Source organism: Nocardia miyunensis NBRC 108239 (genome assembly GCF_001613065.1).
Lineage (GTDB): Bacteria > Actinomycetota > Actinomycetes > Mycobacteriales > Mycobacteriaceae > Nocardia > Nocardia miyunensis.
The window spans coordinates 1-57156 of the sequence record NZ_BDBQ01000061.1; the positions used below are offsets into that span (position 1 = coordinate 1).

At 67.1% G+C, this 57156-nt stretch carries 51 protein-coding genes and 1 riboswitch; of the genes, 38 read left to right on the forward strand and 13 right to left on the reverse strand.

All coding sequences use genetic code 11. The features are described from left to right. Positions 1-289: 289 nt before the first annotated feature. The 5 genes from NM2_RS26120 to NM2_RS50690 all read left to right on the forward strand — a co-directional run bounded on the left by NM2_RS26120 (position 290) and on the right by NM2_RS50690 (position 4941). Complete coding sequence (locus tag NM2_RS26120; protein WP_067673875.1) at positions 290-787, forward strand: hypothetical protein; 498 nt, start codon at positions 290-292, stop codon at positions 785-787. Between the two features lie 95 nt (positions 788-882). Continuing rightward, positions 883-1560, forward strand: coding sequence for a hypothetical protein (locus tag NM2_RS26125; protein ID WP_067673877.1), 678 nt, complete (start codon positions 883-885; stop codon positions 1558-1560). A 317-nt stretch (positions 1561-1877) separates the two neighbouring features. Further along, positions 1878-3251, forward strand: coding sequence for an ATP-binding protein (locus NM2_RS26130; protein WP_084531562.1), 1374 nt, complete (start codon positions 1878-1880; stop codon positions 3249-3251). Between the two features lie 241 nt (positions 3252-3492). Further along, positions 3493-4128 (forward strand): response regulator, encoded by a 636-nt coding sequence (locus tag NM2_RS26135; protein WP_067674015.1) that lies wholly within the window; start codon positions 3493-3495, stop codon positions 4126-4128. A 99-nt stretch (positions 4129-4227) separates the two neighbouring features. Then, positions 4228-4941, forward strand: a complete 714-nt coding sequence (locus NM2_RS50690) for a hypothetical protein (RefSeq protein ID WP_067673879.1) — start codon at positions 4228-4230, stop codon at positions 4939-4941. Between the two features lie 194 nt (positions 4942-5135). Here NM2_RS50690 and NM2_RS26145 read toward each other — a convergent pair whose 3' ends face one another. Further along, positions 5136-6266: a serine/threonine-protein kinase gene (locus NM2_RS26145; protein ID WP_067673881.1), complete on the reverse strand. Its 1131-nt coding sequence runs from the start codon at positions 6264-6266 to the stop codon at positions 5136-5138. After that, positions 6263-6460 carry a hypothetical protein gene (locus NM2_RS26150; RefSeq protein ID WP_067673883.1) on the reverse strand — a complete coding sequence of 66 codons (198 nt, stop codon included), beginning with the start codon at positions 6458-6460 and terminating at the stop codon, positions 6263-6265. Before NM2_RS26150 ends, NM2_RS26145 begins: the two co-directional genes overlap by 4 nt. 847 nt (positions 6461-7307) lie before the next feature. Here NM2_RS26150 and imuA' point away from each other — a divergent pair. From imuA' to NM2_RS26175, 5 genes are all read left to right on the forward strand, one after another. Next, positions 7308-8048, forward strand: coding sequence for a DnaE2-dependent mutagenesis accessory factor ImuA' (gene imuA', locus NM2_RS26155; protein ID WP_067673885.1), 741 nt, complete (start codon positions 7308-7310; stop codon positions 8046-8048). Between the two features lie 453 nt (positions 8049-8501). Beyond that, complete coding sequence (locus NM2_RS26160; protein WP_439956921.1) at positions 8502-10106, forward strand: DNA polymerase Y family protein; 1605 nt, start codon at positions 8502-8504, stop codon at positions 10104-10106. A 407-nt stretch (positions 10107-10513) separates the two neighbouring features. Further along, positions 10514-11272, forward strand: coding sequence for an alpha/beta fold hydrolase (locus NM2_RS26165; RefSeq protein WP_174575679.1), 759 nt, complete (start codon positions 10514-10516; stop codon positions 11270-11272). A 30-nt stretch (positions 11273-11302) separates the two neighbouring features. Continuing rightward, positions 11303-12229 (forward strand): sucrase ferredoxin, encoded by a 927-nt coding sequence (locus NM2_RS26170; protein WP_067673889.1) that lies wholly within the window; start codon positions 11303-11305, stop codon positions 12227-12229. 345 nt (positions 12230-12574) lie between these two features. Then, positions 12575-13219: a GNAT family N-acetyltransferase gene (locus tag NM2_RS26175; protein ID WP_084531573.1), complete on the forward strand. Its 645-nt coding sequence runs from the start codon at positions 12575-12577 to the stop codon at positions 13217-13219. Here the strand turns inward: NM2_RS26175 and NM2_RS26180 are convergent. Then, positions 13148-14116, reverse strand: a complete 969-nt coding sequence (locus tag NM2_RS26180; protein ID WP_067673893.1) for an SDR family NAD(P)-dependent oxidoreductase — start codon at positions 14114-14116, stop codon at positions 13148-13150. The genes NM2_RS26175 and NM2_RS26180 overlap by 72 nt on opposite strands. Positions 14117-14490: 374 nt before the next feature. Between NM2_RS26180 and NM2_RS26185 the strand changes: the two genes are divergently transcribed. Beyond that, positions 14491-17790 (forward strand): error-prone DNA polymerase, encoded by a 3300-nt coding sequence (locus tag NM2_RS26185; protein ID WP_067673895.1) that lies wholly within the window; start codon positions 14491-14493, stop codon positions 17788-17790. Positions 17791-17831: 41 nt separating this feature from the next. On the opposite strand, the gene NM2_RS26190 is transcribed toward NM2_RS26185, so the two are convergent. Then, positions 17832-18782, reverse strand: coding sequence for a hypothetical protein (locus NM2_RS26190; RefSeq protein WP_067673897.1), 951 nt, complete (start codon positions 18780-18782; stop codon positions 17832-17834). A gap of 270 nt (positions 18783-19052) precedes the next feature. On the opposite strand from NM2_RS26190, the gene NM2_RS26195 reads away from it, so the two are divergent. From NM2_RS26195 to NM2_RS26205, 3 genes are read left to right on the forward strand one after another with little or no spacing between them, the layout of a single operon-like run. Further along, positions 19053-19382: a hypothetical protein gene (locus NM2_RS26195; RefSeq protein ID WP_067673898.1), complete on the forward strand. Its 330-nt coding sequence runs from the start codon at positions 19053-19055 to the stop codon at positions 19380-19382. Next, positions 19379-20767, forward strand: a complete 1389-nt coding sequence (locus NM2_RS50975; RefSeq protein WP_218025990.1) for a glycoside hydrolase family 19 protein — start codon at positions 19379-19381, stop codon at positions 20765-20767. The genes NM2_RS26195 and NM2_RS50975 overlap by 4 nt, the downstream gene beginning before the upstream one ends. Next, on the forward strand, positions 20764-21867 hold the full coding sequence (locus NM2_RS26205; RefSeq protein WP_157121315.1) for a hypothetical protein: 1104 nt from the start codon (positions 20764-20766) through the stop codon (positions 21865-21867). Before NM2_RS50975 ends, NM2_RS26205 begins: the two co-directional genes overlap by 4 nt. 7 nt (positions 21868-21874) lie before the next feature. Here NM2_RS26205 and NM2_RS26210 read toward each other — a convergent pair whose 3' ends face one another. Next, positions 21875-22339, reverse strand: coding sequence for a tRNA (cytidine(34)-2'-O)-methyltransferase (locus NM2_RS26210; RefSeq protein WP_067673902.1), 465 nt, complete (start codon positions 22337-22339; stop codon positions 21875-21877). A 173-nt stretch (positions 22340-22512) separates the two neighbouring features. Here NM2_RS26210 and NM2_RS26215 point away from each other — a divergent pair, with 173 nt between their 5' ends. Then, entirely contained in the window at positions 22513-22758 is a 246-nt protein-coding gene (locus tag NM2_RS26215) for a DUF3017 domain-containing protein (RefSeq protein ID WP_067674021.1), read from the forward strand. A 28-nt stretch (positions 22759-22786) separates the two neighbouring features. Here the strand turns inward: NM2_RS26215 and metX are convergent, their stop codons facing one another. Further along, positions 22787-23941, reverse strand: a complete 1155-nt coding sequence (metX, locus tag NM2_RS26220; RefSeq protein WP_084531575.1) for a homoserine O-acetyltransferase MetX — start codon at positions 23939-23941, stop codon at positions 22787-22789. 334 nt (positions 23942-24275) lie between these two features. Continuing rightward, positions 24276-24386, reverse strand: a riboswitch (SAM riboswitch). Positions 24387-24702: 316 nt separating this feature from the next. Between metX and NM2_RS26225 the strand changes: the two genes are divergently transcribed. From NM2_RS26225 to NM2_RS26260, 8 genes are all read left to right on the forward strand, one after another. Further along, the gene (locus tag NM2_RS26225; protein ID WP_067673904.1) at positions 24703-25920 is read left to right on the forward strand and encodes an NADP-dependent isocitrate dehydrogenase; all 1218 of its coding nucleotides are present in this window, start codon (positions 24703-24705) and stop codon (positions 25918-25920) included. A gap of 392 nt (positions 25921-26312) precedes the next feature. Continuing rightward, a complete protein-coding gene (locus NM2_RS26230) occupies positions 26313-27449 on the forward strand; it encodes an MFS transporter (protein WP_067674025.1) in 1137 nt (378 codons plus the stop codon). A gap of 112 nt (positions 27450-27561) precedes the next feature. Next, the gene (locus NM2_RS26235) at positions 27562-28209 is read left to right on the forward strand and encodes a TetR/AcrR family transcriptional regulator (protein ID WP_067673906.1); all 648 of its coding nucleotides are present in this window, start codon (positions 27562-27564) and stop codon (positions 28207-28209) included. 531 nt (positions 28210-28740) lie between these two features. Further along, entirely contained in the window at positions 28741-29946 is a 1206-nt protein-coding gene (locus NM2_RS26240) for a lipid-transfer protein (RefSeq protein ID WP_067674027.1), read from the forward strand. Positions 29947-30018: 72 nt separating this feature from the next. Then, on the forward strand, positions 30019-30453 hold the full coding sequence (locus tag NM2_RS26245) for a type II toxin-antitoxin system Rv0910 family toxin (protein ID WP_067673908.1): 435 nt from the start codon (positions 30019-30021) through the stop codon (positions 30451-30453). Positions 30454-30598: 145 nt separating this feature from the next. Next, positions 30599-31462: a MaoC/PaaZ C-terminal domain-containing protein gene (locus tag NM2_RS26250; protein ID WP_067673910.1), complete on the forward strand. Its 864-nt coding sequence runs from the start codon at positions 30599-30601 to the stop codon at positions 31460-31462. 77 nt (positions 31463-31539) lie between these two features. Next, a complete protein-coding gene (locus tag NM2_RS26255; RefSeq protein ID WP_067674029.1) occupies positions 31540-32409 on the forward strand; it encodes an SDR family oxidoreductase in 870 nt (289 codons plus the stop codon). Between the two features lie 33 nt (positions 32410-32442). Beyond that, positions 32443-33699 (forward strand): acyl-CoA dehydrogenase family protein, encoded by a 1257-nt coding sequence (locus NM2_RS26260; RefSeq protein ID WP_067673912.1) that lies wholly within the window; start codon positions 32443-32445, stop codon positions 33697-33699. A gap of 3 nt (positions 33700-33702) precedes the next feature. On the opposite strand, the gene ephH is transcribed toward NM2_RS26260, so the two are convergent. Continuing rightward, positions 33703-34545, reverse strand: coding sequence for an epoxide hydrolase EphH (gene ephH / locus NM2_RS26265; RefSeq protein WP_067673914.1), 843 nt, complete (start codon positions 34543-34545; stop codon positions 33703-33705). Positions 34546-34614: 69 nt separating this feature from the next. On the opposite strand from ephH, the gene NM2_RS26270 reads away from it, so the two are divergent. Further along, positions 34615-35403 carry an exodeoxyribonuclease III gene (locus NM2_RS26270; protein WP_157121316.1) on the forward strand — a complete coding sequence of 263 codons (789 nt, stop codon included), beginning with the start codon at positions 34615-34617 and terminating at the stop codon, positions 35401-35403. 134 nt (positions 35404-35537) lie between these two features. Here NM2_RS26270 and NM2_RS26275 read toward each other — a convergent pair whose 3' ends face one another. After that, a complete protein-coding gene (locus NM2_RS26275) occupies positions 35538-36371 on the reverse strand; it encodes a helix-turn-helix domain-containing protein (protein ID WP_084531565.1) in 834 nt (277 codons plus the stop codon). Further along, on the reverse strand, positions 36368-36883 hold the full coding sequence (locus NM2_RS26280) for a DUF6879 family protein (RefSeq protein ID WP_067673920.1): 516 nt from the start codon (positions 36881-36883) through the stop codon (positions 36368-36370). Before NM2_RS26280 ends, NM2_RS26275 begins: the two co-directional genes overlap by 4 nt. 1428 nt (positions 36884-38311) lie before the next feature. On the opposite strand from NM2_RS26280, the gene NM2_RS26290 reads away from it, so the two are divergent. Further along, positions 38312-38569, forward strand: a complete 258-nt coding sequence (locus NM2_RS26290) for a hypothetical protein (protein WP_067673924.1) — start codon at positions 38312-38314, stop codon at positions 38567-38569. A 189-nt stretch (positions 38570-38758) separates the two neighbouring features. On the opposite strand, the gene NM2_RS26295 is transcribed toward NM2_RS26290, so the two are convergent. Beyond that, a complete protein-coding gene (locus NM2_RS26295; protein ID WP_067673926.1) occupies positions 38759-39871 on the reverse strand; it encodes a Fic family protein in 1113 nt (370 codons plus the stop codon). A gap of 343 nt (positions 39872-40214) precedes the next feature. On the opposite strand from NM2_RS26295, the gene NM2_RS53440 reads away from it, so the two are divergent. Both NM2_RS53440 and NM2_RS26305 read left to right on the forward strand, forming a co-directional pair. Further along, the gene (locus NM2_RS53440; protein WP_067673928.1) at positions 40215-40685 is read left to right on the forward strand and encodes a guanyl-specific ribonuclease; all 471 of its coding nucleotides are present in this window, start codon (positions 40215-40217) and stop codon (positions 40683-40685) included. A 47-nt stretch (positions 40686-40732) separates the two neighbouring features. Continuing rightward, the gene (locus NM2_RS26305; protein WP_067674031.1) at positions 40733-41203 is read left to right on the forward strand and encodes a barstar family protein; all 471 of its coding nucleotides are present in this window, start codon (positions 40733-40735) and stop codon (positions 41201-41203) included. Positions 41204-41248: 45 nt separating this feature from the next. On the opposite strand, the gene NM2_RS26310 is transcribed toward NM2_RS26305, so the two are convergent. Beyond that, positions 41249-41884: a TetR/AcrR family transcriptional regulator gene (locus NM2_RS26310; protein ID WP_067673930.1), complete on the reverse strand. Its 636-nt coding sequence runs from the start codon at positions 41882-41884 to the stop codon at positions 41249-41251. A 99-nt stretch (positions 41885-41983) separates the two neighbouring features. On the opposite strand from NM2_RS26310, the gene NM2_RS26315 reads away from it, so the two are divergent. The 8 genes from NM2_RS26315 (at position 41984) to NM2_RS26350 (ending at position 51342) form a co-directional block, all read left to right on the forward strand. Further along, complete coding sequence (locus NM2_RS26315; protein ID WP_067674033.1) at positions 41984-42916, forward strand: oxygenase MpaB family protein; 933 nt, start codon at positions 41984-41986, stop codon at positions 42914-42916. A gap of 131 nt (positions 42917-43047) precedes the next feature. Next, the gene (locus NM2_RS26320; RefSeq protein WP_084531567.1) at positions 43048-44637 is read left to right on the forward strand and encodes a FadR/GntR family transcriptional regulator; all 1590 of its coding nucleotides are present in this window, start codon (positions 43048-43050) and stop codon (positions 44635-44637) included. Positions 44638-44676: 39 nt separating this feature from the next. Continuing rightward, positions 44677-45936, forward strand: coding sequence for an amidohydrolase family protein (locus tag NM2_RS26325; protein ID WP_067673932.1), 1260 nt, complete (start codon positions 44677-44679; stop codon positions 45934-45936). Then, positions 45933-46697, forward strand: a complete 765-nt coding sequence (locus NM2_RS26330; protein ID WP_067673934.1) for an SDR family NAD(P)-dependent oxidoreductase — start codon at positions 45933-45935, stop codon at positions 46695-46697. The genes NM2_RS26325 and NM2_RS26330 overlap by 4 nt, the downstream gene beginning before the upstream one ends. A gap of 33 nt (positions 46698-46730) precedes the next feature. Then, the gene (locus NM2_RS26335) at positions 46731-47084 is read left to right on the forward strand and encodes an EthD domain-containing protein (RefSeq protein WP_067673936.1); all 354 of its coding nucleotides are present in this window, start codon (positions 46731-46733) and stop codon (positions 47082-47084) included. Beyond that, positions 47081-47905 carry an SDR family NAD(P)-dependent oxidoreductase gene (locus tag NM2_RS26340; protein WP_084531568.1) on the forward strand — a complete coding sequence of 275 codons (825 nt, stop codon included), beginning with the start codon at positions 47081-47083 and terminating at the stop codon, positions 47903-47905. Before NM2_RS26335 ends, NM2_RS26340 begins: the two co-directional genes overlap by 4 nt. 51 nt (positions 47906-47956) lie before the next feature. Continuing rightward, the gene (locus NM2_RS26345) at positions 47957-48850 is read left to right on the forward strand and encodes a mycofactocin-coupled SDR family oxidoreductase (protein ID WP_067673938.1); all 894 of its coding nucleotides are present in this window, start codon (positions 47957-47959) and stop codon (positions 48848-48850) included. 35 nt (positions 48851-48885) lie between these two features. Continuing rightward, a complete protein-coding gene (locus NM2_RS26350; protein WP_067673939.1) occupies positions 48886-51342 on the forward strand; it encodes an FHA domain-containing protein in 2457 nt (818 codons plus the stop codon). Between the two features lie 15 nt (positions 51343-51357). Here the strand turns inward: NM2_RS26350 and NM2_RS26355 are convergent, their stop codons facing one another. Next, a complete protein-coding gene (locus NM2_RS26355; protein ID WP_067673941.1) occupies positions 51358-52221 on the reverse strand; it encodes a class II glutamine amidotransferase in 864 nt (287 codons plus the stop codon). Positions 52222-52305: 84 nt separating this feature from the next. On the opposite strand from NM2_RS26355, the gene NM2_RS26360 reads away from it, so the two are divergent. The 3 genes from NM2_RS26360 (at position 52306) to yhjD (ending at position 55668) form a co-directional block, all read left to right on the forward strand. After that, on the forward strand, positions 52306-53409 hold the full coding sequence (locus NM2_RS26360; RefSeq protein WP_067673943.1) for a glutamate--cysteine ligase 2: 1104 nt from the start codon (positions 52306-52308) through the stop codon (positions 53407-53409). Between the two features lie 62 nt (positions 53410-53471). After that, positions 53472-54497, forward strand: coding sequence for a tryptophan--tRNA ligase (gene trpS / locus NM2_RS26365; RefSeq protein ID WP_067673945.1), 1026 nt, complete (start codon positions 53472-53474; stop codon positions 54495-54497). Between the two features lie 154 nt (positions 54498-54651). Then, positions 54652-55668, forward strand: coding sequence for an inner membrane protein YhjD (gene yhjD / locus NM2_RS26370; protein ID WP_067673947.1), 1017 nt, complete (start codon positions 54652-54654; stop codon positions 55666-55668). Between the two features lie 37 nt (positions 55669-55705). Here the strand turns inward: yhjD and NM2_RS26375 are convergent, their stop codons facing one another. Then, a complete protein-coding gene (locus tag NM2_RS26375) occupies positions 55706-57052 on the reverse strand; it encodes a D-alanyl-D-alanine carboxypeptidase family protein (RefSeq protein ID WP_067674039.1) in 1347 nt (448 codons plus the stop codon). Positions 57053-57156 lie beyond the last annotated feature (104 nt).

Below are 57156 nucleotides of genomic sequence, written 5' to 3' on the forward strand. Positions count from 1 at the left end.
AACACACACGACCTCGCCGCCTGGACCCCGGTCTGGATCGTCCCGATCATCGCCGCCGGCCTGGCCGCGATCGTCTGGGCCGCGATGTTCCGCTACTCCCGCCGCGACGGGGTCGTACCCATCCAAGTCGCGTCGTGAAAAGTCCTGTCACACAGATCAATCCGTGCCCATCTCGGGCTGCCCGAGCCTAGGCCGACGGTGCTCGAACCTGCCCGGCCGCGCGCTGCGGCCGCTGAATCTTCCCGGCTCGATGTGAGCCGGGACTCCCGGAAAACACATGAGGAAAGTCATGAACACCATCAGCCGAGCAACGGCGCTGGCGACCCTGGCCCTGGCCGCCACGACACTGTCGATGGGCGCGGCCAACGCCGCACCAGTGCAAACGAAAACGGTCGCGGCGACCCCGGCCGCCGATAAGCCCGCACCGGCCGCATCGAGCGATGCGGACCGTAGCGCGGCGATCGATGCGGCGGTCGCGGCCACCGTCGGCGCCTACGGTAACGCCACGCACGATTCGCAACTGATCGCCACGGGTGTGGGGGCCGCCGTCGGCTGCGGTGTCGGCGCCGTCACCGGTGGCACCCTCACCGTCCTCACCACCGCGGGAACCCTGACCCCCGTAGGAGTCCTCGGTGGCTGCATCCTCGGCGGCGCCGCGTTCGGTGGACTCAGCGGTTTCGCCGCGGGCCTGACCGGGATCCCCCCGGCCGTGGCGACGGCCACCGATCAATACAACAAACTCCACGCCGAAGGCTACGTCGCCGCACCCGTTCCCACGGCTCCCTGAGCCGGACCTCGGTCGCGAGAGCACCGATCGTCCTTCGTCGGCGGTGCTGAGCCGCCCTGTCTTCCCCTTCCGATCACCTCGAATCGAGCACTGCCATGAAATCTCTGCCCCACCTCGGCGCGGTCGCCACAATGGCCGCCGCCGTCGCGATCTGCGTCGCCTCGGGTACCGCACACGCCGATACCGCTGCGCCACAACAGGATACCGATGCCGTCGGCGTTCAGGTCGCGCCCGGCGTGCAATTCACCGGCGCATCCTCCGACAACTCCGCACAACTGGTCACACCCTTCGGCACCGTGACAACCGGTGGCGGCCGGGTTGCGGTGAGCGACAACGCGCGTCGTCCGATTCTCGGAACACCGCTGAGCACCGCCGCCAACGTCGCCACCCCCGCCGCGACCGCGATCGCCCCGGTCGCACCCGTCGCCGGTGGTGACCCGCTGGCCGATCTCGGCCAGGCGTGGCATCAGGCGGGCCCCTACACCGCGCTCGGCGCCACAGTGGGTGGCACCGCCGGCGGCCTGGCCGGTCTGGTGATCGGGTGCCCGCTCGGCGCGGCCACACTCGGCAGCTTGGCCACCCTCGCCTCTGCCGCGACGCTGACGGTGCCCGGCATGATCGGCGGCTGCGTGGCCGGTGCGGCAACCACCGCGGCCACCGGCGGCATGCTCGGCGCCGCGGCGGTCGGCCTGCCCGTCGGAGCCGTGGTCACCATTCAGAAGTACAACCAGATCCAGGCCCAGCGCGCCGCCGCCTCGGTCGCTCCGCACTGATCGAAGCGCCAGGGATCGCCCGGCCCGAGTCTCGGCTCGCCGGGCGATCCGGGTTGCCTCGAGCCACCGTCGGATCAACCATGACCTGGGCGCGACTCCAGCGGTACCGGCCGGGTGTCCGGCCGACGAGGCCGGCGAAGGCGGCGATGAAGCTGCGCGGGTTCGCCCAGTCGGTCGCATCTTCGCCCCAGCCGGTTCTGCGCCCCGACTCGGCCGCCGTCGCCGAGTCGGGGCGACATGGCCTGTCGGCACACCGAGCGTGGAAATGGGGTATTTCCCCGATGGTCGCTGTCGGTGGGGCGTGCCAGTATCGAGGCATGTATCCGTCCGTGCCCGCCCTCGATGCCCGGGGGGTCGAGCTCACCGCGCCACGAATGCAACGGCGGTCCGGTGGTCGTGTCGTGGGTGGGGTGGCCGGTGGCATCGCCGATCATCTCGGGGTCGACGTCTTCAAGGTGCGCGTCACCTTCGTGCTGCTCTCCGCGCTGATGGGGGCGGGCATCGTCGCCTACGGGATGCTGTGGGTCTTCAGCCCGTCCGGTGCGGAGGGTCCGGCGCCGACGGCTCGGGAGCGGCGGCAGGCGGCCGGGCTGGCGTTGCTGGGCGTGACGCTGGCGGTGTCGATGTCCTGGCTGTTCAGTGGTACCGCGGCCCGGGTGGTCGGGCCGATCGTGGTGGTCGCGGTGGGTGCGGCCCTGGTGTGGCGGGAGTTCGACGCGGAGGGCCCGCGGTCGATATTCGGGCTGCCCGCGCGGCCCACGGTGCTCACCTGGACGCGCATCGTGGCGGGCGCGACGTTGATCGTGGTCGGGCTGGGCGTGGTGGTCCTGGGCCGGATCAATCTGAGTTCACTGGGCTCCGCGCTGATCGCGGTCGCGGTCACGCTGATCGGGGTCGGCCTGCTGACCGTGCCGCTGTGGCTGCGCATGATGCGGGCGCTGAACTCCGAGCGCGCCGCCCGCATTCGCAACGAGGAGCGTGAGGAGATCGCCTCCCATCTGCACGATTCGGTTTTGCAGACGTTGGCGTTGATCCAGCGGCAGGCCGAGGATTCGCAGGAGGTGGTGCGGCTGGCCCGCAGCCAGGAGCGCGAGCTGCGCAAATGGCTGTTCGAGGATGCCACGCCCGCCCAGTCGAGTCTGGCCGCGGCACTGCGCACCATCGCCGGTGAAGTGGAGGACCAGCACGGGGTGAAGGTCGCGCCGGTGACCGTCGGCGATGTGTCGATGGACCCGGGTGATACCGGAATCGGGCTGCCCCGAGAGCATTTCACCGCGCTGCTCGGGGCGACCCGCGAGGCGCTGGTCAACGCCGCCAAACACGCCGGGGTACCCACCATCGATCTGTTCGCGGAGGTCGAGCCGCATCAGGTGGGTGTGTTCGTGCGCGACCGCGGGGCCGGTTTCGATCCGGCCGACATCCCGGCGGATCGTCGGGGCCTGGCCAAATCCATCCACGCCCGGATCGAGCGTCGCGGCGGCACGGTGGTGATCGATTCGGCGCCGGGCCGTGGTACCGAGGTGCGGATCACGTTGCCGCGCAGTGATTCCGAGGGGGCGGAGGATGCGTCGGTCGCCGGAGGACCCGGTGGTGCCGCGGATCCCGAGGGATCGAGTGGCCCGGATATCGGTGGACCGGGCGATACTCCCGAACCTGCCACCGTTCCCGAATCAGATCTCGGAAGACATTGAGGCGCAAACTGTTCCGCGGGTGACCAGCGATGTGAAGATCGGTGTGACGAGGCCGGGTCCGGGGTCCGCGTCCAGGTTGTCGGACGGACCGTGCCGCTACAGTCGTTCGCGGATATGTTCGCGCGTCGAACAGGCATGATCAGTACGGGCGGGGCGGGGTGCGATGTGGTACCGATGATGACGACGTGCCATGCCCGGAATGCGCGTGAGTTCCGGACTCAGGTGAGGAGATGCAGTGTCCATCCGGGTGTTTCTGGTCGACGACCATGCCGTGTTCCGGTCGGGTGTGCGGGCCGAGTTGGGCCGTGAATCCGATATGGAGGTCGTCGGGGAGGCGGGTGCGGTGGCCGAGGCCGTCGCCGGAATCGCCGCGGCCCGCCCGGATGTGGTGCTGCTGGACGTGCACATGCCCGACGGCGGCGGGGTCGCGGTACTGCACGGCATCGAACAAGGCCCGGTCTGCCTGGCGCTGAGCGTATCCGACGCCGCCGAGGACGTGATCGCGGTGATTCGCGCGGGGGCGCGCGGCTATGTCACCAAGACCATCTCCGGCCCCGAACTGGCCGACGGGATCCGGCGCGTTGCCGGTGGCGACGCGGTGTTCAGTCCGCGCCTGGCCGGTTTCGTCCTGGACTCGTTCACCGGACGCTCTCCGGCCCCCGAACCGCCGCTGGATCCGGAACTCGATTCGCTGACCCCGCGCGAACTCGAGGTGCTGCGGCTGCTCGCCCGCGGTTACACCTACCGGGAGATCGCCGAATCCCTGTTCATCTCGGTGAAGACCGTGGAAACCCACGCCTCCAACGTGCTCCGCAAAACCCAGCAGTCCAATCGAAATGCGTTGACCCGCTGGGCTCATCGTCGCCGCATCGACTGACTCGGCGGGATCGCCGCGCCCTCGGCGGGCCGCGGGCCGGGGCTATAGAATTCGTCACCGAACTGGTTTCTGTTTTCGTTTCCTCAGGGGGGAGATCCCGTGCCGCCACTCGAATTTCGGCTTTCACCTGGTCAACGTGCCGCGAACGCCGCCTGGGCCGTCGTCTTGTTCGCACTTCTCGCGATATTGCGCGGCTTCACCTTCGGTCCCGCGGTCGGGATCGCCTTCTTCGTGATCGGTCTCGTACTGTCGGGGGTGAACTACGGATTGGGTGGACTGTGGGCGCTGACGCTCACTCCGGAGGGAGTGACGATCAAGCGGTACGGCACCACGGTCATCGCGTGGGGCGAGATCCAGTCCGTGACAGAGCGGAACTGGCTCGGAACCAAGCAGGTCAAGTTCATTCGGCACCGGGGCGGTGCGAAGATTTCGCTCGCACCGATGACGCACTGGCTGGCCAAGGATCCGGAGTTCGAACAGAAGCTGGCGACGATTCGCCAGTGGCACATGCAGTACGCCGGAGGGTTCAGCGGACCAGGCGTCCCGCAGCCCGGTCTCCAGCAGCCTTACGGCCAGCAGCCCTACGCTCAGCAGCAGCCCTACGGCCAACAGGCATATCCGGCGCAGCAGCCTTATATCCAGCAGCCGCAGCAGAATTACCCGCAGCAGCCCTACCCGGCGCCGAATCCCGGTGGTGCGCCGCAGCCTTACGGACAGCCTCAGCCGCAGCAGGCGTATCCATATGGCGCACAGCCTGTTCCGAATCAGCCTCCGTACCCGAATGCGCCGCAGCCCGGCCAACAGCCCTGGTAGCGGTTTCGCTCAGGGGTGTGCGGTCGGGTCTGCATCACGGCACAGCCTGTCGCAGCAGGTGTATGCCTATGGCGCAGAGTCTGTTCCGGATCGGCCTTCGTATCCGAACGTGTCGCAGCCCGGCCAACAGCCCTGGTAGCGGTTTCGCTCAGGGGTGTCGCCGTCGGTCCGGGTCGGCAGCGGTTCGGCCCGGGTTACATCACGGCGATGAGGATGACTATCAGGATCAGCAGGCCGATGAGCAGCCCGACCGCGACGGCCAGGGGTGCGGCGTTCGGACCGAGGGAGGACAGGGCGAAGGCCGGTTTGCGCTGTGGCGCAGGAGCTTTGGGTGCATTGGCGCGCGGTGGGCGGGGCAGCGGGCTGGAGTGCGGGCTGCGTAGACCGGCGGCGGAGTTGCGGGCCGCCCAGGCGGGGATGGTGCCGTCCTCGGTGCGGACCGGAGCGCCGAGAATGTAGGGCCCGGTGCCGGGACCGAATGCGGCGGTGAGGATTTCGTTGCGGGCCTCGGCCATGGTGGGACGGCGCTGCGGTGCGGGTTCCATCATGTGCAGCAGCACCTCGGTCAGTGCGCCGCTGCGGGCCGGCGGGATGATCTGGGCCATCGCGGCGCGCGTCACGATGACGTCGTTGTCCTCCTCGAGACCGTAGGGCGGATGCCCCTCGATCGCGGTGTACAGCGTTGCGCCGAGGGAGAATACGTCGCTGGCGGCGGTGGGCTGCGCGCCGCGCGCCACCTCCGGCGGCAGGTATGCGGGAGTGCCGGTGATCACGTCCTCCGGCTCGTCGGACAGATCCCCGGCGCCGCGCGAGATGCCGAAGTCGCTGAGTTTGACCTTGCCGACCTCAGCGCCCCGATCGGCGACCAGGATGTTGCCCGGCTTGATGTCTCGGTGCACGATGCCCGCCGCGTGCGCGGTGGCCAGCGCATCGGCGACCTGGGCGCCGATCTGCGCCACCTCGATCGGTGAGAGCGCGTCGGTCAGCGCCAGCGCCTTGGCGACGCTGCGGGAGGGCAGATACTCCATCACCAGCCACGGCTCGCCCGCCTCGAGCACCACGTCGTAGACGGCGATGGCGTGTTCGTGCGACAGCTTGGCCGCGACGCGGCCCTCGCGCACGATCTGATCGCGGACCACGCGGGCCTCGTCCTCGCTCAGCCCCGCCGTGGACAGGACCTGCTTGATGGCGACGTCGCGGTTGAGCAGCCGGTCGTGCGCCAGCCAGACCGCGCCCATACCGCCGCCGCCGAGTTTGGACTGCAAACGGTAGCGGCCGGCAACCAGATAGTCGGGGCCTACGATGGAGCGGGCGCGTTCGGTCACGGGCGCGAGAATAGCGGAAAACCATCTTGACTGGCCTGCTTCGGAACCACCAGGTTGATAAGAGCACCCCGGGGCGGCAGGTTTTCACCGTCGTACGAAGCGGAGATCACGTCCGGGGTGCGGATGCGTCGCAGGTCACGATGTTGCGGATGGCCTTTCCGGCTGCCGCCACCGCATTTCGCCGGATCGGACATCGATGCGTCTCATGAACGCATCACGATCGCCCATACTCGGTCTTCCGGATCGCGCGCCCGATCCGTCATCGCGCCCCTGGGTAGCGGTAGGCCGGGACCTGTTGCGTCCCAATCGGGTCGAAACACCCGGGAATGTCCGGATTCCTTCGACGCAGGGGTCTTCGCGGATATCACTGTCGGACAGCCGATTCGAGCCCAGGGTTCGGTGTGAGCCCGGGGGCGGTGCCCGGCTCGGCCCGCCGTCGGGGCTGGGGCAGCAGGGATCTCGCCGACTCATCCGGTAGCGGTGATCCGATCGGACAGGATTGCCGAAAGCGCCTGTAGCGGTTGATATATCGGTGCTGTCGGCCGAAGAAATCCGCGTCGATGCCGCGTTCGGTGGGCCCGGGATCGGTCGCACTCGAGGACGGTGTTGCTGTCGAGATCTTGGGTGAGTCCGTAGCTCATGGACAGGGCGGCCTCCTCGTTCGGAATCGCCCGGGGAGCGTCGATCGGCCTTGCCGGGTTCGCGGCCCGTGCCGGTGTCCGCCCGCAGCACATCGGCGTCACCGTTGAGCTGAGCCTGACGTGCGGATGCCGACACCGCCGTGCATGAGGTATTCCCCGGGTGACGACATGGTCGCCTGAATACCGCAACCGCCCGAGCACTCGGCTGTTCGGGCGAGGACTCGAACGCGGTAGCCGAACCGTTTCGGCGATGGGCGGATGAGCTCGAGCCCGCCGTCACGCTCGCTACTTGACGTGTCCAGGGGTTGGGGTTCTACTGACAGTCGATCGAACGTATATTCGATTTGCATCGATAGCTGGATCGGTGCTGGGACCACTCGGTGGAGATAGGCGGTCGAGGATGGGTTCGCCCGACGAGGTGCGGCACGAGCGGTTGGCCGAGTTGCGTCGGCGGATGGCCGCGATTCCGGCACGTGGGGTCGCCCCGACGACGCGGGCGCCGCTGTCGCGGGATCGTCGCGGTGAATCGCTGCCGGTGCCGTCCGCGCTGGGGGAGCTGTTGCCGGAAGGAGGGCTGGTCAGGGGCTCGGTGGTCGAATATTGGGGTGCTAGTTCGTTGCTGGCCGGGCTGCTGGCAGCGGTGACCGGCGCCGGTGGACATGCCGCGGCGGTCGGCCTGCCCCGGCTCGGTCTGCTCGCGGCGGCCGAAATGGGTGCGGATCTGGCGCGGTTGGCGGTGATTCCCGATCCCGGGCCGGATCCGCTGGAGGTTGCTTCCATATTGCTGGATGGTCTCGATCTGGTGATGCTCGGTATGGGTGGCCGGGAGGTGCCGCCCGCTCGGGCTCGCGTGCTCGCCGCCCGCGCTCGCGGCAAAGGAGCCACGCTCGTTGTGGCGGGTGGCCGCTGGAGTGGCTCGGCTCTGCGTATCGATACCCGGGTCGCCGGTTACGGCGGTCTGGGTATCGGCCGCGGACGTCTGCGCACCATGCGCCTGGACGTCCGCGTCCGCGGCCGCTCGACCCCGCATCGCACCGGTGCGCTCGACCTGGCGCCTCGGGAAGGACGCATCGAATGGATTGCGGCACAGTCGAATTCGCCAGTTTCTGCAATCGCGGAGGCGCGTCATGCGGCCTCATGACCCGTGCGCTGCCGCGATCGGGGCACTCGGACCGCCGCCGTTCGAGACCTGGTTGGTCATACCGCGGTCGCCTGAGTGGTGGTCATGCGGTGCGCGGTCGCCTGAGCCGCAGTTGCCTGTGGTACGGCTGTCTGAGCCGCAGTTGCCCGAGGTACGCCTGCCTGAGCCGCAGTTGCCTGAGGTACGGCTGCCTGAGCCGCAGTTGCCCGAGGCGCGGTCGTACGAGCTTTGGGAGTTCACGCCGCGGTCACCCCTGTTCCGGTCGTCCGGGCCGCGGTTGTTCGTGTTTCGGTCGTCCGAGCGGTGGACGTTCATGTCCTGGTTGCGGGAGTTGTGGTTGCCGGAGAGGGGGGTATCCGTGTTCCGGTCACCGGTGTCGCTGGCGCCTGTGTCGCGTTCGCCCGACGTGGCCGGTCGCGATTCTGCTGTGTGCACCACGGGGATTCGCGAACCGTGTCGGTGAAGGCTCGGCGTACGTCTCGGGTGCTGGCGCTGTGGTGCCCGGACTGGCCTGCTGTCGCGGCTGCCGCTGCGGCGGACATCTCGCCGACTCGGCCGGTCGTGGTGTTGCACGCGAATCGGGTCGTGGCGTGTTCACAGCTGGCGCGGTCCGCCGGGGTGCGGCGCGGGTTCCGGCGACGGGAGGCGCAGGCGCGATGTCCCGATCTGTATGTGGCACAGGATGATCCGGACCGGGACGCGCGGTTGTTCGAACCGGTGGTGACGGCCGTGGACGCGACCGTGCCCGGGGTGGAGGTGCTGCGCCCGGGTCTGCTGGTGCTGGCGGCACGGGGTGCGACGCGGTTCTTCGGTTCCGAGGAGGAGGCGGCCGAACGACTCGTCGACGCGGTGGCGGCGACCGGGGTGGAGTGCCGGATCGGGGTCGCGGACGAGATGTCCACCGCGGTCCTGGCCGCGCGCCGGGCCGCCCTCGTGCCACCCGGAACGGGTGCGCGGTTTCTGGCATCGCTGCCGGTGAGCGAGCTGGCCGTCGAGCCGAGCCTGGCCGGTCCGGAGCGTGCGGATCTGGTGGACCTGTTGCACCGCTTGGGATTACGGCGGATCGGCGATTTCGCCGCGCTGACTCCGGCGGAGGTCGCCTCCCGATTCGGCGCCGACGCGATCGCGGCGCACCGCTGCGCTCGAGCCGAGCCGGAACGTGCGCCCGCCGTCCGTCCGCCCGCGCCGGATCTGACCGTGGAGTACCCCTGCGACCCGCCGATCGACCGGGTGGATGCCGCCGCCTTCGCCGGTCGCCTGCTGGCCGTGCGGCTGCATGATCGTCTGGCCGCCGCCGCGGTGGCCTGCACCCGGCTCGCGGTGACCGCGGAAACCGCTGCCGGAGAACGTCTTTCCCGGATCTGGCGATGCGCCGAACCGCTCACCCCGGAGGGCACCGCGGATCGGGTGCGCTGGCAGTTGGACGGCTGGCTCACCCATCGCGCCCTGGCTGGTCGGGGCCCGGGCCACGACGGTGAACGGACCGGGGACGCGGCGATCGTTCTGCTGCGCCTGGAACCGGTCGAGGTCGTGACGGCCGGTGCGCTGCAACTCGGCCTGTGGGGCGGGGAGGGCGAGCAGGAGGAGCGGTTCCGGCGCGCGCTGGTCCGGGTGCAGGGCCTGCTGGGCGGGGATGCTGTGTTGAAAGGGGTGCTGAGCGGTGGTCGCGGCCCCGTCGAACGCATCACGCTGATCGCGCTCGGCGACGAACAATCACCCGCTGCCGACCCCACACTGCCCTGGCCCGGCCGTCTTCCCATGCCCGCACCCGCGGTGGTCCTGATCGATCGCCCCGTGGTGATCCTGGAATCCGCCGCGGGCGCCCCGGTCTGGGTCACCGACCGCGGCCTGTTCACCGCCGACCCGGCCCGCCTGCGCTGGGGAACCAAGGACTGGCAGGTCACCGCATGGTCCGGCCCCTGGCCCCTGGACGAACGCTGGTGGTCCGGTGTACACACCGACGCCGTCCGCGCCCAGATCCTCCTGCAGGACGACGTGATGGTCCTGCTCCTGTTCGGCCACGACCACACCTGGCACGCGGAGGGCCTCTACGACTAGCCACCGATCACGATGGCCCGCGGATCCTGCCCCGTGCGGCGGGCCACTGCCTGTCCGGGAGTTCTGCGATCAACCGAACCGAATCGATCAGCAGGTGATCGCACTGCGGACACGGAGGTACCGCAACCGAGCGATAGCCGTTACCGAACACTGGTAATCGGCATATCACTCGGTTGCGGAGGTCAGGGCCTGGAGATCCAGAGCTTCCGCCCGGCCGGAATGAACCCGGCGCGCAGAGATCGACCTCGCGCGGCCCCAGGACGTCCGCGATCTGCCGTTCGAGCTGATCCGCCGCGGCATGATCGTTGCGAGAAGAGGCGCTGGTCCGACTCGGTGGGTGCCGAGCTTGCGCATCGCCGCCGGCGGCGGGGTCTCGGCGACCCGTATTCTGGCTGATCGTGGAGTCGATGGTTACCAGTGTTTCGCTGCGGGGCGTGCGGATCGCCTATCGCGATTCCGGACCGGCGGCCGCGTCGCATCCGCTGTCCGAGGTTCCGGTGCTGCTGGCACACGGCATGGGTGGGGACGGGCACACCTGGGATCGCTTCGGGCGGCGGCTGTTTCGGTCGGGTCGCCGGGTGATCGTGCCGGATCTGCGCGGACATGGGCGCAGTGCGCACGCCGGCTCCTATCGGTTCGACGACTTCGGCGCGGATCTGCTGCGGCTGTGCGAGCAGCTCGAGCTGACCTCGGTGGATCTGGTCGGGCATTCGCTCGGCGGTTACGCGGTGTCGTGTGTGGCGATCGAGCGGCCCGAGCTGGTGCGTCGCCTGGTGATCGAGGAGCAGCCGTTGCCGCTGCGCTCGGACGCGGAGCACCTCACGCTCACCCGCCGACTGCCGACGGTGCCGGAACTGTGGCACGCGACGACCAGTCTGCTGCGTCATCCACGCGCGGTGCTGGCCTTCGACCGGTCGATGACCCGGATCGCGCTGGCGCAGTTCCGCACCCCGAATCCGCAGTGGTGGGAGCGGCTCGGCGAGATCGCCGCGCCGACCCTGATGTTGCGCGGCGGCCCCGGCGGCATGGTCGACCCGGACAAGCTGGCGCTGCTGCGCGCCACCGTCCCGGACTGCACGGTCGAATCCTTCGACTGCGGGCACAGCATTCACCGCGACCGTTATCGCGAGTTCGCCGCCGCCGTCCTGCCGTTCCTCGGGCACTGACGTTCCGGTGGGCTGTGAGGTGTCGGAGAGATGACCGGATTCGAGGGAATGTCGTGTTCGGCCGCCGCCGCGGTCGACATACCGCTACCCGGCAGTGCGACGCGGGTGAGCGGGTGGCTGTGCGTCGAACATCCCGGGGCGTGGGGACGCGACGTGATTGGCGACGAGGTGCTCGGTGCGCGGATCACCACCGAGCTGGCGGCCCGCACGAAGGCCGCACGGGTGCGCCCCACACTGATCCGGCGGCCGGGCCGCAGCGAATTCACAGGTGCGCGAACGGTTCTGCTCGCCGCGACGCGTCCGGAGGGGTCCTGGTGCGAACGTCTGGAGATCACCGACCTCGAACAACTGCTCGACCTGGACCTGCATCTGCTGAACGGTCCCGCGCCGGGAATCGGTGTGCCCGTGCCGGATCCGGTGGTTCTGGTGTGCGCGCACGGTAAACGCGATCAGTGCTGCGCGCTGCTGGGCCGTCCGATCGCGGCGCGGCTGGCCGCGGAACATCCCGAGAAGGTCTGGGAGTGTTCGCATACCGGCGGTCACCGCTTCGCCCCCGCGATGGTGCTGCTGCCCTCCGGTCTGACCTACGGTCGCGTCGATGCGGACGCCGCACTCGAAGCGGTGGCGGCTGTAGGTCGCAATGAATTGTCACTCGACGGTTTCCGTGGCAGAAGCTGCTACGCGCCGGTCGAGCAGGTAGCGGAAATAGCAGTCCGCGAACGACTTTCACCCGAGTCGCTCGAACTCGGCGAACTCGCCGTCACCCCGGCCCCCGATGCCGTCGCCTCGTACGATCCGGCCACGTTCGCCGGTGCCGCCCTGGTCACCCACCGTGACGGCCGCCGCTGGCTGGTCACCGCCCGCACCGTCGCGCACGCCCCGCGCCAGGCCAGCTGCGGAGCCGCCCCCAAACCCGCCGCCGCGATCGTCGCCGGCGAGCCTCGCCTGCTCTCCTGACAGCGCGGTCCCGCGCGGCGATCCGGCGATCGGACGCGCCGTAGTGCTCGTCGATGCGCAGCAGCGGCCGGTCCAGGCCTGGCACGCCCGGCTCGCTGGTATTTTGCTGTGCCGCAACGCAATCCGCTGGGATGCATAGGACGGCTGTGAGCAGTGGGCCACGCCGAGGAGCCGAGGGGCATCCGTAACACCCCGATCGGTGCTGAGGTGCGGCGGCAGTCCGGGCCCGGTATGCATGCTGTCGATGTCATGGCGTCCTCGGGTGCCGGGTAATCGGTTGCCATCTGCCGTGTGATCGTCGAAATGATGTTGCCGGTGTCCGCCCGGCGGCGGCACCATTGTGAGATGGATGACGCACGACCTGCGGTGCTGACGCCGGACGTCGCGCCGCCCGAACGAATCGACCTCGGCGACTTGGTCATTCGCCGGTGGGAGCGGGACGACACCGAGGCGCAGTTCCGGGCGATCGAGGCGTCGTACGCGGAGTTGCACACCTGGATGCCGTGGCTGCCGTCGCGACGGACGCGGGAGCAGCAGGCGGAGTTCATCGAGGCCGCGGTCGCGAGCTGGCCCGCCGACGGGAACTGCAACTACGGCATATTCGATTCGGCTGGAACGCTGCTCGGCACCGTCGGCCTGCACGATCGGGTCGGCCCGGCGACGCTGGAGATCGGATACTGGTGTCATACCGGATATACCGGCCGCGGTGTGATCACCCGGTCGGTTGCCGCGCTGGCCGAGATCGTGCTGGTCCTGCCCGGCGTCGAGCGCGTCGAAATCCACTGCGACGCAGCGAATGTCCGCAGTGCGGCCGTGCCCCGGCGGCTCGGGTGGCGTTTGGAGCGGACCGAGCCGCGCGAGCGGCATGCGCCGGGGGAGTCCGGTCAGGGGATGGTGTGGGCGCGCGAACGCGGCGATCTACCAGTGGGTTCCGGGGACCAGTCGCGCCGCGCGGCGCAGGACCGTACGGGTGGCGCGACCGGCCTGTGACCGTTCGTGGTGCGGTTTGCGTTGCGGGGCAAGCTCTTCCGTGGTCATGTCGGAAACGGGAGCGGCCTCGCCCTTGGCGGCGGGTGAGTCCGGCAGGGCGCGGTAGTAGCGGTGCAGGACCCGGTCCTTGAAACGCGGGGTGAACAGGCTGCCGTATTCGGCGAGGGTGCCCAGCGGGACGTCGATGCGCTTGGGGCGTTCGGTCAGTGCGCGCACGATGGTCGCCGCGGCCCATTCGGGGGATTCCGAGGGGCCCTGTCTACCGCTGGGGGTGATCATCGGGGTGCGCACCAGCGGCATGTGGATGGTGGTGAAAGTGACATTGTCCGCGAGCATTTCGGCCGCTGTCACCTCGGCGAACATGTCCAGTGCGGCCTTGGAGGCGAGGTAGGCGGCGAAGCGCGGGGTGGCGACCTGCACACCGGCGCTGGAGATATTGACGATATGCCCGAATCCGCGCTCGCGCATCTGCGGCAGCAGCGCCAACGTCATCCGCACCGCGCCGAAATAGTTGACCGCCATGGTGCGCTCGAAGTCGTGCATCCGGTCGGTGGAGCGGTGCACGGCCCGCCGGATGGAACGTCCGGCGTTGTTGACCAGCATGTCGACCCGTCCGTGCTCGTCGAGGACGGACGAAACGGTCCGCTCGACCGATTCGGCATCGGTGACATCGCAGCGATACCCGTGTGCGCGCCCGCCCGCGGCTCGCACCTCGGCGACCACCGCGGCCAATTCGTCCTCGCGGCGAGCCAGCAGTAGCACCACCGCGCCCTTGGCGGCGACCGCCAGCGCGGCGGCGCGGCCGATACCCGAGGAGGCCCCGGTGATGAGCACATACCTGCCGGTCAGATCCCGTCGGTTGCGGCGGGGCTGATCAGCCGCGTGATTGTCGGTCATCGCTGCTCCCTTGCAGATCGATTTGCCACGAACTTACTTCAAAGTAAGTTCCGCTGGCAATGTGAATGGGCCGCGCATCACACCGGTTGCTCCGAATCGAGGTGTGGACAACTCGGCGAGTGTCGGATCGGCGTCTTGATGATCGGCTGGTGCTCTCGACGCCAGGGCTGTCGTTGACCGGGGTGATCGAGGCGGGGGAGATGTTGTGACTCGGTGGCCGGGCGCCTGCTTCAACGGCCGGTTCGATGTTTCGTTCAACTCGTGATCGGCCCGGGGGCATCCAGGTCGAGGGGTGCTCGGCCTTGCTTCGAAATTTCGAATATCGAATGTATGTTCGAGTATAGAAGGAACCGAATGGTCTGTCGGAGGTGCGTATGGGCTGGGGGCACGGCCCGCCGAGCTGGGCGGAGATGGAACGGGTGCTTTCCGGGCGACCCGGCCGCGACCGGCCCGAGGGTGACGGCGGTGACAGTCCGGCCTGGTCGCGTAAACGCGGTGCGTATCGGGCGGGAGAACGGCCGCGCGGTGACGAACCCGTGGTGCCGTATGCGGAATTGCACGCGCACTCGGCCTACAGCTTTCTCGACGGCGCCTGTCAGCCCGAGGAACTCGTGGAGGAGGCGGTGCGGCTCGGGCTCGAGGCGCTCGCGCTGACCGATCACGACGGGTTCTACGGTGTGGTCCGGTTCGCGGAGGCCGCGGCCGAATGGGGGCTGCCGACGGTATTCGGCGCGGAACTGTCACTGGGCGATGCGGCCGGAGACGGCGCGGGGGACACCGAGCCGCGCGCGGGGAGTCCCGATCCGGGCGGCACACATCTGCTGGTGCTCGCCCGCGGGCAGGAGGGCTATCGCCGGCTGTCCCGGGAGATGTCGTTCGCGCACATGACAGGCGGGGAGAAGGGGATCCTGCGCTACGACCTGGATCGGCTCACCGCTGCGGCGGACGGGCACTGGCAGATCCTCACCGGATGTCGCAAAGGCCATGTGCGCCGGGCGCTTCGCGAGGGTGACGCACAGGCCGAGGCCGCGCTGCGGAACCTGGTGGAACGGTTCGGCCCGGACCGGGTCACCGTGGAACTGACTCGGCACGGCACCGCGACCGACGACGAGCGCAACGCCCGGCTCATCGCCCTGGCCGATCGGGCAGGGCTGCCGATCGTCGCCACCACCGCGGCGCATTTCGCCGCGCCCCGGCAGCGGCGGCTGGCGATGGCGCTGGCGGCGGTGCGGGCCCGGCAGAGTCTGGACGGTATGGACGGCTGGCTCGCTCCCGCCGGTGGTGCGCATCTGCGTTCGGGCGCGGAGATGGCACGTCTGTTCGCGGACTGCCCGCAGGCGGTGTCCAATGCCGTTGCCCTGGCCCGGGAATGCGCTTTCGATATCCAGTTGATCGCGCCGCGACTGCCGCCGTTCGACGTCCCCGACGGATACGACGAGAATTCCTGGCTGCGCAGGCTCACCTACGAGGGGGCCGAGCGGCGTTACGGCTCGCGGGCGGCGAATCCGAAGGCGTATCGGCAGCTCGACCACGAACTGCGAGTGATCTCGGATATGCGTTTTCCCGGTTATTTCCTGGTGGTGCACGACATCGTCGAGTTCTGCCGGAACAACGACATCCTGTGTCAGGGAAGGGGTTCGGCGGCCAACTCCGCGGTCTGCTATGCCATCGGCATCACCAATGTCGACCCGGTGGCCAACGAATTGTTGTTCGAACGTTTTCTGGCGCCCGAACGCGACGGACCGCCCGATATCGATATCGATATCGAATCCGATCGCCGGGAGGAGGCGATCCAGTATGTCTATCGCAGATACGGCCGGGAATACGCCGCGCAGGTGGCCAATGTGATCACCTATCGCGGCAAGTCCGCGGTTCGCGATGCCGCACGGGCACTGGGATTTTCGCCCGGGCAGCAGGATGCGTGGAGTAAACGGGTCAGCCGCTGGCACGGCGTCGCCGAGGAGACGGATTCCGATATTCCCGCCGAGGTCCTGGAATTGGCGGGCCGGATCGAGGGTCTGCCACGGCATCTGGGCATCCATTCCGGCGGCATGGTGATCTGCGATCGGCCCATCGCCGACGTATGCCCGGTGGAGTGGGCGCGCATGCCCGGACGCAGTGTGCTGCAGTGGGACAAGGACGATTGCGCGGTCGCGGGATTGGTGAAGTTCGATCTGCTCGGTCTGGGCATGCTCTCGGCGCTGCACTACATGATCGATCTGGTGCACGAGCACAAGGGCGAGCGCGTCGAGTTGCATCGGCTCGATCTCGCGGAATCCGCCGTGTACGAGATGCTTTCGCGGGCCGATTCGGTGGGCGTATTCCAGGTGGAGTCGCGAGCTCAGATGGCCACACTGCCGCGGCTGAAGCCACGTGAATTCTACGATCTCGTCGTGGAGGTGGCGCTGATCCGGCCCGGCCCCATTCAGGGTGGTTCGGTACATCCTTATATCCGCCGCCGCAACAAGCAGGAGAAGGCCACTTACGACCATGAGGCCCTGCGTAATTCGCTGTCCCGCACGCTGGGCGTGCCGCTGTTCCAGGAGCAGCTCATGCAGATGGCCGTCGACGTGGCCGGTTTCACCGCGGCCGAGGCGGATCAGCTGCGCCGGGCGATGGGCTCCAAACGCTCACCGCAGCGGATGGAGCGACTGCGCGAGCGCTTCTATCGCGGTATGCGCGAATTGCACGGCATCACCGGCGAATTGGCCGACCGGATCTACGAGAAGGTGTACGCCTTCGCGAATTTCGGCTTCCCGGAGAGTCATTCACAGAGCTTCGCCTCGCTGGTCTTCTATTCGGCGTGGTTCAAACTGCATCATCCGGCGGCGTTCTGCGCCGGACTGCTGAACGCGCAGCCGATGGGGTTCTACTCCCCGCAATCGCTGGTCGCCGATGCCCGGCGGCATGGGGTGGTGGTGCACGGTCCCGATGTCAACCACAGTCTCGCCGCGGCCACTCTGGAACAGCGCGGGACGCAGGTGCGGCTCGGGCTGGGCGCGGTCCGGCATCTCGGCGACGATCTGGCCGCCCGGATCGTCGCGGCTCGGGCGAGCGGTCCCTACACATCCTTCCTGGACCTGACCGGACGCGTGGAATTGACTGTGCCGCAGGCCGAATCGCTGGCCACCGCGGGTGCGCTGGACAGTCTCGGGATCACCCGGCGAGAGGCGCTGTGGGCCGCGGGCGCCGCGGCGGGGGAGCGGGCGGATCGGTTGCCCGGCACCGGCGCGGCCACCGCCGCGCCGGCACTTCCCGGGATGAGCGAGCTGGAGTTGGCCGCCGCCGACGTCTGGGCGACCGGTGTCTCGCCCGGCAGCTATCCGACCGAATTCCTGCGCCCGCAACTGGATGCGCTCGGCGTGATACCGGCCGCCGGATTACTCGCGGTGCCCGACGGTTCGAAGGTGCTGGTGGGCGGGGCCGTCACACATCGGCAGCGGCCCGCCACCGCCGCCGGGGTCACCTTCGTCAATCTGGAGGACGAGACCGGCATGGTGAACGTGGTGTGTTCGGTGGGGCTGTGGCAGCGTTATCGCCGCATCGCCCAGGGCGCGTCAGCACTGCTGGTGCGCGGACGTGTGCAGAACGCCGAGGGCGCGGTCACCGTCGTCGCGGAACATCTGCAACGCATGGATCTGCGCGTCGCATCGCGCTCACGCGACTTCCGGTGAACGTGGCGGCGGATGCGCGATCCGCACCCGCCGCCATCGGCTCAGAAGTCGCTACCGCCGCCTCCGCCGCCGTCACCGCCGCCGCCGTCGAATCCGCCCCCGCCGTCGCCGAAGCTGTAATCGCCTCCGCCGCCGCCGAACTGGTCGCCACCGCCCTGGTAGCCCTGGTCGTAACCGCCCTGGTCGTATTCACGGTCGCGCTCTTCCTCGCGACCCTCCATCTTCCCGAGTTCGTAGCCGAGCAGGCCGCCGCCCACCGCGCCGCCGACCGCGCCGATGCCACCGGCCATACCGGGGCTCATGCCGCCGCCCTGGTTGTAGCCCGGACCGTAACCGCCGCCGGGACCGTAGCCGCCCGGACCGTAACCACCGGGGCCGTAACCGCCCGGCGCGCCGCCGCCCCCGGGGAATCCGCCGCCACCACGCCGCCGCCGGATCACCGCGACGATGCCGGCCACGACCAGGACCACGATGATCAGCGGGCACAGCAAGCTCACCCAGCTGGTGCCGTGGTGGGTACTCGTGGCGTGGTGATACCGCTGTGGCGCAACACCGTTCGCGTTGTTCGGGGCGGCCTGGTTGGCGGTGCTCGCCAGTGATTGCAGTGCGGCAACCGTCGCGCCGGTGTAGTCGCCGGAGCCGAAGGCGCCCTTGAACGCCGCTCCCGCGGCCGAGGTGTCCCGGATGTGCGAATTCGAACCGGTCTCGATCGCCAGATGCCGGGACTTGGTGTTGATCGCGATCACCACGTCGGTCGCGCTCTTGACGTCCTTCTTCGCCTCGCTCTCGAAGGCGGAGTTGTCATCGGAGAACTTCTCGGTGGTGTAGATCTGCACCGGATCGGACAATGTGTTCCCGGCCGTGGTCACGCGCTCGGCGTCGAGAACCTTCGAATCGTCGTGAATGGTGACCGGACCGGCCAGCGCCGCACCTGTCGTCGCCAGGATTATTCCTACCGTCATCGCCAGCAGGACTGTCAGTCGCTTGGACATACCACACTCTCTGGTCGTTGCCAGGGCCCCGCCGCCCCCGTTCCTACGCGAGCCTACCGCGTCTCACAGACAAGACTCAGCGGTCTGGTATCGGCGCACTCGCGAATGAAAGAGCACGCACCCCTATTTTGTTCTCGCACCCTTCGCAAGCTGCGGAAAGAGTGCGCATGCCGGGAAGGGGTGCGGCTGTCGCTCGACTCGTGACAGGCACGCGCGGGGCCGGATACGGTGCCGGAAGTCGGTGAGCAGTCGTTCGAACAAGGGGGAAGAATGTCCGGTTCGTGTGTGGTCGGTGATTCGTGTGTGGTCGATACGGATGCGGTACGGCGATTCGGTCGGCTCGCGCGGCAGGCGGGCCAGGAGCTCGACGGGGTGCGCGGCGCGGCGATCCAGATCGCCACGGCGATCGGTGATCTGGTTCCGCACAGTGCCGCGGTGTCGCTACTGTGCGAATCGGCCCGCACCGCAGCGGATCTGGTCCAGCGCAGCGCCGATCGTCTCGGCGGGCTGGCCGAGCGCATCGATTCCGCGGTAAGCGCGTTCGTCGAGGCGGACCTCGCGCACGGCCGCCTGCTCGCCGGGCTGGAGGTGCGGATATGACCCCGCCGCGCTCGGTACTGGTGACCTGGCGGGCACTCGAGGCGGCCGATCGGATGCGGGCCGAATTCGGCAGGCACATCGGGGATCTGGAGACGTTGTCGGCCGCGGTGCGCACGGAATGTCATCGACTCGACGGTGACGGCTGGCAAGGCGCGGCCTTCGACGCGATGCTGGCCTCGGTCGAGGCGGCGCATCGCCACGACCGGATGCTGTGTGACCATGCCGAGGGCCTGTGCGCCGCGGGCGCCCAGGCCCTGTCCGACCTGCATTACACGGCAACGGCTCTGCTGGACTATGTCGCCGACGCCGAGGCGGCCGGATGTGCGGTCGCCGACGATTGGACGGTCACCGCCGGATCGTCGGCGGCCGCCGAATGGTCCGAGGTCATCGCCGAGGCCGTTGCCGCCGTCGATCGCGCAGAGGAGCGCGGCAGGCAGGCCGTCCTGGCGGTGGAGCACGAAATGCGGCATCTCGCGGCGGTTTTCGGCCGGGACGCGAATTCCGGTGATCCGCGCGATGACCGGAAATCCGTTCCACAGCCGCGGCCCTCCGATCGGGATGGCGCGACGAAGCCTTCCGAGGAATCCGATCGGGTTGTGGGTCCGGTCGCGCAGTCGGCCGCCGCCACGGTTCCGGCCGCTGCCGCGCGGACCGATCCCGCGATCAATTCGACTCCTGCGGTGAATTCGGCCCCCGCCGTGGATTCAGCTCTCGCACAGTCGTTTCCGATGCCGGAGGTGCAGGAGTCCGGCGGCGTACTTCCCGCACCGGGCTTCGCCGACGCGAATACCGCTCGCGCAGCGGTATCGCCTCCGCTCCCGCCGCGGCAATCCGCGCAGCCGCCGGGCATCACGGCTGAGCAGCTCACCGCGATCATGCCGAATCTGCCGATGGATCGGGCCCGGCAGTATCTGCCCGCCCTCGACGCGGCCATGCGGGAGGGGAATATCACCACTCCCGTGCGGCGAGCCGCATTCCTGGCGCAGCTGGCCCATGAAAGTGGTGAATTCCGGTATTTCGAGGAGCTGGGCGACGATGCCTACTTTCACCAGTACGACCCGGGCCAGCCGAATACCGCCGCCGGAAACACCCAGCCGGGTGATGGCCCGCGCTATCACGGCCGCGGCCCCATCCAGCTGACCGGCCGCGCCAACTACCGCGCCGCGGGCCAGGCCCTGGGGCTGGACCTGGAGGGTGATCCCGAGCTGGCGGCCCGCCCGGATATCGGTTTCCGGATCGCTCAGTGGTACTGGACCTCGCGCAATATCAACGCCCTGGCCGACGCCGGTGATTTCGCCGCGGTCACCCGGGCGGTGAACGGTGGATACAACGGTCTGCAGGCCCGTGAGGCCTACTACCGCCGCGCCCTGGAGGTGCTCGGATGAGCGGCCGGAAGCACTGCGGGGCAATGGTTTCGGCGCTGATCGGGTGCGCGCTGATCGTCTCTGGCTGTGCCGCCGGAATGTCACCGGCACGGTCGGATACGGGTCGCAGCGCCGATGCGCCGGCGAGTGCGCGGCCATTCGTCTTCCGTACCCGCACCGAACTGGTTCTGGCCACATCGCAGCGGGTGGTCGGGCGGTATCGCGGGAGCTATTCCGAAAGCGGTTTCACACAGGACAATTCGCATATCTACGCGCTCGACGGCTCCGGTGGGCTCACCGCGATGGAGGTGAGGCAAGGCGCCGTGCTGCCGGGTCGGGTGGACTGTCACTGTGCTCGCGTCTTCGCGCTGCACGGGACGACGGTCGGCTGGTGGAACGAGCCGGACAGTCTCATCCAGGCCGATCTGCGTGATCCGCACCCCACCGTGCGAACCAGGATCACCCTGCCGTCACCGGATCCGATCGCGCCGGGTGCGGTGGTATCGGGCCCGCATCTGCTCGCGGCGGGTGAGCGGGTGCTCGTGTTCGATCGGGTCGAATCACCGCCCGGTGCGTCCTGGGGCGTCAATCACCTCTTCCTCGTCGATACCGACACCGGTGTCGTGCGTGCGCTGGGCCGGGTCGAGGGCGTCAACACCGCCTTCGACCGGGCCGTGCTGCGCCCGGACGGGCAGGCGGTCGCGATCGCGGGCCGAATCCGCGACGGAATTGCCTGCGGCACAGCGCGATTACTGCATATCGACCTGCTGAACGATCGGATCGACACGCTCGACCCACCCGTCGCCTCGGCCTGTTCGTCGCTGGAGGATCTGCGCTGGGACGGCGCGGATCTGACCACCACCTACGCGACCTGGGAGTCCAGAGCCGCGAGCCATCTCGTCACCGCCGTCTGGAACCGATCCGGTGCGCGATGGGAGCGTCGCGGCGGCGGCGACACTCTGCGTTACGGCTCACTCGCCCCGGCGACCGCCCTCGAACTCCGTCGCACCGGTTCCGCGCAGCCCGGTACGACCCATGCCGGTGATCTGCTGCTCACCACACCCGGACGGTTGCAGGTCCTCGCGCACGACGTCGTCGATGTCCGGCTCCCGCATGTCTAGGCTCGGACTACACCGCACCCGGAAAGCCCAGCTGCCGCCACGCCTCGTACACCGCGACGGCCGCGGCATTGGACAGATTCATCGATCGCCGACCGGGCAGCATCGGAATCCGCAGCCGATCGGTGATGTGCGGATCGGTCAGCACCTCCTCGGGCAGTCCGGTCGGCTCCGGTCCGAACAACAGCACATCGCCCTCGCGATAGGCGATATCCGTGTAATGCGTCTTCGCTGTGGCGGTGAAGGCGAACGTCCGCTCGGGATTCAAGGATTCCCATGCGGCGGAAAGGTTTTCGTGCACGGTGACCGTGGCGAGATCGTGATAGTCCAGCCCGGCCCGGCGCAGCTTGGGCTCGGACAGGTCGAAACCCAGCGGCTCGATCAGGTGCAACGAGAACCCGGACCCCGCCGCCAGTCGAATCGCGTTGCCGGTATTCGGCGGAATCCGTGGTTCGAAGAACATCAGTCTGAGCACAGCAGAACGCAGCCTTTCATCACGTCCGGACGGGATGAACCCTACGTCCCCGCCCGCCACCGCCCGGGTGTCGGGAGGCCATGGCGAACGAATGCGAGAATCGGGGGGTGACCGATGCTTCCGCAACCGCTCATTCCGAACGACCGCTCGGATACCTGCGTAACCAGCTGCCGATGGTGCTGGTGGCGGTTGTGCTGGTGGTGGCCGTGGTTTTCCTGGTGCAGGATCGGTGGCGACGTGGGGCGTTCGTCATCGGCGGTGCGCCGCTGCTGGCATCGGCGCTGCGACTGGTGCTCCCGGAGGTCCGGGTCGGCCTGCTGGCGGTGCGCGGCAAGCCGTTCGACGTCGTCGCCTATGCGGTGCTGGGCGGCACGATCATCGCGCTGGCGGCGACGATCAGCAGCCTGGGCGTCGGCTGAACCGACTTGCGAGCTGCCGATCCTCCGATCACGGCCGCGCGGTGCGTGCCAGATCCATCGTCTGGGCGAGCAGCTTGCCGACCGCCTCGGTCTCGGTCAGGAATCCGTCGTGGCCGTCCCTGGAGTGCACGACCTCGAGCCGGGCGCAGCCGGGCAGCAGATCGGCCAGTTCCTGCTGGGTGCGCAGCGGGTACAGCCGGTCCGAGTCGACACCGCCGACCACACAGGGCACCGGTATCGCGGCGAGTGCCGCTGCCACGCCGCCGCGCCCGCGGCCGATGTCGTGCCGGTTCATGGCCTCGGTCAGCAGTACGTAGCTGGCCGCGTCGAAGCGGTTCGCGAGCTTGCGGGCCTGGTGGTCCAGATAGCTCTGCACCGCGTAGCGGCCACCGTTCCGTGGGTCCTCACCGTCCTGGGCGCGATTCTCGAAGCGGTGATCCAGCTCGAAATCCGTGCGGTAGGTCAGGTGCGCGATGCGCCGGGCGATGCCGAGACCGCTCGTCGGGGCCCGGCCGGTGCCGTGATAGTCGCCACCCTGCCAGTCCGGGTCGGCGGTGATGGCGGCGATCTGCGTGGTCTGGGTGCCGATCTGGTCGGCGGTCGCGCGGGGTCCGACGGCCAGCACCAGCGCGGCGCCCACCCGCTCCGGATATCCGGCCATCCACTCCAGCACCCGCATACCGCCCATCGACCCACCGGCCACCGCGGCGATCCGCTCGATGCCGAGCAGATCGAACAGCGCCACCTCCGCGGTCACCTGATCGCGAATGGAGATTTCGGGAAACCTTGCCCCCCAAGGCTTTCCGTCCGGACCGGGAGATGCCGGACCGGTGCTGCCCTTACATCCGCCCAGCACGTTGGTGGCGATCACGCACCATTCGTCGGTGTCCAGCGGCGCGCCCGGACCGACGATGCCGTCCCACCAGCCCGGCAGCGGATGCAGATCATCGGGCGCGCCGGTGACGTGCGAGTCGCCGGTCAGCGCGTGTTCGATCAGCACGACGTTGTCCGCCGCGGGCGAGAGTTCGCCCCAGCGCTGGACGGCCAGTTCGACCCCGGGGATCACGGCCCCGTTCTCGAGCCGGATCTCGCCGACGGCGATCGTGCCCAGACTTCCGTCCGGCGGGGGCAGCAAGGTTGCTGCGCGATTACTGGATGTGCCCGGGTCGATACTCACGGTCACCGCGCCACCGCCGCCTCGGGAGGCGAAATCCGCCCATCCCTCGGCCTCGCGATCATCGCGCGGAGTGCCCGCGCACGGGTGCCCGAAACCGGGTCGACGACGGGGGAACACACGTCCTCGATGGTAGTCACAGCGTTCCGGCGGCTCGGCGTCGCGCGGGTATATCGGGGCCGATCAGCGAATATCGGTGTGCGGTGCGGGCTGTGCGGCACGGAGTCCGGATCGGTCGCGGGCGCGGTCGAGTTACTCATGTCATGCTCCGAGAGGTCTGCCGGTGGGCGTCAGCGGGGTCCGGATAATGGACAGCTACAACACATTTCGGGATTCCTCCTGATGATCGCGCTTGCTCCCGGCCTTCGGGAGCCCGGTCATCACCCGGAGCACCCCACCGCAACAGGAGGGTTGCCGACCAGCGAGCCGGGGCTTGACGCTGGTGCTCATGACCTTCCGGACATCGTAGCCGGAGCCCACGGGAGTTCGAAACCCGTGGTGTATTTCACCAGGTCCGGGCGGAATCGCCGCCCCAGCGCGGCGGTTGCACGAAGTAAAGGAGAAGTCGTGCGGATGTGACGGATATATCACTCGGGGTAGGTCCGGTGCCGCTGAGATCCGTCGCACCAGTACGCTTGTTCTGTTTGGCACCTCGAGTCTCGTGGACAAAACGGGGCGTATACGTTGTCTGTTGAACAGCTGGGTCCGCTCACAAGCGTGTTCACCTGGCGGAACAATGGGAGCACCATCCTAGGAGGACACGAAGATCCATGTCCAAGATCAAGGTTGAGGGAACCGTCGTCGAACTCGACGGCGACGAGATGACCCGAATCATTTGGCAGTTCATCAAGGACAAGCTGATTCACCCGTACCTCGATGTGAATCTCGAGTACTACGACCTCGGTATCGAGTACCGGGACAAGACCGACGACCAGGTGACCGTCGACGCCGCCAACGCCATCAAGCAGCACGGCGTCGGTGTGAAGTGTGCCACCATCACCCCCGATGAGGCGCGCGTCGAGGAATTCGGCCTGAAGAAGATGTACCGGTCGCCCAACGGCACCATCCGCAACATCCTCGGCGGCACCATCTTCCGCGCACCCATCATCATCTCGAACGTTCCGCGCCTGGTCCCGGGCTGGACGAAGCCGATCATCATCGGCCGTCACGCCTTCGGCGACCAGTACCGCGCCACCGACTTCAAGGTGCATCAGGCGGGAACCGTCACGCTCACCTTCACTCCGGAGGACGGCAGCGAACCGATCGTCCACGAGGTCGTGAAGCTGCCCGAGGACGGCGGCGTCGTGATGGGCATGTACAACTTCAAGAAGTCGATCGAGGACTTCGCGCGGGCATCGCTCAACTATGGCCTGCAGCAGAACTACCCGGTGTACATGTCGACGAAGAACACCATCCTGAAGGCCTACGACGGCATGTTCAAGGACACCTTCCAGGAGATCTTCGAGACCGAGTTCAAGGCCCAGTTCGAGGCCGCCGGCCTGACCTACGAGCACCGCCTCATCGATGACATGGTCGCCTCCGCGCTGAAGTGGGAGGGCGGCTACGTCTGGGCCTGCAAGAACTACGACGGCGATGTGCAGTCCGACACCGTCGCGCAGGGCTTCGGCTCGCTGGGCCTGATGACCTCGGTGCTGCTGACCCCGGACGGCAAGACCTGTGAGGCCGAGGCCGCGCACGGAACCGTGACCCGGCACTACCGCCAGCACCAGCAGGGCAAGCCCACCTCCACCAACCCGATCGCATCGATCTTCGCGTGGACCCGCGGCATCGCGCATCGCGGCAAGCTGGACAACACTCCCGAGGTGATCGGCTTCGCGCAGACCCTCGAGGACGTCGTCATCAAGACCGTCGAGGACGGCCAGATGACCAAGGATCTGGCGCTGCTGGTCGGCGGCGATCAGGGCTACCTGACCACCGAGGAGTTCCTCGGCGTGCTCGATGCCAACCTGGCGCGCGAGCTGAGCTGACCCGATCCGCTCGTCCGGCGTACGTGACGTCGGGAGAGCCGCAACACCGGGCACCCGCCCCCACCGTCCACGGTGGCCGCGGGTGCCCGAACTGTTTCCCGGGGGGTGATTCCGGCAACAGCGCAGATGCCCGCACACCGCCGAGAGCCGGAAACCGTTATCGCCGAGCGATTTCGGAGTCCGCGCGATTTCCGCACCGACGACCGTGAGTGAGATCACCGGTGACGCGGGTATCGAGCCCCCGTGCTGCCGTGTTGCGCTTGACCGTGCCCGAACCCCTCTCCGCGCCCGAAGTGCCCGTGCAGCTCTCACCTGTCCGCCGTGACGGTGATCCGGCCGTCCACCCGCCGCGGGACGAATCCGCACCGCGCACGCGCTGGCACATTCCGGCGATGCTGGCGCTGGCGCTGGGCGGATTCGGTATCGGGACCACCGAATTCGTCACGATGGGCCTGCTGCCGGATATCGCGCACGCCATGCACGTGTCCGAACCGACGGCGGGGTACAGCGTGTCGGCCTATGCGCTGGGCGTGGTGGTCGGCGCGCCGGTGATCGCGGCGCTGTGCGCGCGGGTGCCGCGCAAGCGGTTGCTGGTCTTCCTGATGGCCGCGTTCACCGTGGGCAATCTCGCGACCGTGCTCGCGCCGACGTTCGGCACGCTGGTGCTTGCCCGGTTCGTCTCCGGACTTCCGCACGGCGCGTACTTCGGCGTCGCCTCGCTCGCCGCGGCGACACTGGCCCCGGCGGGACAGCGCGCCAAGGCGATCGCCGCGGTTATGCTGGGGTTGAGCGCCGCCAATGTTGTCGGCGTTCCCGCTGCCACCTGGCTCGGCCAGAATCTCGGCTGGCGGGACGCCTATCTCGTGGTCGCCGCGATCGGCCTGGCGACGGTCGTCGCCATCGCACGTTTCGTACCGCAGTTGTCCGGAATCCGGATCACCGATCCGCGCACCGAACTTGGTGCGCTGCGCCGCCCGCAGGTGTTGCTGACCCTGCTGGTCGGCGCGGTCGGCTTCGGCGGCATGTTCGCGGTCTACACCTACATCACCACCACGCTCACCGACGTGGCCGGACTCTCGCTGAATCTGGTTCCGGTGGTACTGGCTCTGTTCGGCCTCGGCATGATCGTCGGGAGCATCCTCGGCGGGGTGCTGGCCGATCGCGGTGTGGACTCCTCGGTGTTCGCCGCGCTGATCGCGATGGTGGTCATCCTCGCGGGATTCGTTGCGGCAGCGCATAATCCGATCTCCGCCTCGGTAGGCGCGTTTCTGGTCGGCGCGGCGGGTGCGGCGATCTCGCCCGGCTTGCAGACCCGGTTGATGGATGTCGCCCACGATGCCCAGACTCTCGCCGCGGCGCTCAACCACGCCGCGCTGAACATCGCCAACGCGGGCGGTGCGTGGCTGGGCGGGCGCGTCATCGCGGCGGGGCTGGGGTACACCGCCCCGGCCGCCGTCGGTGCCGGACTTGCCGTGGCCGGCGTGCTGCTGTTCACCGTTACCGTTCGCCTCGCACGGCGTTCTGTCTGACCGCTGTCATTCGGCTCCCGGCTACGGGTGAGGTCGGTCTACGTCGACGGCGCGGGTCTGCCCGCGCCCCGCATTTCCATTCAGACCTGAATGTAAGTGTAGAATTCCCGGAATGACCAGGCCCGCACCGTCCAAGCCGTTGCGCCGGACGCAGGAGCAGCGCAGCAGTGAGATGCGGGTGCGGCTGCTCGACGCGACCATCGATTGCCTGGTCGAATTCGGTTACGCCGGGACGACGACGCCGCGGGTGGCCGAGCGGGCGGGGGTCACCCGGGGCGCGCAGGTGCATCATTTCGGGTCCAAGACCGATCTTGTGGTGGCCGCGATCAGTCATCTGGCGCAGCGGCGCACCGAGGCGGCCATGCGCGAACTCGGCCGGGTGCGGGTCGGGGGCGATCCGATCGGGGCCATGCTCGATTCGCTCTGGACGCTGCATCAGGGGCCGCTGTTCATCGCGGCGATGGAGCTGTGGGTGGCCGGGCGCACCGACGCGGTGCTCGCCGCCGAGATGGAGAAGGTCGAGCCCTTCGTCAACAACGCGGTCCTGATGTCCGTCGCACAATTCGTCCCGGACGAGTTGCGGCGCAAAGAGGTTCGCGATTTCGTCTACACCGCCATGGACGCCCTGCGGGGAATCCTGGTGTCCAACTTCATCTCTCCCGATCCCGAACGCGCCCAACGTCGTTGGCGTCGCGCCTCGGCTCATCTGCGTGCCGCCGCCGACTCCCTGCTCACCGGCCTGAACCTCACCGCCGACTGATCCAGCCCCCCCACCGGCATTCCCATCGAGGCTCGGGGACCCGCACGGATGTGCCGCCGGACCCTCCGCCGCGTCGCTGCGATGCGGTATTTCGCACGCTCGGCCACCCGGGTACGTTGCTCCGATGCCGGTGTGAGCATAGCTGTGCGCGTAATCGACTCGGGCACAATATATTTCGCTTATCGAATCGATAGACCGCGAGCGATGTTCGCCGTGGGCCACTCCGTGACGTGGCTCGGAGTCGGATCGGTTGGGTAGCCGCTCGATGTTCGCGTCAGCGGTTGTGGACGGTGGATCGTGCTGCCGGGCTGCTTGTCGGCTTCCGGTTCGGGTCGGTACACGGTGCGAATGGGTCCGGGCGAACATCGCGGGCTGTATGTCATCGGCCCGGTTTGAACTCGGCATCTTCTCAGGAAGCAGCCCTTGCCATGTTACATACAGCTTTGTATGTTTGTTTTATTCGGTCCCGCGGGAGTCGTGGATGCCGTCGCCGGCGTGCGGTCGGCGGCCGGAGGTGAGGAGCGCAGTTCGATGGCGAACAAGGTCTACGTCGTCGGCGTCGGCATGACGAAGTTCGAGAAGCCGGGGCGTCGCAAGAACGAGGACGGCAGCGACTGGGACTACCCGGATATGGCGCGTGAGTCGGGCACCAAGGCCCTGGCCGACGCCGGAATCGCGTACGAGCGGGTGCAGCAGGCGTATGTCGGCTACGTGTACGGCGAATCCACCTCCGGACAGCGCGCGGTCTACGAACTGGGGATGACCGGTATTCCCGTGGTCAACGTCAACAACAACTGTTCGACCGGATCGACCGCGCTCTACCTTGCGGCACAGGCGATTCGGGGCGGTCTGGCCGACTGCACGCTGGCGCTGGGCTTCGAGAAGATGCAGCCCGGCTCGCTCGGATCGACCTGGGACGACCGGGAACAGCCGATGGCCGAGCACATCATGGCGATGGCCGAGATCTCCGAGGTGTTGTTCCCGGTGGCGCCCTGGATGTTCGGCGCCGCGGGTCGCGAGCATATGAAGCAATACGGCACTACCGCAGAGCATTTCGCGAAGATCGGGTTCAAGAACCACAAGCATTCGGTGAACAATCCGTATTCCCAGTTCCAGGAGGAGTACACCCTCGACGACATCCTGGGCGCGCGGATGATCTACGACCCGCTGACCAAACTGCAGTGCTCGCCGACCTCCGACGGTTCGGGCGCGGTCGTACTGGCCTCGGAGTCCTTCGTCGACGCGCACGGCTTGGCCGGGCAGGCGGTGGAGATCGTCGGGCAGGCCATGACCACCGATTTCAGGTCCAGCTTCGATGGCACGGCGAAGAATCTTATCGGCTACGACATGAATGTCCAAGCCGCGCAACAGGTATACGCGCAATCCGGCCTGGGTCCGGCGGACTTCCAGGTGATCGAACTGCACGACTGCTTCTCCGCCAACGAGCTGCTGACGTACGAGGCGCTGGGGCTGTGCGCGGAGGGTGAGGCCGCCGCGCTGCTGGACGCGAATCAGACCACGTACGGCGGTAAATGGGTGGTCAACCCGTCGGGCGGCCTGATCTCCAAGGGACATCCTTTGGGCGCCACCGGATTGGCTCAGTGCTCGGAACTGACCTGGCAGCTGCGCGGTACGGCCGACAAGCGTCAGGTCCCGAACGTGACCGCCGCATTGCAGCACAACATCGGCCTCGGCGGCGCGGCCGTCGTCACTGCGTACCAGCGCGCCGATCGGTGATCGCTGCCCACCCGATCCGCATATCCGCCGGAACAAATTGCCCGGCAACCGAACTCGACGAGGAGTAGGACCATGGGACATATCGAGTACACCAAGAAGATGGCCGCCGGACCCGAGGCGCTGTGGGCCGTGGTCGGCAATCCGAACACCTGGGGTGACTGGTTCTCCATCCACGAACGCTGGATGGAGGAGCCCCCGGCCACCCTCGAGGTCGGCAGCAAGCTCGTCGCCAAGGTGGTGATGCTGGGGATGGCGAACAAATTCGAATGGAACGTCGTCGCGGTCGAAGCACCCAGCACGCTCACCCTCGGTGCGACCGGAATGGCCGGTGTTCAGGTCGAATTCACCTTCCGGATCTCCGCTGCGGACGAGGGCAGCGAACTGTCGCTCCAGGGCGATTTCGAGGGCGCGCTGATCAAGGGCGCACTCGGCAAGGCGGTGGAGAAGGACGGGATGAAACAGCTCGAGACTTCCCTGGATGCCCTCGATACTCTGGCCGCGGCATGAACGGTCAGGCGCGGAGGCGGCAGCGGAGCGTAACCACGCAGCGCCCCGGCTCATGCCGTGGTGGATACAGCATGAACGGTCAGGCGCGGAGGCGGCAGCGGAGCGTAACCACGCAGCGCCCCGGCTCATGCCGTGAGGGCACAGCGTGAGTACGAAGACGGTCGTATTCGACGATTCGGGGCTGAACGCCTGGTCCGACGAGGAGCGGTTCGAGGTCACCCGGGAGCGGATCGCCGAATATGCCGCTGCCACGAATGATCCCATCGCCGCCCATCGCTCCGGCGAGGTCGCGTCACCGGTTTTCGCGATCGTCCCGGTATTCGACGCCATGCTGGTCCCGGTGATCGATGTGGCCCCGATGGACATCTTCGGCCGAGTCGTGCACGGGGAGCAGGACTTTCACTTCCACCGTCCGATTCGCCCGGGTGAGACGCTGGTGGCCAGGGCCCGCGCGATCGGGTACGCGAGCCGCAGCAGTGGCAGCACGATCACCATCCATATCGAAACCCGTTCCGAGGCAGGGGATCCGGTCAACGAGCAGTACCTGACCGCGTTCTTCCGCAATGTGGACGCGGGCCGCACGGTCGGGGAATCGGGGCCGCCGCACGGATTCGGCGAGGCCCTGCGTGCGCGGGATCCGATCGCGGTGGTGCCGCAGCACGTGGACCAGGACCAGACCTTCCGCTACGCACCCGCGTCGGGTGATCCGGTGCCGCTGCACCTGGACGAGGAGGTCGCCAAGGACGCCGGACTGCCCGGCATCATCGCGCACGGCCTGTGCACGATGGCCTTCGCCTCCTGGGCCGTGCTCACCGAGGTCGGCGGATCCGACGTCAGCCGGGTGCGCAGGTTCGCCGTCCGGTTCGCGGGACTCGTGTTCCCCGGCGACGATCTGTCCACCCGCATCTGGAAGGCCGAGCCCGGCAACGGCACAACCACTTACGCATTCGAGACCGTGCGCGGACAGGACGTCGTGCTCAGCGACGGTCTCGCCGAGATCGCGGACTGATATTCCGGTCGCCCGGCGCGCGCGTTTCGCGAGCCGAACGCCCGCCGGGCCCGTAGATTCATCGAACAGGAGAGATGATGGGTGCATTGGAAGGCAAGGTCGCGGTGATCACCGGCGGCGGCCGGGGGATCGGGCGCGAACATGCGCTGCTGTTCGCGCGCGAGGGCGCGAGCGTGGTGGTCAATGATCTCGGCGGCGACAACGCCGGCGAGGGCGCGGACAGCGGTCCGGCGCAGGAGGTGGTGGACGAGATCGTCGCCGCGGGCGGTCGCGCATGCGCCAACACCGACAGCGTCGCGCTATGGGATGGTGCGAAGAACCTTGTGGATCAGGCTGTTTCGGAGTTCGGCCGACTCGACGTCGTGGTCAACAACGCGGGCATCCTGCGCGACGGATTCGTCGCGGGGCTCGAGGAATCGCAGTGGGACGCGGTGATCGCGGTCCATCTGAAGGGGCATTTCAACGTGCTGCGACATGCGGCCGCGTACTGGAAGGACCAGTCCAAGGCCGGGAATCAGCCCACCGCCGCGGTGGTCAACACCGCATCGGCCTCGGGGGTCACGATTCCCAATGCGGGACAGGCGAATTACGGCGCGGCCAAGGCCGGTATCGCCGCGCTGACGCTGGTCGCCGCCGAGGAACTCGACCGATACGGTGTGCGAGTCAACGCGATCGCCCCGATGGCGCGCACCCGGCTGACCCTGGCGACGCCCGGTATGGGCGCGATCTTCGCCGCCGAGGTCGGCGAGGGTGAGTTCGACGCGTTCAGCCCGGCCAATATCTCTCCGCTGGTCGCCTATCTGGCCTCGGACAAGTGCCCGATGACGGGCAAGGTGTTCGCGGTGCAGGGCGGCGCCATCTCCGAGTTGGCGGGCTGGCACGACGTGAAGACGATCGAGACCGAGGGCCCCTGGACGATCGACGACATCTCCGCCCGGCTGCCCTGATCACGTCTGTTTCGAAGAGTTTGGAGGACAACGATGTTCGAATGGTCCGAGACCGATGAGATGGTCCGCACCGCGGTGCGCGCATTCATCGACAAGCAGGTCCGCCCGCACGTGGACGCGCTGGAGAGCGGCGAGATGACGCCGTATCCGATCATCCGGAAGTTGTTCGCGGAGTTCGGCATCGATGCGCTCGGTGCGGAGTCGGTCGAGAAGATGCTGGCCAAGGAGCGGGCTCGGGCGAAGGAGGGGGCGGCGTATCGGGAGCGGAAGCGGGAGAAGTCCTCCGGCGGTGGGCCGTTCGGCGGGCAGCAGTCGCTGATGGCGGTGCTGATCGGCGAATTGTCGGGTGTATGTATGGGTTTGGTATCCGCGATGGGGGTCAGCTTGGGGCTCGGCGCGACCACCATCATGTCCCGGGGCACGCTCGCGCAGAAGGAGCGTTGGCTCGCCGATATCGTGACCATGAAAAAGGTTGCGGCGTGGGCGATCACGGAACCGGACTCGGGTTCGGACGCGTTCGGCGGGATGAAGACCTACGTCCGCCGCGACGGCGAGGACTACATCCTCAACGGCCGCAAGACGTTCATCACCAACGGCCCGTACGCGGACACGGTGATCGTCTACGCCAAGCTCGATGAGGGCGACGGCGCCGATCGTCGCGAGCGCCAGGTGCTCACCTTCGTGCTCGACAAGGGTATGGCGGGCTTCACGCAGGGCAAACCGTTCCGCAAGATGGGTCTGCACGCCTCGCCGACCGGTGAGCTGTTCTTCGACAACGTGCGCCTCGGCCGCGATCGCCTGCTGGGCGAGACCGAGGAGCACAAGGGCGGCGACGGACGCGAAAGCGCCCGTTCGAGTTTCACCGCCGAGCGGATCGGCGTGGCGTTCATGGCGCTGGGCATCATCAACGAATGTCACCGCCTGTGCGTCGATTACGCCAAGGATCGCACCCTGTGGGGTCAGGAGATCGGCCGGTTCCAGCTCATCCAGCTCAAACTGGCGAAGATGGAGGTCGCGCGAATCAATGTGCAGAACATGGTCTTCAACGCCCTCGAGCGCACCGAGGCCGGTAAACCGCCAACCCTCGCCGAGGCGTCGGCGATGAAGCTCTACTCCTCGGAGGCGGCCACCGAGGTGGCGATGGACGCCATCCAGCTCTTCGGCGGCAACGGTTACATGACCGAATACCGGGTGGAGCAGCTGGCCCGCGATGCGAAGTCCCTGATGATCTACGCGGGCAGCAACGAAATCCAGGTGACCCATGTCGCCAAAGGGCTGCTCGCTCGGTAGGCGCTACACGGCCCGCATATGCGACCTACTCGCGAACACATGCTCGGCGATCAGCGTGGCGATCCGGTCCGGAGCCTCCAGCATCGGCACATGCCCGACTCCGTGCACCAGGATCCGATCGGCGGACTCGGGCAGCTCCTGCAGAAAGCGTTGCGCGTAAGGCTGATTCGGGATCACCCGATCGTTCTCGCACATCAGCAGCCGCACCGGTGTGCGGAGGGTGGACAAGTCCCCGAGTGCGGGCATCCGCAGTCCGCCGGCCAGCAGGGGCAGCATCGCCGAGCAGTTCATCGCCGAGATGAGCGCCGCCTCGACCAGTCGCCGCGGCACCGCCGAGGTGTTCCTGCTCAGGATCATCGCCGCGAATTGCCTTGCCGGAGCGCTCAATCCGACCGTATTCCCGACCCGCCTGCCGACCCGCACCATCGGTACCAGCGACAGGAATTTCAACCCGACCCGAATCTGCATCAGCGACGGGCTCGCCCAGCCGCCCGCCGGAGCGATAGCGGTGAGTGTCCGGGCCCGGCCGCGGCGGGCGAGTTCGAAGCCGACCCAGGCGCCGAGCGAATTGCCCGCGATATGGCAGGTTCGCCAACCCAGCTCGTCGAGTTGATTCTCGACCTGATCGGCCAGCGTGGCGACGTCCATGTACCAGCCCTCGAACTCCGGGCCGCCCCAGTGGCCGCACAGGGCTGGTGCGTACACCTCACAGGTGTTCGACAATCGCTGCGCCACCGATTCCCAGCAATGTGGGGAGAGCATGAATCCGTGCAGCAGCAGGAGTGGATCGCCCGAGCCCGTGTGCAGGGCTTTGGTCGGCGTGAGCGGGGCGGTGCCTGACATCATCGTCCTCACTCCTTCCTGGACGACAGTGTCCGCAGGGAGTGTGTCTAACCAGCATTGTACGGTTTTCCGGTGCCCAATATCATCAGTACGATCAATGTCAACGGGGTGCGCGCGGCGACGGGCAAGACGGGCAAGGGGATGCTCGAGTGGCTCGCGGACACCGAGGCCGACGTCATCTGCCTGCAGGAGACGCGCGCGACCGATGAGCAGACGCGCAAGGCCCTGGCGCCCGCGATCGATGCCGGATGGCATCTCGCCCATGCCGAGCCGGGCACGAAAGGCCGCGCCGGAGTGGCGATTCTGTCCCGGCGCGAGCCGCTGGCGGTGCGGATCGGATTCGGCAGCGCGGAGTTCGACGGGCTCGGTCGCTACATCGAGGCCGAATTCGACGAACTGACCGTAGCCAGCGTCTACGTGCACACCGGCGAGGCCGATACGCCGATGCAGGACGAGAAATACCGGTTCCTGGGCGAGCTCGGCGCGCACATGAAGGCGCAGACCAGCGATTTCGTGATCAGCGGCGACTGGAACGTCGCGCACACCGAACTCGACATCAAGAACTGGAAGGGTAACGTCAAGAACTCCGGCTTCCTGCCCGGCGAACGCGCCTGGATCGACGAAATGATCGCCGCGGGCTACGTCGACGTCGTCCGCACCCTGCACCCCGGCGTCCCCGGCCCCTACAGCTGGTGGTCCTACCGCGGCCGCGCCTTCGACAACGACGCCGGGTGGAGAATCGATTACCAGCTCGCCCGCGGTGGTATAGCCGATCGAGCCAAACAGGCCGTCGTGGAACGCGCCGCCGACTACCACCTGCGCTGGTCCGACCACGCGCCGGTGACCGTGCAGTACCGCTGACACTGTCCGGCCGGTCACCAATTGCGTGGCAGTAACAATGCACCTCACCAAACCATGGTTATTGAGATTCGTTTTGGATCTCGATGCCGACGGAGCAGGTAACGAGCTCCCGGTGCGGTAGCGCTTTGGGATTCCTACGCCCGACTGTCCAGAGCCCGTCTGATCAGCAGGCGGGCTGCTTCTCCGGTCACGGACTGCCCGGCGAGCGTATCGAACGTACGGTGATAAACCTTGATCTCTCGCGGTTGAGTAATCGTCAGCTCCGCTGTTATGGCTTCCACGTAGACCGTGCTCGTATCGAACATGACGAAGCCGGTTGTTGTCGTCTCGAACGGTGCCGTCGCCGGAACGATGCCCAGCGTCACGCGAGGCATTCCCTGAACAGCCAGTAGCCGATCCATTTGTCCGATCATCGTCTGATCATCCCCAACCGTGGTGTACAAGGTCTGTTCAGCAATGACGAAATGGAATAAGTGGTCTCTCTGATACAGGACGCGCTGCCGCTCCATTCGGGCGGACACACCTTCGTCTAAGTCGTTGGGTATTTCCTGGAACTCGATGACCTTACGCAAAATACCTGCCGCATAGTCGGCAGTCTGCAGGAGACCCGGTATCACCACAGGTTCGTATCCGCGCAGAATCCGCGCGCCAGCTTCCGCTCTAATGAATGTGTTTTGTCTCCGCTTGGTGCCAGTACCTAGAATCTTCTGCCACTCGAGATATGCGGTATCAATATTTCTCCGTGTGGCGGCAAGGTCTGCGAGCTGATCTTCTGCATTGCAGTCTCGGCAATACGCGGATATATCTTCGAGGGAAGGCATGATTCTGCCGTACTCGATTTTCGACACCTTGCTCGGATGCCACTGGTTCAAGCGTGCCAGTGCTGCACCCGACAAGCCAGCGGTAAAGCGAATCTCCCGGAGTCTCGCTCCGAGAGATTCGCGTTGCTGGTCGATGGATCCAGTCACCGAATGATGTATTCCCGATGCGGAACAGCTAGCGACCAGAACTGTTGTTTGAGCCTCCGGCAGTGCTCGACAATTCCGGTATCAGTAGTCAGCGCCGCCGATTCTTCGGCACGGCCATTCTCGTCAACGAGATTGAACGCTACCCGGTTGTCATCGAACAGCCAGAAGTCATCGGTTGGCACCTCTCCGGCCTCGTGTCGGGGCAGATACCGGATATCTTCACCGGCCCCGATATTCAGGTCGGATACTGCCAGGGAGAACCGGGTGTAATCGGTGTGCGGAACCGTGACGATACGCACCCGGGTAACCGATATGCCCCGACCGGTGGTTTCCTTCATAAGCTGTAGCCACGGCTCGAACCATGCGTAATCGTCCGGCTCTCCGCCGAGAAACTTCCGGAACGGCTCTGACTCGTTTGCAACCGCGTAGGCATCCCGGACTTCGAGGTGGAACGCTTCGCGATGGCTCTCGCCGAATAGGTCAGGCCACGGATTGCCGTGCAGCAGTTGCACCGTAGAACGTCCTCTCTGCCTTCGGTACGGCAATGACTGTCTCATCGTCCGCTATGTCGAGTTGTGCGAGCGTGCCAGGGTCGGTTACCGGCCTGCCGGAGAGCAGGAACGTACCCCGACCTGTATCGGCCAAGGGTGCACCGATGAACGTATCCGGCTCCAAGAACCCAAGCAGCAAGTGTGGAAGCTCAACGGTGCCTGGCGCATTGGTTCGCCAGGCTTGGACCAGGTACCCGTCTTCGTAGGACAGCAGGGTTGGGCAGTTTCCTCCGGTACTTCCGCACTTGCCCAGAAAACGTAACGACATTCGCGAGACCTCCTGTGTAGTCGTGCACTAGGTTGCACCGACCTTTACGAGTATGACCCGGTAAAGCTCGCTCCGTGGCCTGGTTGTGCCATCCGTGCACGATTGTGCACGTTTGTAGACCGGCTCGGTAAACGCTTCGTAGCTTCGAACCAGCGCCCGGGGCTGGTGACGAGAGGCCCGGCCCCGGGTTGCCTTCCACTGGCCGACTACAGGGGGTCGAGATGAGCACAGACGGAGACGAAACAAACACGCGCTCGAGGCTTTACACGTTTCCGGGTGGCGTGTTCGACATACAGGAGCACCCCGGAGACGAACCAGGCGTAGGGGTGTACCTAGAGCACCACCCCCGACAGTCATGCAACGACGCTCGCGCGTTCGGCCTCGGCGAGGAGACACAGGGGCTCAGGCTTGTCGGCGATGAGACGGAACCCGCGTGATGGGGCTGTGCCTGGCCTTCGGGGTGCCGCTGGTGGCCTTCTTCGCCTTGCTGCTCTGGCCGCATAGGGATTGAGAACCATGCTTGATCAGCGCAGCGAGCCCGGAACGTATATGGCTCCGGAGTTGGTGACGGGAGCTAAGGCGGAGCCGTTGCCGGTCGAGGTAATCGTCCGGTTTCTTGACGCACTCAAACATGTAGACGATGATCAAAATATCCAGGGGGACAGATGGATACGCGGTTCGGCTTAGTTCTCGTCGCTACACTCGTTGGGCTGAGCCCAGCTCTTACGGTCGGCACTGGTCCGGCTCGCGCCGTGAACGATTGCGATTTCGAGTTCTCCACGTCGCACCCTGACGTGATCAAACCGCAGATAACCGGGCGCGGTCTGGCAGGCTGTGACACACCGCCCGATTCTCACCAAGTGCAGCTTGGGTTGGAGTACCAGCACGGTGGTCGGTGGGTTGTCGCTTCGGTGAAGACGGACAACACTGTCCCGCCCCCATTCCGGGCCGGAGGACATCGCTACGAGGTGTCGGCAGCTTGCTACGCCGGAACATGGCGCATCGCTGTAGCGATACGCGGCACAATCCAAGGCCACACGTTCCGATTCGAAGACCATTCCGGCACTGTGGAGGTACCCGCTTCGACGTGCCACCCGAGATTCTGAGAGGGCTACGTACACATGTCCGACGACGAGACGGTACAGCCGGTAAGCCTGCCGATTGACCCGGAGAACCCTCCGAAGTTCCCGGGCAAGCTACCGCGTGAGTTGTCCCGGGAGCTGTGCGACCGGCTACAGGCGATAGCGGAGGAGATCAGTCCGTACCTGGGGCCGGAGCACCGGGCTATCAAGGCTCTCAACGACGCATCGCACGAGTTGATGATTGTGGTTCCGTTCCGGCCCCGGTACGCCGAGTACGACCCGGACAAGACCGACTAAGCCCCGGATGCGACGAAACCCCCGGCCGATTGGTCGGGGGTTTCCATGTTCGCCTTTCGATTACCAGCTCGCACGCGGTGCGATGGCCCGACTACCACCTGTGCTGGTCGGAGCACGCGCCCGTGACCGCGCAGTACCGCTGAGCGTGCCCGGCAACCATTCGTTGCGCTGCGACGCGTGCCGGTGGGATCACGGTTGCGCCAGTTCGTAGGAGGTGCTGCGCCCTCCAGACTCCGAGCGACGCAACACGCCGAGTTCGATCAATTCGTTGATATCGCGTAGCGCGGTGTCTTGTGAGCACTTGGTGATGATCGCCCACTTGCGGGTGGTGAGTTTGCCGTTGAATCCATCGAGCAGACGGTTGAGCATCGCGCGCTGTCGTTCGTTCATCGCGAATTGTCTTCGCTGACGCCAGAATTCAGCTTTCGCCAGCACGTCGTCAACCGTGCTGTTCGCATGTGTGATCGCACGTTGCAACGCGCCGATGAACCACAGCAGCCATTCGGTGACGTCGAGCGTGCCCTTCTGGGTGCGTTCCAGGATGGTGTAGTAGGCATTCCGGTCTCGTTGGATCTGTGTGGAGAGACTGTAGAAGCGCTGCGGGCTGTGGTCGGCGCGCGCCAGCCACAGATCACCGAGCGCCCGTGCGATGCGTCCGTTCCCGTCGTCGAAGGGGTGCAGGGTCACGAACCACAGATGTGCCAGACCGGCTTTGATGATCGGGGATTCCGGCGCGGCCTCGTTGAACCACTCCAGGAATCGCCGCATCTCGGTCTCCAGAGTGTCGGCCGGAGGTGCCTCGAAGTGCACGCGTTGCCTGCCGTACGGGCCGGACACCACCTCCATCGGCCCATTCTCATCGGTGCGCCAGCCGCCGATGCGCACTCGGGAGATGCCGGAGTACCCGGTCGGAAACAACCCGGCGTGCCAGCCGAATAGTCGTTCGGATGTGACCGGTTGCTCATGATGGACGGTGGCGTCGAGCACCATTTCCACGACACCGTCTATATGCCGATCCGCAGGCATCACCGCGCCGATGTCGACGCCGAGGTGACGGGCGATGGATGAACGGACCGACTCGGCATTCAGCAGCTCGCCCTCGATCTCGCTGGTCTTCACCACATCCGAGGTGAGTGCGGCCAGGCTCGCCTGCTCTCTGGTCTCGTCCTCGGCATCGGCCAGCCTGCCGAGCAGGTATCCGTGCTGGTGCGCGACTTCGAATATCGGATGAGCAAGCCGGGAGTCGTCGTACCGCAGCTCGGGCCAGTGGGCGTCCTCCCATAGGTACTTACGAGCTGCCATGCGGTGATTGTACGCATATTCACCGCAAAATATGCGGTGAATAGCATGCTCTGCGCCGCACGGGTCCTTACGGCCGCTGCGGGCTTCGGGCGTCATGACTCAGCCACGGTTGGAACCATGCCCAGTCTTACTGTCCATGTGCTACGTCGCGGTCGGGGTGTTGCCGCGGCATCGGTCCACTCGTCGGTGCGCGGTGTTGCGGCGGTGTTGCGCTGTCGTATGGGTGACGTAGATTCGCAGTCATGACTGGGAGCCGCGCGACCGCTATGGCGCGTAACTTGGCCTTTATCCCGGGGTCCGCTTGTGCGGGGCTCGACTACGGTGCGGGGGCGGTGCGACAGCGATGAAGTTGTCCGGCAAGAGGATTCAGAGTTTGCTCGGGCTGGGTGCGGTCGTTGTCGTGATCGTGATCGGGCTGTTGGTGTCGCACGGGCATACGCCGTCGTCATCGTCGGCGGGGGCGTCTTCGTCCTCGAAAGCGGCTGCGGTGCAGGTGAAGGGGACTGCGACGCCGGTTACCGGTCATGCTGCGGGGGTGCCTGAGCACGCCTATCAGACGCTGGCCGAGATCGATGCGGGGCGGTGGCCCGGTTCGGCGAACGCGCCGGGTACCAAGGGCGGGGATCAGTGGATGAACCGCGGCGGGTCACTGGCCAAGACCGATTCCTCGGGTAAGGCGATCGCTTACCGGGAATGGGATGTCAACCCGAAGAAACGCGGCCAGACCAGGGACGCCGAGCGCATCATCACCGGTAGCGACGGATCGGCCTACTACACCGGCGACCATTACAAGACGTTCACCAGGATGCGCTGACGGGCCCGCAACGGGTCTCGCGGCGGTTTTCGAAAGGGATGCTCTCGATGGGTGAGGCGATCACGCTCGCACACTTTCTGACCGGTTCGGGTCCGGATGCGTCCACCGCGTCCGTCCTGGGGTCGCTGACCGCCGACGCGGCCGGATTCAGCGGCGTGCGGTTCCGGGCTCCGGAAGGCTATGTCGTGCGCGAACTGCGCGGGTCGAAGATGCGCACCCTCGCGGGTGTCTTCGACGAGTTCGCCGCGGCTTTCCAATTCCCCTACTATTTCGGGGAGAACAAGGACGCCTTCGACGAATGTCTGCGGGATCTGGACGAATTCGTCGGACAGGCACCGGGATACGTTGCGGTCGTGCGTGATTCGGCGCAGCTGCTGGCCGAGCGGTCCGCGGAACGCGACTGGTTCGTCTCGGCGATGACCGATTGCGCGCGGTACTGGTCCGAGCACGAGGGCTCGTTCCGCGTGGTGTTGCAGGCCGCGCCGGAGGGTTTGCCGGCGGTAGCGCTGAGCCTGTGAGACAGGTGCCCGAGCCGCCGTCGCCGGAACGACCGACGGCGGCGCTCAGCGCAGGCGACCGGCCAGATCCTCGCCCAGCAGGACGAACACCTCGGTGGTGTGGTCGATGAGCTCATCGCGGGTCATCGGCAGATCGCCGTGCAGCCAGCTGGTCAGGGTCTGCACCAGACCGCCGACGAGGTAGGTGGCGCGGAAGCCGATCGAGGGGTCCGCATTCGGTCCGGCGATGGCGTAGAAATCGCTGCCCTCGGCGGCGACCAGACCGGCGAAGCTGCGGATGGATTCCATTGTCCGCGCCCGAAGTTCGGGGGTGGCGGCGCTGATGATCAGTGCGATCTGGGCCTTGCGCGGGTCGTCGGTGAGGACGTGGATGCCCGCGGCGATGGCCGCGTGCGCCCGGCCGTAGGTGTCGGTGGGCGCGCCCTGTGCCGCGGCGAGGATGGCCGTGGCGAGTTCCTCGGCGATGCCGTCGAACAACGCGACCAGTACCGCCTCGCGGCCGTCGAAGTTCTCGTAGTAATAGCGCTCGTTCAACCCGGCGCGGGTGCACAGTCCGGCGACGGTCAGGCGGTCCAGGCCCTCGGTGCCGATGATGTCGAGTGCGGCCTCGAGCAGGGCGGCGCGGCGCTGGGCGCGGCGTTCCTGCGCGGAGACTCCGCCGTAGGTCCGTTGCGCTGTCATCCGTCGATTCTGTCACGCCGACAATTCTGGTTCTTACCATTGCCAGAATTATCGATCTGGGGGATGCTGTTGCCAGATGCTCTGAACGAGGAGGCAACGATGCCCGAGTCCGGTTACTTCGCTGATGATTCGATGATTCGCCGCGTCATGCGCAAACGGGCGGTCGGGCTCACCTACGGGCAGCGGGCGCTGGTCGTCGGCGCGGTCAATCCGCTGCTGTACGTCGGCACCGCGGAGCACACCGCACACCGCATGACGCCCTACACCCGACTGGCCATCACCGGACGGCTGTTCGAGGCCGTCGCACTGGGTACCAGGGCCGAGGCCGATCGGGCGCGGTCGTACACGGACAAGAAGCACGCGCAGGTGCGGGGCGCGCTGCCCGAGGACGCGGGTGCGAATCATCCTGCGGGAACGGCCTATTCCGCGCACGATCCGCATCTGATGTTCATGACCATGGCCTTCACCTTCGATTCCGCCGAGGTGATGCACGACCTGCTGGTCCGCAGGCTGACCGCGACCGAACGCGAGGATCTGTACCAGGACTACATGTACTGGGGTGAGCTGTTCGGCATGCCGCGCGAGGCCGCGCCCGCGAGCTATCCGGAATTCCGCCGCTACTTCGACGGCTATCTCGACTCCGAGGAGCTGTACCTCACCGACGAGGCGCGCCTGGTCGGCTCGTACCTGGCCGGCCAGCAGGTGCCCTATCCGCTGCCGCTCCCGCTGAACCAGGTCGTGAACAGCGTGCACCTGCTGGTCCAGGGCAGCCTGCCGCCGCGCATCCGCGAGATGTACGGCATCCGGTGGGGTCGCCGCGAGGAACTCGCCGTGCGCACCCTGTCCCGCGCGGTCCGCACCGCGCACACCTCCGTACCGCTGACCCCGCGGGTCCTGCACGGCACCCTCGCCGGACCCAGCGCCCCGGTCTACCGCATGCTCGGCCGCCGCGAACAGGAACTCGTCGGTTCGGGTCGTCCCAGCATGCCCGGCGTCGATCCCCGCAGTTACGCGGAGCGGCACGCGATCTGAGCCGGTAGTCACCGCAGGTCGCCAGCGATGACGCTCAGTGCGGCAGCACCGCTTTCCAGAAAATAGTTGACTAGGTCGCCTGTCTGGAGTTAGCTTCGGGATCGAATCTCGAAGAAGCGGAGCAGTGCGGTATGACGAACCCGACCGGCGACTCCGAGCGGGCGAACAACCTCGCGGCCATCCCGCCCAGCGACGACAGTCGCTGGCGGGCCCTGCCGCGCCGCAACACCCAGAAGGTGCCGCACCTGCTGGCCGCGGACCTGCGGCGGGAGATCCTCAGCGGGCAACTCGTCGCCGACCAGCAGCTGCCCTCCGAAGCCGAACTCGTTGCGAGACTGCGGATCTCGCGCGAGACGCTGCGTGAGGCGCTGCGGATTCTCGAGTCCCAGCAGCTCATCGAGATCAGGCGCGGCCGAGGTGGCGGTGCGGTGGTGCGACGGCCGGGCCTGGAGGGGGTGGGGCGGTACGTGGCCCTGCTGCTGCAACTGCGCGAGACGACCCTGGCCCATCTGGAGGAAGCCCGATCGGTGATCGAGCCGCCCGTCGCCGAACAGGTCGCGCTCCGGGCGAGCGACGACGATCTCGACCGCCTCGCCACCCTGCACGCCGCCGAGCGGGCCGCCCAGGATGATCCGCTCGCCTTCGTCACCGCGGTGGGGAGGTTCGACCAGGCCGTCACCCGGTTTTCCGGCAACCGGACCATCGAGGTGATCGCGGGAGTATTCCGCGATATCTACGCCGGGCAGGTCTATTCGGTGATCGGGAGCGGCGATGCGGCGTCGGCGGAGCGAGTCGCCCGGCGAGTCATGCTCGGGCACAGTGCGTTTCTCGATGCCGTTCGCGGACGGGAGGCGTCGCCGGCCGGAAAGGCGTGGCGCGATTACCTCCACACCACGAGCCGAATCCTGGTCGGCCGCAACATCAGTCGTCAGCCCATCGATATCGTTCCGCTGTGGCGGGCGCTGGCCGGGCAGTCCGCTGCCGAATCCGCGCCGCGGCGCGCGACGGTGGTGGCCACCGAGATCCGCACGCGTATTGCCGAAGGCAGCCTCGGCGAGGGCGACCGGCTGCCGCCGCAGGCCGAGCTGGCCGACGAGTTCGGGGTCTCCCGGCCGACTTTGCGGGAAGCGCTGCGAATCCTGGAGATGGAGTATCTGCTCGACCTGCGCACCGGCGATCGGGGTGGCGCCACCATCCTGCGGCCCTCGACGCGGGTCGCCGCGCAGCTGTCGGGCATCGTGCTGGAGGCGCGCGGGACCACCCTCGCGGACTTCTCCCGGGCACTGCGGCTGATCGAGCCGCCGATCATGGGTCTGGTCGCGTTGCGCAGCAGCCCCGAGCAACTCGCGACGCTGGCGGCCGTGGCCGCGGACATGGCCGCCGCCGTCGACGACACCGCGCGGTTCGTCAAGGCCTGGCAGGACGGTGAGCGGGCCGCGTTCTCGGCGGTCGAGAACCCGGCACTGACCGTCATCGCCGAGATTCTGCACTGGGTGCGGGCCGGGGTCGATCCGGCGGTCACCGCCGACGCCAAGAGCGTGCCGTGGGTGGCCACGACCAACCGGAGGGCTCAGGCCGGTTTCGCGGACTTCGTCGCGGCGGCCGCCGAACACGACGCCGCCCGCGCCAGCCGTGTCTGGGCCGAGTGCTTCAGCGCTCTCGCGCCCTGGATCGAGGATTCCGAGCTCGGTGCCCGGCTCGTGCTGGACCTGATCGGTTGATCCGGGCCCCTTGGCAATTGATGGAAACGAGGAGGACGGATGAATGTCGACGATCTGATTCTGGTGAGCGTGGACGACCACGTCATCGAACCGGCGCACATGTTCCAGGGCCGGGTTCCGGCGAAGTACCGGGACCTCGCGCCACGGTTCGTTCGTCGCGACGACGGCACCATGGCCTGGCTCTACGACGGGCAGACGATCCTCAACACCGCCCTCAACGCGGTCGCCGGACGCCCGCCCTCGGAGTTCGGCAGGGAACCCACCCGCATCGAGGAGATCCGGACCGGCTGCTACGACATTCACGACCGGATCATGGATATGAACGCCAACGGGGTGCTCGGATCGATGTGCTTCCCCTCGTTTCCGCGTTTCTGCGGCCAGTTGTTCGCCGAGACCGCCGACAAGGATCAGGCCGCCGCCATGGTCCGCGCCTACAACGACTGGCATATCGAGGAGTGGGCGGGGACCTTTCCCGGCCGCATCATCCCGCTCGCACTGCCGATGATGTGGGATCCCGAGGCCGCCGCCGCCGAGGTGCGGCGAATGGCCGAAAAGGGTTGTCACGCAGTGACGTTCTCTTCCAGCCCGTTCGATATCGGCCTGCCCAGCCTGTATTCGGATCACTGGGACCCGTTCTGGGCCGCCTGCGCCGAGGAGGGCACCGTCGTGTGCATGCATCTCGGCTCGAACTCCAAGCCGCCCATCACATCTCCCGACGCACCGATCGAACTCGTCTACACCCTCTCGCCGGTGGGCCTGTTCTCCGCCGCCGCCGACCTGCTCTGGAGTCAGGTGTTCCGCAAGTTCCCGGCACTGCGAGTGGCGTTGTCCGAGGGCGGGATCGGGTGGCTGCCCTACTTCCTGGAACGGATCGATTACATCTACGGGCACACTCAGCACTGGAGCGGTATGGATCTCGGCGGGCGGCTGCCCTCGGAGATCTTCTCCGAACACGTGATCCTGTGCTTCATCGACGATCTGGTGGGCATCGAGAACCGCCACCACCTCAATATCGACAACGTCACCTGGGAGTGCGACTACCCGCACTCCGATTCCACCTGGCCGGTCGCGCCGGAGAAATTGCTGCCCTCGCTGATCGGCGCGACCGACGACGAGATCGACAAGATCACCCATCGCAATGCCATGCGGCACTTCCGATACGACCCCTTCGCTCATATTCCGCGCGATCAGGCGACGGTGGCCGGGCTGCGTGCGCAGGCGGCCGGATGGGATATCAGCGTGAAGTCGGTCAGACACCTACGTCCGGAAACGGCCGGGGCGAGAGGAGAATTCCGATGAAGCTGCGGGACAAGGTCGTCGTGGTCACGGGCTCGGGTGGCGGCATCGGCGCGGCCTGCGCTCGGCGGTTCGCCGCGGAGGGGGCGAAAGTCGTTGTCACCGATAAGGATCCCGATGGGGTCGAGGAGGTCGCCAGGTCCATCGGCAGCGTCGGATCGGTGGGTGACATCACTTCCGAGGACACCGTCCACGCGGTCGCCGAGCTGGCCCGCCGCACCTACGGCGAGATCGATGTCTGGTTCAGCAACGCGGGGTATACCGGTCCGCACCAGGGCGGTTCGATCGGTGACGACGGCTTGTGGGATCTGAGCTGGCGACTGCATGTCATGTCGCACGTGTACGCGGTGCGCGAGGTGCTGCCCGCGATGCTCGAACGCGGGGACGGCTATCTGATTCAGACGGCATCGGTCGTGGCGCTTGCCATGCATCCGGACAAGGCCGCCTACACCGTCACCAAACATGCCGCGCTGTCCTTCTCGGAGTGGCTCGCGGCGACGCACCGGCCGAATGGGATCAAGGTGTCGTGCTTCTGTCCGGGGCCGATGCTCACCCCCATGCTGCTGTCCGAGGGTTTTCCCGCCGATCACCCGGCGCTGCGCGGGGCGGCGACTCCGCAGGAGGTCGCCGAGCGACTCGTCGGCGCCATCGACGCCGAGCAGTTCCTGATCGTGGATTCCTCGACGGGGCCGGATTCGCTGCGCGGCAAGGCGGCCGACTACGAGAAGTGGGTCGAAGGCATGGCTTTCGCCGTAGAACGTTGACGCGGTCCCCCGGCGAAGAACAGGACAAACGATATGGCCGACAAGTTCATTCAGATCGTCTACTCGAATCCCGTGCAGGGCAGGGAGGATGAGTTCAACGAGTGGTACGACGAGGTGCACGTGCCGCAACTGCTCGCGGTTCCCGGCATGCTGTCCGCGCAACGGTACGCGTTGCGGGATTCCGAAATCTACCGCGCGCCGGGAGGGAGGCCGCCCGAGCAGCGGTACGCCATCATCTACGAGATGGAGGGCGATCCCGAGTCGATCATGGGGGAGATCCGGGAACGGCTGGCAGCGGGGCGAATCCAGATGCACGACAGCCTCGACATGAGCAGCTGGCGGCTGGCGTTCTGGACTCCGCGCGGACCGAAGGCGGAGACGAGATGACCGAACCCCGAAGTGGAGATGCCGTGCCCGACCTCGACCCGACGACCCCGTCCCGGGACCTCGCCGCACTGCTGGATATGACCGGCAAGGTCGCGGTCGTCACCGGCGGAAGCCGTGGCATCGGCCGGGCCGTCGCGACCGCCTTCGCCGAGGCCGGAGCCGACGTCGTCATCGCCAGCCGCAAGCTCGACAACTGCCGGGCGGTGGCCGAGGAGATCGAAGCCGCCACCGGCCGTCGCGCGTTGCCGGTCGGCTGCCACGTCGGCCGGTGGGAGGCCGCCGAGGCATTGTTCGACGCCGTCTACGACGCCTTCGGGCACTGCGACGTTCTGGTGAACAACGCCGGAATGTCGCCGGTCTACGACGATCTGTCCGCGGTGACCGAGGAACTCTACGACAAGGTGCACGCCGTCAACGCCCGTGGGCCGTTCCGCCTCTCGGCCCTGTTCGGCGAGCGGATGGCCGCCGACGACGGCGGATCGATCATCAACATCACCACGGCGGGGACCCTGCGTCCCGGTGTGGATGATCTCCCGTACGCGATGGCCAAGGCCGGGCTCAACGCGCTGACCCTGGCCCTGGCCGGAGCGTGGGCGCCCGAGGTCCGCGCCAATCTCGTGCTGCCGGGTGCCTTCGACACCGACATCTCGAAGGCATGGGGTCCGGAGGCGCAAGCCCGCGCGGCCGCGATGAATCCCATGAAGCGCATCGGAGTTCCCGGCGACATAGCCGGGCTGTGTGTCTTCCTGGCCAGCCCGGCCGCCGGTTACATCAACGGGGCTCAGGTGCTGGTCGACGGCGGCTTGTTCCGGACTCTCTGACACACATCGACTTCGATCGATCACGGCAGCTTGCACGTTCGAGGAGGAACCGTGGCAGGACGCATGCAGGGCAAGGTCTCGTTCATCACCGGCGCCGGCCGGGGGCAGGGCCGAGCCCACGCGGTGTTGCAGGCCCGGGAGGGCGCGGACATCATCGCCATCGACATCTGTGAGGACATCGATTCCAATCCGTATCCCATGGCGAGCTGGGACGACCTGGCCGAGACCAGGCGACTCGTCGAGCAGGAAGGGCGGCGCTGCGTCGTCGGCAAGGCCGACGTGCGCGACCGGGGGCAACTCGCCGCCGCCCTCGCCGACGGGATCGCCGAACTGGGCCCGCTGACGAACGTCATGGCCAACGCGGGCATCCTGCCGTTGGCCATGGGCGACCCCCAGCCGATGGACTTCCACGATGCCGTCGACGTCGACCTCATCGGCGTGCTGAACACGGTCGCGGCGGCGGTCCCGCACCTGCTCGCGGCAGGCGGCGGCGGGTCGATCGTGATCACCGGATCCACCGCGGCGCTGATTCCCAACACCACGTCCTCGACCGACCCCCGCGTGATCATGGGGCCCGGCGGCGCGGGTTACAGCTGGTCGAAACAGACACTCGTCGGTTATACGCGGGAGATGGCACAGCATCTCGCGCCCAGCGGGATCCGGGTCAACATCGTGCATCCGACGAACTGCAACACCCACCTGATGAACGCCGAGGGCATCTACCAGGTCTTCCGCCCCGACCTCGAGGCGGAAGAAGTCACCAAGGACGACTTCCGGCTCGCCTCGGTGGCCTACCACGCCCTGCCCACGCCCTGGCTCGAGTCCGAGGACGTCGCCGAACTCGTCCTCTTCCTGGCCTCCGACGCCTCGAAACACATGACCGGCACGAGTATTCCGATAGACCTCGGTTGCATGGTCAAATGGCCCAACGGTCCCGGACAGTGAACCGGGGCGGCACCCTTCGGTCGTATACTGCCTCTATGGTGGAGGAGCAATCTTCCAGTGAATTCGCCGAGTCGCCGGTTTTGGTGGTGCAGACGCGAGAACGCGTCTATCGACTACGGGCCGGCGGCACATATAACGTCGGTCGCGATCCGGCGGCCGATGTCGTTGTCACCGATCCTCGGGTGTCCTCCCTGCACGCCGTTCTGGAACGAGGGTCCGGCGGCTGGGAAATCGAGGACGCGAGCAGCCTGAACGGCACCTTCTTCGACGGTCGCCGCGTGGAGCGGATGGTGATCGACCATGACGAGACGTTCCAGCTCGGCCACGCCGTGGACGGCGAGAAGCTGACCTGTTCGGTAGAGGCGCCGCAGATGCGTCCACCCCGCGATCCCGGGGGCGAGGACGGCGAAGCCACGATGATCGTCCCGAATCCCGGTTACGACCTCGATGATGAGGCAACATTCACGCTACCTCCGTCGGGCCGTCGTATCTCACGATCGCCGCGGCCGGTCGCTCACCCCGTCGCGGTCGTCCGGATTTCGGGCACGCTCCGGATCGGCCGCGCCGCCGACAACGACATCGTCGTGCCCGACCTCATGGTCTCCCGCCATCACGCCGAACTGCGGGTGACCGGTGAGCACAAGTATCGGGTCGTGGACCTCGGCAGCCACAACGGCACCTACGTCAACGGCTCCCGGGTCGATGTCGCGGATCTGTCCGAATCCGACTCGATCGGCATGGGGCACACCACCTATCGGCTGGTCGGCGACGAACTGCGGGAGTCCGTCGACACCGGTGACGTATCGGTCTCGGTGCAGAACCTCATCGTGCGGACACCCGAGGGCAAGGTGCTGCTGGACGAGGTGAGCTTCCCGATCCCGCAGCGCTCGCTGGTCGGGGTCATCGGGCCCAGCGGGGCGGGCAAATCGACGTTGCTCGGCGCGATCACCGGGTTGCAGCCCGCGACCGAGGGGACGGTCCGCTACGACGGCCGCGACCTCTACACCGATTACGACGAGTTGCGGCACCGGATCGGGTTGGTTCCCCAGGAGGACATCCTGCACAACCAACTTCACACCCGGCGTGCCCTGCTCTACGCGGCGGAGCTGCGGTTCCCCGGTGACACGCGCAGCGACGAGCGTGAGCAACGGGTCGACGAGGTCCTCGAGGAGCTCGGTTTGACGCGGCACGCCGACACTCGCATCGATAGGCTCTCGGGTGGGCAGCGCAAACGCGTGAGCGTCGCGCTGGAGTTGCTGACCAAACCGTCGCTGCTGTTCCTCGACGAGCCGACGTCGGGCCTGGATCCGGGCCTGGACAAGACGGTCATGGAAATGCTCTCGGAACTCGCGCACGACGGGCGAACGGTCATCGTCGTCACGCACAGCGTCGCGAACCTCGATTCCTGTGACCGCCTGCTGGTCCTGGTGCCCGGTGGCAAACTGGCCTACTACGGACCGCCCGCGGAGGGGTTGCACCACTTCGGCCAGCCCAGCTGGGCCGAGGTTTTCCAGGAATTCGACAACCAGGAGGAGCGCGACTGGGCCGAGGAATTCCGGGATTCGCCGCGCTTCGGGCACTACGTGGCGGTCGGACTGACCGACGACGCCGGTCCGGCGGAAACGCAGCAGCCACCGGCGCCGCCGCCCGCGCCGCAGTCCAAGTTCAGCCAGCTCAGCACACTGTGCCGGCGTTACCTGGCGGTCATCGCCTCGGATCGAAGCTATTTGGCGCTGCTCGGTGTGATGCCGGTGTTACTCGGCGGGCTGTTCGCCGCGATTCCGCCGGGACAGGGTTTCGTCGGTGCGCCGGGCTCCAACCAGGATGCACCGACCAAGCTCATGGTCCTGGTATTCGGTGCGTGCTTCGTCGGCACCGGCAACTCGATTCGCGAGATCGTCAAAGAGCAGACCATCTACCGCAGAGAGCGCGCGGCAGGACTGTCGGCGGGGGTCTATCTGATGTCGAAATTCCTTGTGCTGGGCGCGATTACGATTTTGCAGACCGTGGTGTTGTACGTGATCGGCACCATCGGTGTGAAGATGCCGCCGCAAGGGATATTCACCTCGGTCGGCCTCGAGCTGATGCTGGCGATGGCGCTGCTCGGCATCGCGTCGCTGGCACTGGGCCTGGTGGTGTCGGTGTCGGTGGACACCTCGGAGAAGACGCTGCCGCTGCTGATCGTGGTCTCGATGGCGCAACTGGTGCTCACGGGCGGCCTGGTCCGGCTCGTCGGAACTCCCGTTCTACAGCAACTGGCCTACCTGGCGCCCGCGCGCTGGGGCTTCGGCGCGGGAGCCGCCACCATCGACCTCGACACCCTCACTCCGCACGAAGGTGCGGCCGACCCGCTGTGGAAACACAGCCTCGGCACCTGGTTGACGGACATGGGTTTCATGGCCGGTCTGGCGGCGATCTTCCTGGCGCTGGCCTGGTACCGCCTCTACCAGATGCGGCCCCGGCGGCGCGGCGCCCGCCCCGCCACGACCTGACGCCGACGGGCGCGATCACGCGGGATGCTGTGATGCCGCCGCGGCCGGGCTGAGGTCGGCGCGGGTGAGCTGATGTCGTGGCGGATCGGGCAGCGCGATGCGCTCGGTGACCGTCAGATCGGCATCGACGTGCACCAATGTGCCGGGGGCGAGCAGTCGCCAGGCCGGGTCGTCGTCCATCCGCTCACTGGCGAACACGACGGATGGCTGTATCCGGAGGTGTTCGGACCGCGCGTGGATACGAGAGGTGTGCAGATCGAAGCCGGCCTGCTCGCGCGGATCGCGCCGGTCGAGTATGTACAGCTCGTGGGGCTCGGGATAGCGCAGCGCCCACATGTCCGTCGCCGTGCTCAACAACAGGTTGACGGCGTAGATCTCGACGTTCCGCGTCAGCCAGTTCATGGCGTCGAGCAGTCCCTTCTCGACATCTCCCCCCGCTGCCCTGATCGACGCGGTGATCAGCGCGAACACCCGCTCACTGTCGGTCTGTCCCGTTACCAGGCCATCGGCGCTCAGCTGCGCGAGCCGGGCGTCGAGCACCTCGAGTTCGCCGACCACGCCGTTGTGCGCGAAGATCCGGTCGTCCTGGAGGAACGGGTGGGTGTTGCGGACGTCGAGAGCGCCGGTGGACGCGTACCGGACGTGCGCGACGAACGTCGTCCCCGTCATGTCGTGAGCCTCGACGGCGAATGCGGTGTCGTGCCACGCCGCGATCGGTTGCTTGCGCACCACGGCCCGGCCGTCGCCCTCGAATACGCCCAAGCCCGTGCCATCGGGATTGCGCGCACTCTGCGCGGAGAGGTTGTCGGGCGCGTCGAGCAACCAGAACGTCGCCGTCACCACGGAACGTCCCGCGTGCAGGCCGAACAGGCGGCACATGCCAGCTACCGTACGCCGTGAAGTGAACTCGTTGTGTGACAGGGGCATTCCGGATTCGCCATACCGGCGAGTAATCTCATGGCTATGGACGTCGCATCCGTGACCGTCGGTGTTGAGGAAGAGTTCCTCCTCGCGGATCCGGATACCGGCGCACCTGTGGCGAAAAATGTCGAGGTGGCGCGGACCGCGGCGGCGGCGGGTATCCACCTGCAACTCGAACTCACGCAATGCCAGGTGGAAACCAATACCGGCGTGCACTCCACCACGGCGAGCCTGATCCGGGAATTGCGCGAGTTGCGCCGAGACGTCGCCGGGTTCGCGGAGAAGAACGGCGCCCGCCTGCTCGCGGTGGCGATTCCCCCGACGGTGCCGCACAAGTTTCCGGTCACCGATACGCCGCGGTTCCGGCGAATCGCCAAGGGCTTCGGCATGCTCGCCCATGAACAGGGGCTGTGCGGCTGTCATGTGCACGTCGGGGTTCCGAATCGAGACGTCGCGATCCAGGTGGGCAACTTCCTGCGCCCCTGGCTGCCGTTGTTCTTGGCACTGACCGCGAACTCCGCGATCTACCGCAACGCCGACACCGGTTTCGCCAGTTGGCGCAACATTCTGTGGCGGCGTTGGCCCAGCGCCGGACCACCACCCTATTTCGCCTCGGCGCAGGAGTACGACGCCATGGTCGCCATGATGACGGCCAGCGGCAGCATCCTCGACGAGACGATGGTGTATTGGGATGTCCGCCCGTCACTGGCCTTCCCCACCGTGGAGATCCGCGTCAGCGATATCCCCGCCACGGTCGAGGAGACCGCGCTGCTCGCGACCCTGGTGCGGGCCGCGGTGATCAGCGCGCGAACGTCACTGGCCGAGCGGCGGCCAGCCCCGCCGGTCCCTGCGCCGACACTGCTCGCCGCCTACTGGAAGGCCGCGCGCACCGGCATCGACGGTGACGGCATGGACCCGGTGGACGGCCGCACGGCGCCGGTTCGCGAACTGCTCGACAAGCTGGTGAATTCCCTGGACTTCGCCCTGGACGAGTTGGGCGACCATGCGTTCGTCACCGATGCCATCGCGGCGGTATTCGCCCGCGGGAACGGCGCACGGCGCCAGATCGACGCCTTCCGCGCACGTCGAGACGTCGGCGACGTCGTCACCGAACTCGCGAACGCGACCTTGCAGGGCTGCGAGTAGCGTCCCGCGAGAGCCCACGGCACGCTGAATTCGTGGCGAAGCGGGGCAGCTAGGATCTGCCTATGTCGAGTCCTGCCCCAACCGGTGAGCGCAAGCAGCGGGTCCTGTCCGGGATCCAGCCGACGAGTGATTCCTTCCACCTCGGCAATTACCTTGGCGCGCTGCAGTATTGGGTGCAGTTGCAAGAGGATTTCGATGCGCTCTACTTCATCCCGGATCTGCACGCCATCACGGTGCCGCAGGATCCCAAGCAACTGCGCAACCGCACCAAGCGTGCGGCGGCGCAGCTGCTGGCGCTGGGGATCGACCCGAAGCGCTCGACGCTGTTCGTGCAGAGCCAGGTGCCCGAGCACGCCGAGCTGACCTGGGTGCTGAACTGCATCACCGGATTCGGCGAGGCCGGCCGGATGACGCAGTTCAAGGACAAGTCCGCCAAACAGGGCACGGACAACGCGACGGTCGGCCTGTTCACCTATCCGGTGCTGATGGCCGCGGACATCCTGCTGTACCGCCCGCACCTGGTTCCGGTCGGCGAGGATCAGCGGCAGCATCTGGAGTTGACCCGGAATCTGGCCCAGCGGTTCAACACTCGCTTCAAGAAGACGTTCGTGGTCCCCGACGCGCACATCGTGTCCGGCACCGCCAAGATCTACGACCTGCAGGATCCCACCTCGAAGATGAGCAAGTCGGCCGCCACCGACGCGGGCCTGCTCAACCTGCTCGACGATCCGAAGGCGTCGGCGAAGAAGATTCGCTCGGCGGTGACCGATACCGAGCGCGATATCCGCTACGACCCGGAGACCAAACCGGGGGTGAGCAATCTACTGGTGATCCTGTCCTCGCTTACCGACACGCCCATCGTGACACTCGAAAAGGATTACGTCGGCAAGGGATACGGCGAGCTCAAAGGCGACGTCGCCGACGCACTCGTGGAATTCGTCACCCCGTTGCAGGCGAAGGTGCAAGAGTATATGGGCGATCAGGGCGAACTCGATCGCGTCCTCGCCGCGGGAGCGGAGCGGGCGCGGGAGATCGCCGGCAACACACTCGCGCAGGTGTACGACCGAGTGGGCTTCCTGGCCCGCTGAATCCGCGCGGGCCGGGCGGGCGTGGTCTTGGCTGCCTCTGCCCGTGAGTCTGCCGCCGTCCTGACCGAGGATCGGCCAGTCGAGTTACCGTCCGCGTGGTTCGTGCGTCGCAGTCGCCGCCCGCGCGGACATCCGAGCGGTTGCGGGAGGTTGGGTGTTCGGCAGGATCAAGGCGCGGATCACGGGCGCGGTCCGGACCCGCCCCTGGCTGGATCATCTGGTGCGGGCGGGGCAGAGCTATCAGCGCCAGCGCGGCGACTACTACGCGGCCGGCATCACGTATTTCACTGTGCTGTCGATGTTTCCGATTCTGATGGTCGCCTTCGCGGTGGCCGGATTCGTGCTCTCGCACGATGCGCATCTGCTGACCGAGATACAGAGCAAGATCGTCGAGAATCTGCCCGGATCGCTGGGCGGGCAGATCAACGATCTGATCGATCAGGCCGTCAAATCCCGTACCAGCGTCGGGGTGATCGGTTTGGTCGGCGCGTTCTACGCCGGGCTGGGCTGGATGGCCAATCTGCGTGCCGCGCTGACCGAGCAGTGGGAACAGCAAGTGCCACAGGGCAATTGGTTCCGCACCAAAATCTCCGATGTGATCGCGCTGATCGGTCTCGGTGTCGCGCTGGTGATCTCGTTCGGTATGTCGGCGCTGGCCTCGAGCAATCTGGGCCGCGAGCTGCTCACCCTGATCCACCTGCAGAACGCACCTGGCGTCGGTCTGCTGCTCACGATATTGTCGCTGATCCTGGCGGTGCTCGCGTCCTGGGCGGTGTTCGCCTGGGTGATCGCGCGGCTGCCGCGTACGCCGGTCACCCTGGTCAGCGCCGGTAAGGCGGCATTGATCGCCGCGATCGCGTTCGAGGTGTGGAAACAGGTCGCCAGCTACTACCTCAAAAGCGTGCTGACCAGCCCCGCCGGTGTCACCTTCGGCCCGATCCTGGGTCTGATGGTCTTCGCCTACATCACCGCGCGAATCATCCTGTTCGCCACGGCATGGGCGGCCACGGCCCGAGAGAACATGCTCGAGGCCGAAATACCCCCGCCCGGCCCCGCGGTGATCGAGCCGCGGATGTCGGCGGGGATGACCGCGAAGACGGGCGCGGTGCTGTTCGGAGCGGGCGCGATCACCGCGACGGCGCTGACCCGGTTACGTCGATCGAAACGGTAACACCGGCCGAAATCCGTTGATGCCATGAGTATCTCGGTCAGTGCGGGGTGCGACCGTTGATCCGCCACACCAGCACGACCAGGATCAGGACCACGGCCAGGCCGACCACGATCAGGGTCGTGCGCAGGTTCTCGTGGTCGTGATTGATGCTCGGCGCCGATGCGCCGACGCCGTGCGCCGGCGGGGTGGCCAGGGCCACGTCGGGGGTGGAGTTCTCGTCGGTGCCGGAGCCGGGCAGCGAGCCGATGTTCGCGCCCGACGGCAGGGAGAAGCCGTAGTCCAGCAGGCGGGCGGCCTGTTGGGGTGGGCGGATCGGCAGGACATCGGCCTTGAGCATCGTGACGACCAGGCGGTGGCCGCCCCGCTGGGCGGCGGTGACGAAGGTCTGGCGGGCGTCGTCGGTGTAACCGGTCTTACCGCCGAGGTCGCCGTCGTAGTCGTAGAGCAGGCGGTTGTCGTTGGCGATGGGGAAACCGGGGTGATCCTGGTCACCGGGGATCTTCGGGTTGGCCGGATAGCCGGGGAAGTTGTACTCCTCGGTGTGCACGATGTCGGCGAAGGTGGGGATCGTCATATCGTGGCGGAAAATCGTCGCAAGATCGTAGGCCGACATGCTCATGCCGGGCCCGTCCAGTCCGGACGGGGTCGCCGCGCGCGTGTCCAGGGCGTGCAGTTCCTTGGCCTTGGCGTCCATCTGCCGCAGGGTGCTGTCGATTCCGCCCAGTTGCATGGCGATGGCGTGCGCCGCGTCGTTGCCCGAGCACATCAGCAGGGCGTGCAGGAGTTGCTCGTTGGTGTAGCGGCCGCCGGGGCCGATACCGACGCGGGTGCCGTCGGCGTTCGCGTCGTCCTGGGTGCCGATCACGACCTTGTTCAGGTCGAGCTGCGGTAGCGCGACCGCGGCCAGCAGCGTCTTCATCGTCGAGGCGGGGCGGTAGCGGCCGTGCGGATCCTTCGCGGCCAGCACCTTGCCGGTGTCCAGATCGGCGATCACCCAGGCCGTCGCGGAGATGTCCTTGGGCGCCGGGGGCGCGCCGTCGGGCAGCAGCAGGCCGCAACCGCCGAGTTTGCCGCCGCCGACCGGGGAGGCGGGCACCGGCAGCGGCTTGGGCGCGGTCTGCCCCGGTTCGGGGACCTCGGATTCATCGATCGGCGGAGGCGGGGAGATCCGGTCCGGGCAGGAATCGGTGTTCGGGGTGACGAAGGGGAACGAAGTCCCGGTCGGCTGCGCGGCTGCCGAGCTCGACAGCGCGACGTCGACGCCGGTCAACGCGGTGGCGGCGACGAGTCCAGCGGCCAGGGCGACGGCGAAGGCGGCGCGCGGACGTCGGCTCGCGCGCGCGGATCTGGTGCGGCTGTCGAGCCGGGGTGTTCGAATGCGCATCGCCATCGAGCTTATGCGGAACTGTCCCCGCGTGGCTGTGAGCTGGTCGACTATCGGGCTCCGGCGGTGGCGTGCTCGGGACATCCCGCCCGCAGAGGTGTTGA

What these genes read in the sequence shown, in the direction of transcription:
- NM2_RS26120 (WP_067673875.1), top strand. Translation starts at nt 290, where the DNA reads ATGAACACCATCAGCCGAGCAACGGCGCTGGCGACCCTGGCCCTGGCC.
- NM2_RS26125 (WP_067673877.1), top strand. Translation starts at nt 883, where the DNA reads ATGAAATCTCTGCCCCACCTCGGCGCGGTCGCCACAATGGCCGCCGCC.
- NM2_RS26130 (WP_084531562.1), top strand. Translation starts at nt 1,878, where the DNA reads ATGTATCCGTCCGTGCCCGCCCTCGATGCCCGGGGGGTCGAGCTCACC.
- NM2_RS26150 (WP_067673883.1), bottom strand. Translation starts at nt 6,460, where the DNA reads ATGTCCGATCCGGCGAAATGCGGTGGCGGCAGCCGGAAAGGCCATCCG.
- imuA' (WP_067673885.1), top strand. Translation starts at nt 7,308, where the DNA reads ATGGGTTCGCCCGACGAGGTGCGGCACGAGCGGTTGGCCGAGTTGCGT.
- NM2_RS26165 (WP_174575679.1), top strand. Translation starts at nt 10,514, where the DNA reads ATGGTTACCAGTGTTTCGCTGCGGGGCGTGCGGATCGCCTATCGCGAT.
- NM2_RS26170 (WP_067673889.1), top strand. Translation starts at nt 11,303, where the DNA reads ATGACCGGATTCGAGGGAATGTCGTGTTCGGCCGCCGCCGCGGTCGAC.
- NM2_RS26175 (WP_084531573.1), top strand. Translation starts at nt 12,575, where the DNA reads ATGGATGACGCACGACCTGCGGTGCTGACGCCGGACGTCGCGCCGCCC.
- NM2_RS26180 (WP_067673893.1), bottom strand. Translation starts at nt 14,116, where the DNA reads ATGACCGACAATCACGCGGCTGATCAGCCCCGCCGCAACCGACGGGAT.
- NM2_RS26185 (WP_067673895.1), top strand. Translation starts at nt 14,491, where the DNA reads ATGGGCTGGGGGCACGGCCCGCCGAGCTGGGCGGAGATGGAACGGGTG.
- NM2_RS26190 (WP_067673897.1), bottom strand. Translation starts at nt 18,782, where the DNA reads ATGTCCAAGCGACTGACAGTCCTGCTGGCGATGACGGTAGGAATAATC.
- NM2_RS26195 (WP_067673898.1), top strand. Translation starts at nt 19,053, where the DNA reads ATGTCCGGTTCGTGTGTGGTCGGTGATTCGTGTGTGGTCGATACGGAT.
- NM2_RS50975 (WP_218025990.1), top strand. Translation starts at nt 19,379, where the DNA reads ATGACCCCGCCGCGCTCGGTACTGGTGACCTGGCGGGCACTCGAGGCG.
- NM2_RS26205 (WP_157121315.1), top strand. Translation starts at nt 20,764, where the DNA reads ATGAGCGGCCGGAAGCACTGCGGGGCAATGGTTTCGGCGCTGATCGGG.
- NM2_RS26215 (WP_067674021.1), top strand. Translation starts at nt 22,513, where the DNA reads ATGGTGCTGGTGGCGGTTGTGCTGGTGGTGGCCGTGGTTTTCCTGGTG.
- NM2_RS26225 (WP_067673904.1), top strand. Translation starts at nt 24,703, where the DNA reads ATGTCCAAGATCAAGGTTGAGGGAACCGTCGTCGAACTCGACGGCGAC.
- NM2_RS26230 (WP_067674025.1), top strand. Translation starts at nt 26,313, where the DNA reads ATGCTGGCGCTGGCGCTGGGCGGATTCGGTATCGGGACCACCGAATTC.
- NM2_RS26235 (WP_067673906.1), top strand. Translation starts at nt 27,562, where the DNA reads ATGACCAGGCCCGCACCGTCCAAGCCGTTGCGCCGGACGCAGGAGCAG.
- NM2_RS26240 (WP_067674027.1), top strand. Translation starts at nt 28,741, where the DNA reads ATGGCGAACAAGGTCTACGTCGTCGGCGTCGGCATGACGAAGTTCGAG.
- NM2_RS26245 (WP_067673908.1), top strand. Translation starts at nt 30,019, where the DNA reads ATGGGACATATCGAGTACACCAAGAAGATGGCCGCCGGACCCGAGGCG.
- NM2_RS26255 (WP_067674029.1), top strand. Translation starts at nt 31,540, where the DNA reads ATGGGTGCATTGGAAGGCAAGGTCGCGGTGATCACCGGCGGCGGCCGG.
- NM2_RS26260 (WP_067673912.1), top strand. Translation starts at nt 32,443, where the DNA reads ATGTTCGAATGGTCCGAGACCGATGAGATGGTCCGCACCGCGGTGCGC.
- ephH (WP_067673914.1), bottom strand. Translation starts at nt 34,545, where the DNA reads ATGATGTCAGGCACCGCCCCGCTCACGCCGACCAAAGCCCTGCACACG.
- NM2_RS26290 (WP_067673924.1), top strand. Translation starts at nt 38,312, where the DNA reads ATGTCCGACGACGAGACGGTACAGCCGGTAAGCCTGCCGATTGACCCG.
- NM2_RS26295 (WP_067673926.1), bottom strand. Translation starts at nt 39,871, where the DNA reads ATGGCAGCTCGTAAGTACCTATGGGAGGACGCCCACTGGCCCGAGCTG.
- NM2_RS53440 (WP_067673928.1), top strand. Translation starts at nt 40,215, where the DNA reads ATGAAGTTGTCCGGCAAGAGGATTCAGAGTTTGCTCGGGCTGGGTGCG.
- NM2_RS26305 (WP_067674031.1), top strand. Translation starts at nt 40,733, where the DNA reads ATGGGTGAGGCGATCACGCTCGCACACTTTCTGACCGGTTCGGGTCCG.
- NM2_RS26310 (WP_067673930.1), bottom strand. Translation starts at nt 41,884, where the DNA reads ATGACAGCGCAACGGACCTACGGCGGAGTCTCCGCGCAGGAACGCCGC.
- NM2_RS26315 (WP_067674033.1), top strand. Translation starts at nt 41,984, where the DNA reads ATGCCCGAGTCCGGTTACTTCGCTGATGATTCGATGATTCGCCGCGTC.
- NM2_RS26320 (WP_084531567.1), top strand. Translation starts at nt 43,048, where the DNA reads ATGACGAACCCGACCGGCGACTCCGAGCGGGCGAACAACCTCGCGGCC.
- NM2_RS26325 (WP_067673932.1), top strand. Translation starts at nt 44,677, where the DNA reads ATGAATGTCGACGATCTGATTCTGGTGAGCGTGGACGACCACGTCATC.
- NM2_RS26330 (WP_067673934.1), top strand. Translation starts at nt 45,933, where the DNA reads ATGAAGCTGCGGGACAAGGTCGTCGTGGTCACGGGCTCGGGTGGCGGC.
- NM2_RS26335 (WP_067673936.1), top strand. Translation starts at nt 46,731, where the DNA reads ATGGCCGACAAGTTCATTCAGATCGTCTACTCGAATCCCGTGCAGGGC.
- NM2_RS26340 (WP_084531568.1), top strand. Translation starts at nt 47,081, where the DNA reads ATGACCGAACCCCGAAGTGGAGATGCCGTGCCCGACCTCGACCCGACG.
- NM2_RS26350 (WP_067673939.1), top strand. Translation starts at nt 48,886, where the DNA reads ATGGTGGAGGAGCAATCTTCCAGTGAATTCGCCGAGTCGCCGGTTTTG.
- NM2_RS26355 (WP_067673941.1), bottom strand. Translation starts at nt 52,221, where the DNA reads ATGTGCCGCCTGTTCGGCCTGCACGCGGGACGTTCCGTGGTGACGGCG.
- NM2_RS26360 (WP_067673943.1), top strand. Translation starts at nt 52,306, where the DNA reads ATGGACGTCGCATCCGTGACCGTCGGTGTTGAGGAAGAGTTCCTCCTC.
- trpS (WP_067673945.1), top strand. Translation starts at nt 53,472, where the DNA reads ATGTCGAGTCCTGCCCCAACCGGTGAGCGCAAGCAGCGGGTCCTGTCC.
- NM2_RS26375 (WP_067674039.1), bottom strand. Translation starts at nt 57,052, where the DNA reads ATGCGCATTCGAACACCCCGGCTCGACAGCCGCACCAGATCCGCGCGC.